Genomic DNA, 53,420 nt, shown 5'->3' with positions numbered 1-53,420 from the left:
TATAGCAATCCTAAATCATTTGTGAATTTCTTACTCCCTCCCCTTAGCAAGGGGAGGGTTGGGGTGGGGTAAAAAATTTACGATTCATTTAGGATTGCTATAGATAACTAAATCCTTCTTCCTTCTTCCTTATACTTACTTGCGCGACAGCTTATTCACTCAATCGATCGGGATTAATCCCTTGAGAACGTAAATACTGAGCTAAACGTTCCGCCCTTTGGTGTTCCTGTTCCGCCCTTTGACGTTCCTGTTCCGCCCTTTGACGTTCCTGTTCCGCCCTTTGGTGTTCCTGTTCCGCCCTTTGACGTTCAATTTCAATTTGTTCTACTGCCCAAGGTAGCAAATTCCCAGATTCATCCCACCAACGCAACCAATAACTCGTATGTTCTTCCTTTTTCCCTCGCCATGTTCCTAAAAATAATCCCATTTCAGGCATCCAATGGCGACCATTTTCCTGCGGTATTTCTAATTCATACCGCTCTCCTTGTAGGCGATAAACTTCTAAAAGTCCCGCGTCTGGCTCAAAAATTATATATGTTTTAACTTTCAGAACTTGTTCGTAAAAAAACCATTTTCCCGGCGGATATGTGCGCTTTACTGAATACTCACCGCCATCAGTTTCTGAGAGAAATTCCATCACAATTTCCGGGACTTCTCCTTCTAAGTTTGATGTATAACTCCTCCGGGATTTTGCTTGTGCAAGTGGCTCAACTGAAGGAATATACACCCAATCTGGGGCTTTAATTACTAACTGTTCATCAATGGTGGCACAGAGTCCAAAATTGGAGGCGATTAACATTTCTGGCTTGATAAAACCAATTAGTTCTAGGGTTTCTCGTAAAGCACCAGCAATCAAGGGTTGACCAGTATTTTCCACAGGTTCCTCTTCTAATTTATAATCGTCTGGTAGTTTTTCCCAGGTGATTTTGATTGGGGCTGTTCTGAATTGGGTGGGGGATTGTGTCATCACCATTGTTTTTGCTCTCCTATGTTATCGAGAGAAATAGAATCTAGCGATCTCTGAGTAATTATAATGCAAAAATTATAATGCAAAATCCCGGAGATTTGGTGACTGCTTCAAAGCCATCAAACCCCCAGGATTTTAAAACTATCTTCTCTAGAGAAGATTAAATTATCTCGAATCGATCGCTATCTACTCAGCAGTAACTAATTCTGTACTACCAGTACCACGCTTGCGGGTAAGCGTATTGTAGAGCATTTGACCGATCGCTTTCACTAAGCTGCCTTCCAATTCCATGAATAATTTCATGTTCATGCCAAAAGCTGCGTTTGCTTCATCGACAATGCGATCGCAAGTAGCATCATCCAAATCTAAACTATCCAGAGATTGACGGTAGTTATTTTTAAACGCCTTCTCATCTGGAATTCCAGGGAATTCGTAGAAATCAGTACCAACCCCATCCGACAGATTCATCGCCCGTACAGCAATTCCTTTGAGAATTTGACCGCCGGACAAATCGCCGATGTAGCGAGTGTAAGAGTGAGAAATTAATAATTCCGGTTCTGTTGCCGAAATTTCTCTAATTCTCTCAACGTAAGCTTTAGCAGCCTTCGATGGGGCTACCACATCGCGCCATTGAGGGCCGTAATAGTAGGCTAAATCGTTCTCTAGGCTTTGTTTGCGATTCAACTCAGGAAAGTAAATTTTGGAAACAACGGGATGATTGCGGTGGCGTTCGATTTCCTCTTCCATTGCTGAGTAAATGAAATAGAAGTTACCCACCAAAGGCCGGTATGAATTTTTTTCGACAACGCCTTTTAAAAAGCACTTGACAAAACCCACGTTTTCTGCCATCGTGTGGGCTTTTTTCGTTCCTTCACGTAATTTGGCTGCTAAGTTGATGGTCATAATCTAATATTTTTCTAGAGTTCAAGTTTTGTGTTTGCTGGTCAATTCACGAACCAGCTCAAAGTCACCTGAATTGCTAGCGTAAACTGATTTGATGAGAAATTTTATTACGATTTATATAGCTAGGGGAAGAAGGGGCTAGGGGCTAGGGGCTAGGGGCTAGGGGAAGAGGGTTAGAGGGTTAGAGAGTTAGAGGCTAGAGGGTTAGAGGGCTAGAGAGTTAGGGGAAGAGGGGGTATAGAATCAATGGTTTGGGCTATTTAGAGTGTCCTAACTGTCTTGGTGGTTGCTATAAAACTTAGGCAAAAAAGCCGGTTTCTGGGAAAAATTATCGATATATCCGAGAAATATTAGCAGAAACCGGGTTTTTGACCGCGCGTGTAAGTCTTGCTGGAGATTAGTCGTAAGGTGGGCGCTGCGACTTAACAAGCTTTCTCCTGGGATTGTCTAATCGCAGCGCCCACCCTACAAATTAAATATCCAAGTCGGTAAGGTTGAGTTTGGGGCCGTAGGTTTCGATGAATTCGCGGCGAGGTGCGACGCGATCGCCCATTAAAATTGTAAAGATACGGTCGGCCTCAGCAGCATCTTCAATTTCAACTCGTTTCAGCGTCCGACTTTCAGGGTTCATGGTAGTTTCCCACAACTGTTGTGGCATCATTTCACCTAAACCTTTGAACCGCTGAATGGTGTAGTTAGCATTAGCGGGGAATTCGTTGCGGATTAGGTTTTGGAGTTCGCGATCGCTGTAACAGTAGAAATGATTGCGTCCTCGTTCTACCTTATATAGTGGAGGGCAGGCAATGTAAATATAACCCTGATCGACAAGCGATCGCTGATAGCGGTAGAAGAAAGTCAACAATAACGTGCGGATATGGGCTCCATCTACGTCAGCATCAGTCATAATTACGATGTGGTGATACCGCAATTGAGAAGGATCGAATTCATCGCCTCTGATCCCTAATCCCAAGGCAGTAATTAGTGATTGAATTTCATTATTCTTGTAGATTTTGGCATCATCGGTTTTCTCAATATTGAGAATTTTCCCGCGCAAAGGTAGGATGGCTTGAAATTGGCGATCGCGTCCTTGTTTGGCACTACCACCGGCGGAGTCGCCTTCCACGAGATATATCTCTGATTTTGAAGGATCTCTGGAACTACAATCAGCCAATTTCCCTGGCAAAGGAGACGATTCTAGGACTGATTTTCGCCTTACTAAATCGCGGGCACGGCGGGCGGCTTCAGCAGCTTTAAAGGCTTGAATTGCCTTCTCTAAAATGGTGTCGGCAACTTGGGGGCGAAACTCCAAATATTCTGTTAATACTTCGCCTACCAAGGAATCGACAATTCCCCGAACTTCAGTATTACCTAACTTGGTTTTAGTTTGACCTTCAAATTCTGGGTCAGGTACTTTTACAGAAATAACGGCTGTCAAACCTTCCCGAATATTTTCACCGCCGAGATTAGGTTCGTTTTCTTTAATCTTATTGCGTTTGCGGGCGATCGCGTTCATTGTCCGCGTTAACACCGCCTTCAACCCTTCTAAGTGAGTACCGCCATCGATGGTACGGATGTTGTTTGCAAAGCCGAGAACGTTATCGCTGTAGGCATCAATACACCACTGCAAAGAAACTTCTACTTGTACATTATTGCGTTCCCCTTGAATGAAAATTACTTCTTCATGTAGGGGTTGCTTATCGCGGTTCATGTAAGCGATGTACTCTTTAATACCGCCTTCATAGCAGTAAGTTTCGATGTGGGGTTCGCTGCTTTTGAGCAATTCCAATCTGCGATCGCTAAACGTAATTTTAACGCCAGCATTCAGATAAGCTAATTCTCGCAACCGCCCGGAAAGAATGGTATAATCAAACTCAATGCCTGTACTAAATATCTGCGTATCAGGCAAGAAAGAAACTGATGTACCACTGCGATTTTCTTTACTCGGCTTGTCAACGAGGTCGGTGACGGGAATACCGCGCTCAAAACGTTGATTGTGTACCTTTTTATCGCGCCAAACAGTGACTTCCACCCACTCAGACAAGGCGTTGACAACGGAAATACCGACCCCGTGTAACCCTCCAGAAACTTTGTAGCCGCCGCCGCCAAACTTACCGCCGGCGTGCAACACTGTCATTACTGTTTCTATTCCCGATTTGCCCGTCTTGGCAACGATGCCGGTGGGAATACCGCGCCCGTCATCTGTTACAGTTACGGAACCATCGGCATTGATGTCAACTTCAATGTGAGTGCAGTGGCCAGCCAGCGCCTCGTCGATGGAGTTGTCCACAACCTCGTAAACTAGATGGTGTAGTCCTCGCGGGCCTGTTGTACCGATGTACATCCCCGGCCGTTTGCGGACTGCTTCGAGACCTTCGAGAACTTGAATTTGATCGGCGCTGTAACTGCTGGTCATACTAAATAGCTCCAATAATGGGGTATAAGCCCCTAAAGCTGCTCTTAAGCAAAAACTGTAAAAATTATAGCATAAAACGGTTAACGGCGCTGCTAGGGCATTCTCAAGATAAATTTATTGGGGGGATGCACTCCTGAAGGTTTGAGCTATCGCGCCTGTTGACATTTGGCGGTGGGACTGCTAGCAAGGTGAAGTTAGGGAGTGCGATCGCAGATCGTACACCAATGTTTCACTACTAGATAATAAATAGCGATCGATTAGGATAAAATAACTGGAGAAAATATTTTTAGTCTATACTAGAAATGCAGTTTGAGTGGGATGAGAACAAAGCTGAGTCTAATTGGCTTAAGCATAACATTAAAAGCGACAAAAACAGAGCGCAAGAGATATGAAGAAGGAATCTGACTTCCCGTTCGAGAGGGCAAGACGAGTCACACCAGAAGAAAGCCAGAAATTCAGATCGGCAATTTCTGAACAGTTTGGCATCAAGTTAAGAGAACGAGATTTACCCGCCAAAAATGAAGAAGAAAAGTATGAATTAATTTCGCTCAAACTTCACCCGAAAGTTCTAGCTTGGGCGATCGAAGAATCCAAAAAAAGAGGCATTGGCTATCAAACAGTGATTAATGAAGTCCTGTTAGAGCGAATTAGCTGATGGCGATCGCGCTTGCAAAGATTGCAGAAAGGGCGATCGCTCTAGCATAAAGGTAAATCAATCTTTTAGTAATTCTTGCTGGCGCAACAATACCCGCTCTTGACGTTTTGTAACGGCTGTATTATGAGCCTGGATTGCTTGTTCTACGATCGCGATCGCTACATCAGGGTGAGCTTCCAGATACTCTGTCAACTTCTCTCGCACAAGAGATTCAATAAATTCTCTTACTTCCAGATTAGCTAGACGAGTTCGGGTTGGGCCTTCAAAAATCGGATTCGGTAGCTTAACAGCAATGATGCCAGTGTAGCCACAATTGAAACCATCCATCCAGCCTAAATTTGTGTCTGCATCTTTAAGCTTGCCTAGCTTGTGAGCGATTGCGCTCACCGTGCGAGGGATCGCTAGTTTTAAGCTCTCTATGTGAGTACCGCCATCGATAGTACGGATGGAGTTGGCAAAACCCAACAGTTTGTCGTAGCCATATTCGCTCGGAACGTACCACTGAAAGGCTATTTGTACTTGTATACCGTTGCGATCGCCCTCAATATAAATCACTTCTTCGTGCAGAGGTTCTTTGTCAGAGTTTAAGTAGGCGACGTATTCCCGGATGCCGAGTTCAAAACAGTAGGTTTCGATGCGGGGAGAACTGCTATCGAGCATTTCCAAACTGTTGTCAGTCAAAATAATTGTCAGACCAGGATTGACATAAGCAATTTGCCGCAAATGAATGGCAAAAGTATTGTAATCAAACTCAATGCTAGTGGTGAAAATCTGCGAATCTGGTTTGAAAGTAACTGAAGTTCCCGTGCGGTTTTCTAAGCTGGGTTTGGCTATCAATTCGGTAACTGGGATGCCTCTCTCAAAACGCTGAGTATAAATTTGTTCCTTCCGCCAAACTGTCACCTCCAACCACTCGGACAAAGCATTGATGACTGCTATTCCAACTCCATGTAGCCCCCCAGAAACCTTGTAGCTGTCGCGATCGCACCATTCCCCTCTGTGAAGAACCGTCAAGACTGTTTCTACGAATGATTTGCCATTCTTAGCAACGATATCACTAGGAATGCCGCGCCCGTCATCTGTTACAGTCACGGAACCATCAGCATTAATGTCAACCTGAATGTGAGTGCAGTAGCCAGCCATCGCCTCGTCGATGGAGTTGTCCACAACCTCGTAAACTAAATGGTGGAGTCCTCGCGCGCCTGTTGTACCGATGTACATCCCCGGCCGTTTGCGGACTGCTTCGGTAGGTGTAAGAATTTGAATTTGATCGGCGCTGTAATTGGTCATACTAATATGGCTCCAATAATGGCGTATAAGCCCCTAAAGCTGCTCTTAGTTAAAAACTGTAAAAATCATAGTATAAAACGGTTAAAGGCGCTGCTAGGGCATTCTCAATATAAATTTATTGGGGGGATGCAGTTCTGAAGGTTAAGCATCGCGCCTGTTGACATTTGGTGGTGGGACTGGTAGCAGTAAGTTGGGGAGCGCGATCGCAGCGAGACGGAATTGCGGAGTCATGGTTCTGAGGTACTGTGGCGCGATCGCACTTAGGAAGAGCATAATGAAGGGCGATCGCTCTAGCGTAAAGATATCCTCTTAAAGTCGAGACAGTAGTTCTTGCTTCTTGGCAAGAAATTCTTCTTCCGTGAGAATGCCTTGCTCTTTCAACTTACCCAGTTTTTCGAGAGACTGATAAATATTAGCAGCATCATTCCCCTTTTCATTTTCTAAATCTGAAACATAACTTTTGCCTTTCTCAAAGGCTGAATCATAAACCGTTTTCACTTGTTCTTCAACAAAGTTATTCAGGGAACCACCGCTAGAGAAAAGATTGATCGCAACCTGTCCGACTGCATAAGTCGAAGCACCAGAAGCGATCGCCATCGATGCTCCACCAATCATCGTACCCAAACCAGGAAGTGCTTTGAGAAAACTCGCCCCCAGACTAGCAAGGCTAGTACCTGTAAGCGCTGAAACAAATGTTTTGCCCATGCTCTTAGAATAGCTAACATCGTAAACAGCGGCAATTTGCTGGAGCATTTCCAGTTGAATAGCAGTGACAGCAACAAAATCAACCAGTGGGATTGGGATTAACCCACCACCCATTGCCCACAATACATGGGATCTAATAATCGCCTCGGCTTCAGTTTGTTTGCTCATAAAATATAACCTGTCTCAAGTTTTTGATGTCTCTATTTTGGCTAATTTATTGGTAAAGTGCCAACTTACTTCCCACCAATTACCACCCAAAAACAATCTACTCCTTTATTCGGCAACAAAACTAACTCGCCATCCCGACTCGTCGCCAATTTTCCCAGTGGGTTCAAAGTCGGTCAAGAGATGCAAAAGCATCTCGATAGTTTTGTATTCTACCATTGGGTCATGGGGTCTGCGATCGCCAGAATCAATCGACGTGCAATGGCTGATGCCTTTTAAAGAGAATCTTTAATTGTATACAACTTCATGTAAATTTGGTATAAGAGTTTGATAAATTTAGTTGGGGATGCACTTCTTAAGGTTTCAGCGATTTAACAGTTTAGCAACGCAGGAGTTAATGTCTGAAGTGACGACAGGTTTAATTGTAATTTGTGGTGCGACGGCTACGGGAAAGTCGGGACTGGCTTTAGCCTTGGCTCACAGGCTAGAAAGTGCGATACTTAGTGCAGACTCGCGCCAAGTCTACCGCGAGTTTAACATCGGTACGGCGAAACCAACGAAGCGCGATCGCGAGTTAGTACCGCACTATTTAATTGATATCTGCGATCCTACAGAAACTTTGACAGTAGCAGATTACCAACAACAAGCTCAAATCTTAATTGAAAAGTTCCATCAGTCTAACACTATGCCGCTGTTAGTGGGGGGAACTGGCTTATATATTAAATCAGTCGTGCAGGGTTTGAAGATTCCCAGAGTCGCACCCGTACCAGAATTGCGATCGCAACTTACCGCACTAGGTCAACATCAATGTTACGCTATGCTGCAACAAGTCGATGCGATCGCAGCCAGCAAAATTCACGCCAACGATCCAGTCAGAACCTTAAGAGCCTTAGAAGTATTTTATGTCACAGGGCGTACAATTTCCGAGCAGCAAGGCGAAAACCCGCCAACTTATCCGATTTTACAGATAGGTTTAGATTCTGAAGCTGGATTAGGCGATCGCATTCAACAACGCACGGAGGAAATGCTAGCATCTGGTTGGCTAGATGAAGTACAATTTTTGTGCGATAAATACGGCTTTGACTTACCCCTACTAAACACGCTAGGTTATCAAGAAATGAAGCAATATTTATCTGGTAACATTAGTCTGGTTGAAGCTAAAAATCTCACAGTGTTGCATACGCGGCAATTTGCCAAACGTCAGCGGACTTGGTTTAAAGCCTATCCTCAAATTGAATGGTTTGATGCTGATATGCCAGATTTGTTAGATAAAGTGTGGCAGCGAGTGCAACAATTTATCTATATTGATTATAGGGCTAAACAATGAATATTGCTACATTAAATTTTCGATCTTTAAATTTAATCATCTTCCCAGATTGGAATCAATCCGAAGAATCCTTATACTTAGATTTAGAACAAATAATCAAAGCTATCCTGACTAATCCCGACAAAGATAATATTGCACTGCTAATAGATAGCAGCAACCTCTCTGCTGAGTCTGAATTAGATCCCAATCTGATCTTATCAGGAATTACGCTCGATTTGCTTTTCCAAGAAGATTTAGATACCGACAGCGAACCGGAAATAATTATACTAGAAAATCTCGCTCAAAAGGATTGGCAGAATATTTTACCTCAGATTCAATATCGGATTAAATTAACTACGGAAAATGAGGATGCAATCGCAGATTCAGGATTCGCGAATATTCCCACATTAGAAATAGAAGAAGTAAGCAAACCGCAATCATTGAAACTAGAACCATCATTACTTCTAAACTTAGCAAACCAATCTTACCAGCAAGGTAGATATGAAGAAGCAGTTAGCCGTTATCAAAGGTTATTGGAAAGCCAAACCGGAGATGCAGAAGTTTATTTTAGCTTAAGCGAATGTTGGAGAAATCTTAAGAAAATAGAAGACGCGATCGCCATTCTCCAACAAGGCATCAGCATTTACCCTACCACAGGTAAACTACACTTTTACCTAATTACAATATTACAGCAAAATGGATATACCAAAGAAGCCATCTCAAGTGCAGAGACAGCAGCCGAATTAGTCCCAAAAGAATACGTTTTTCAGCTATTGAAAAATTTACTACTGCCAATAGTTTACGATACTCCAGAGGAAATAGAATATTATCGCCAGCGATTCATTCAAAAGCTACATACTTTGATTCAACAAACATCTCTCCAAACGCCTGAAGATAAAATCAATACTCTCATAGGTATTGGTTCCTACACTAATTTTTACTTAGCTTATCAAGCTCATAACGTTGTAGAATCGCAATCAAAGTATGGTAACTTATTACATCAAATATTAGCAGCAAACTATCCCCAGTGGGTTGAGCCGAGAGCGATGCCTCCATTGCCAGAAAATGGTAAAATCAGAATAGGCTATATCTCCAATTACTTGCACTCTTATAGCGGCACTTTATGGCTAACTGGTTGGTTGCGTTACAGCGACAAAAGCAAGTTTGAAATTTACAGTTATTATACAGGAAACGATCCAGATTTGATCACTCAACAATTCCGAGATAGCAGCGATGTTTTTCACCATATCCCTCACAACTTAGAAGCAGTTAGCCAACAAATTATTGCCGACAAACTGCACATACTTGTATTTCCAGAAATTGGCATGGATGCACCTACTATACAAATAGCAGCTTTGCGTCTTGCTCCCATACAATGCTCAGCCTGGGGACATCCCGTAACATCGGGTTTGCCGACAATTGACTATTATTTATCTAGTGAATTGATGGAACCAGAAAATGCACAGCAACATTACTCGGAAACCCTGATTCGCTTACCTAATATCGGTGTTGCATACCCGAAACCAATTGTGGGAAAATTAACTAATACTCGCTCCGATTTTAACTTGCGAGAGGATGCAGTTATTTATTTATGCTGTCAAGCTCCATTTAAATATTTACCACAATACGATTATATTTTAGCTAAAATTGCCCTGCGCGTTCCCCAAGCTCAATTTATTTTTCCTCGCGGGGAATTGTTGCGAAAACGCCTGAATCGTGCTTTTGCAAAGGTCAATCTGAATTATGAAGATTATTGTTTATTTATGCCAATCGCCACTCGCCAAGATTATATCGCCATTAACTTTCTTTCTGATGTCTTTTTGGATACTTTTACTTGGTCTGGCGGGAATACTTCCTTGGAAGCGATCGCGTGTAATTTACCCATTGTAACTTGTCCGGGAGAATTCATGCGCGGTCTTCATGCTGATAGTTTCTTGAAGATGCTAGGAGTGACAGATACCATTGCCAAAAATGAGGTTGAATATATTGACATTGCTGTTAACTTGGGTTTAGAATTAGAGTGGCGAGGTAAGATTTCAGAAAAGATGAGCCAGCGGCAAGATTATCTTTTTGACGATCGAGTTTGTGTTGCTGGTTTAGAGAATTTTTATCAAGAAGTTACAGAGAATGAAGATCAAATATTAAAGGAGATATTAAGTGAATCACCTAAATAAAAGAGTTTCAGACTATTCTATTAATATAAGTCATTGTATATTAGCAGACCGTAATTCTTAGTAAATAATGTTGAGCAACGAGAAAATATAATGTGTGGATTTGCCGGATTTATTGACTTCCAAGATTCTCAGCAACAGGAATATTGGGCATATCTTACCCAGATGGGGCAACAATTATTTCGACGTGGCCCTGATGACGAGCAAGTTGTTAACTCTCATCCTCTTTGGTTAATTTTTAGAAGACTTTCGATTATTGATGTAGATGGAGGAGTGCAACCGATTTGGAATGAAGATAATACAATGTTTGTGGTGGTGAATGGGGAAATTTATAACCATCTTGAGTTGCGATCGCAATTAAGAGAAAACCATCACTTTCGTACCAAATCTGATGCAGAGATTGTGCTACACTTATATGAAGAACTGGGTGCTAAAGCTCTCGAATACCTCAACGGAATGTTTGCGATTGCTCTGTGGGATGGTCAAAAGCAACAATTATTCTTAGCACGAGATCGGCTTGGTATTAAACCTTTATATTATGCTCAAGTTGGTTCACAACTGATCTTCGGTTCCACTTTAGCATCTCTGCTGGCTCACCCTAATACACCTTGGCATCCTCAGTTTCAAGACTTAACTAATCTCAGCGCTACGACTTCCTTTGTCAGAGGTATTAATCGCCTGGCAGGGGGACATTACCTATTATTCGATGTCACTACAAAAACCGTAACTCCTCAATGTTATTGGAACTTAGCTGATTATTTAGTTACTGAACCCGTAAACGATCGGCGCACTCCCAGCGATTATATCAGAGAATATCGCGACCTATTTGTTGATAGTGTAAAGAAGCGCCTAATGAGTGATGTTCCCGTGGGAGCTTGTTTCAGCGGTGGACTCGATTCCGGGGTAATTGTGGCCGTTGCGCGTCAGGCACAACCAGATTTTCACTGCTTTAATATTTGCGATGATAACACCCGCGAAAATGGAGATTTTCAAGCAGCATATCAGCTTTGCCAACAGTTGAAACTTCCATTTCATCCGATTTGGTTTGACCCAGAAATATTCTTAGATCAACTCGATTTTTCCTTAGAGACACTGGAATATTTTATTTGGTTAATCGACTCTCCTAAATTTAACTTGGAGTGGATTTATAAGCACGAACTCTATCGTTATGCTAACACCGTAATGCCTGAATTGAAGGTGATGCTATTAGGACAGGGTTCAGATGAATTTGCTGGTGGTTACTCTACAGCCGACGATAAAACAGTCAAAAACTGGCAAGAGTATAACTCAGAACTGGCTAGCAAACAAGAGTATAATCTCCAACGCAAAAAATCGACTGGACTTAAGGATGGTTCTTCTGTATTTGATTACACTCTCCAATATTGTCCTCCTGGTTGCACAAGCTTTCAAAAAGAAATGTTGATGGAAATTTATTCCCTACAAGACTATAACCTCTGGCATGAAGACCGTACTTCTATGAATCAAAGTATAGAAGCTCGCGTGCCGTTTTTAGATCATCGTTTGGTGCAATATCTCGTTTCAATTCCACCACAACATCACCCTACACTGTTTTGGAATAAGACTATTATCCGCCAAATGGCTCAAGAGTGGTTGCCAAATGATTTTGTCTATCGCCAAAAATCCCACGCCACAGAACCTCAAATCTACAACCGTATGAAATATAAAATTGTGCAGCGGATTTTTCCCGAATTTAAGCAAAAGTATATTGATAATCGCGATAAGTCCTTATTTAAACCAGAAACTATGCTGGGATGGTTCGAGCAACCTCATCGCAATCAAAATGGTATTCTTGGCTTTGAGCAGTTATTAAATGGGATGGCAATGACTATTTTCAAAGAGCTTTGCCGCGAGAGAAATTCTATAATACCTGGAGATTATTTGTATGGACGATCGCCATTAGAAGTCCGTTTGTAGCGAGCTTGCGGCATTCTGTAGTAAAATCCAATTTGGGAGAAAGCTAGGGCTTTAAGACCTTTGATTCTTGATAATAAAAGTTATTAGCTTGCTTACTAAAATAAGCCCTGCCGATCGCCACAGGTACGGGAGAGCCTTAAAGTAGTATCATCTAAGATGTTTAATCAAGCATACAAACTCGCCACATATTCCCCATAGCCATTATACACAATAGTCGGGCGAGTTTCCCAGGAAAAACTCGAACCAGGGCCAACTATCCGTTCCGTCGCCTGCGACCATCTCGGATGCGGTTTCTCTGGATTCACATTCGCCTCAAACCCGTATTCATTAGGCGAAATCTTATGCCAAAATGTTTCTGGCTGATTCTCCACAAAATCAATTTTAACAATTGATTTTGCGCCTTTAAAACCATATTTCCAAGGAATAACTTGCCGCAGCGGAGCTCCATTTTGCTTTGGCAAAGACTTCCCGTAAATACCAGTCGCAAAAAATGCTAAATCGTTCGCCATTTCCTCAATTCGCAAGCCTTCCGTATAAGGCCAAGGATAGAATTGTGACAAGATACCAGGGCCTTTGGTAATCTTAGGATCGTAAAAAGAAGTGAAGCGCACAAATTTAGCATTCGATAGCGGTTCCACATCTGCCATCAGTAACTTCATCGGAAATCCTACCCAAGGTACTACCATCGCCCAAGCTTCAACGCAGCGGAACCTATAGACTCGTTCTTCGATGGGGAATTTTTTTTCTAGGTCGTCTAAGTCGTAAATCCGGGGATTTTTTACTAAACCGCTAACTTCTACCTTCCAATTATCTAGCGGCAATCTTTGCGCCGATTGCCAAATTGATTTCGTGCCGCCGTATTCATAGAAATTATTATATTTTGTTGCTAAGTCTTCCTCAGTTATTGATCGGTCAACTTGGGCAAAATTGGGATTGCGATTTAACCCTGGATATATATGATTTAATCCTGGGGTGGATTGAGATATTGACTCAGAATTGCTGTTGCAGCCAGTAAGTGGAAGTAGAGAAGCGCTTAAGCCAACACCTATTAAGCTGGTGACAAAGCGGCGGCGATTCATAAAAATAGTTTCCGGTGTTACTTCCCGTTCGGAAATTTCCCAGGATTTAGGAATATGGATTAAGGGCATAAGTGAGTTAAGTAGGCTAGATGGACAAAATGCTATGTCGAGGTTGGTGTTCGCATTTTTAATTTTTATGCGATCGCACACCGCAATTGTGGCTAAAATGTGGGAAACAATTATCATAGAACAAATATTCTTTACTTGTCGGTAGCCAGCATCCCATCTGATGACTCTCTCAGGCATGGGGAAGGAACAAGCGATCGCGACAAGTCGGGTTTTCCGGTTCCCGAAACAGAAAAACCGGAAAACTATTTGCCCATAGGAAGCGGTACAACCCGCCCCGCTTTCCTCCCCCACAAACCTTGGGTCTGCTGGGGGTCTCTAGCGGAAAGACCGATGAGTTACTGCATCAATCCCAATTGCCAGAACCCCCAAAATCCCGATTGCAGCACAACTTGCTCTAGTTGCGGCGGGGATTTACTATTAAAAGATCGCTACTGTATCCTTGATACTCTTGGTCAAAGCCTTAGTAGCCGCACTTTCTTAGCGATCGATCGAGATAAACCATCCCAACCCCACTGCGTAATTCAGCAGTTTTTTCAATCAGAAGTTGGCGATGACACTCAGAAGCAATCAGCAGAGGTAAATTTCTATTTCTCTCGTAAATTTCACGCCTCTGCCGTGATGCTGGATAAGTTAGGCCAACATCCCCGCATTCCTGAATTGTGGGCATCTTTTGAACAGAACGGTTGCCTCTATTTAGTCCAAGAATACATCCCAGGACGCAATTTAGCAGTTGAAGTCTCAGAACAGGGCGTTTTTAAAGAAGTTTCAATTTGGCAACTGTTAAGCGAATTGCTACCAGTTTTGCAATTTATCCACGATCGCCAATTGATTCACCGCGACATCAAACCACAAAATATTATCCGCCGATTCCCCCAAACCTTAACCAAGGGAACAAAGGGCGATTTGGTCTTAGTTGATTTTGGCGCTACTACCCCTGCTAATGGCATTTGGCCCAAAACTAAAGCAACGGCCGGTTCTGCCGAATATTCTTCCCCCGAACAAATCAAAGGCAATGCTACAACCTCCAGCGATTTGTATAGCTTAGGCGTGACTTGCATTCACTTACTCACGGGAGTTTCGCCCTTTGATTTGTTTGATATTAAAGCCGATGCTTGGACGTGGCGGCATTATTTGAAAGTGCCAGTTAGCGATCGCCTCGGCCGCATTCTCGATAAACTCGTCCAGCGCGACCCCTTAAAACGCTATCAGTCAGCAACCGAAGTTCTCAAAGACCTGAAATATGGCCCCACACCCTTAGAGTTAACACACCATAAACCCAATTGGGCTTTAACTGCTTGGGGAGGGGTCGCCCTTGCCGTTTTATCGATCGCCTTTAACCATCGTCTACCATCTCCCCCACCGCAGACAGCTTTCACCGCGCCAGAACCCGCTGCTACCATTCCCGACATCCGCTTCCCACCCCCGCGAATTGATGATTTCGCCCTTGAAAGGTCGAAAGAGAACGCACCGGTAAGAACTTTAGCATTTAGCGCCGGCCCTGTGTGGTCAGTAGCAGTTAGCCCCAATGGTCGCGTAGTTGTGACTGGGAGCACAGATGGTACAGTTCGGATGCTACACCTGCGTACTGGCAAATTGCTGAAAACGCTGAGGGGACATTCGGAGGCAGTTTGGTCGGTGGCCGTCAGCCCGGATGGGAAGGCGATCGCTTCTGGCAGCGCAGACGATACGATTAAAATCTGGGATCTCTACACTGGAAAACTGAAGCGAACTTTGTACGGCCATACAGCCGGTGTTTTCTCAGTGGCTTTCAGTCCCGATGGCAAGGCGATCGCTAGCGTTGGTAAAGACAAGACAGTAAAACTGTGGGACGCAGACACCGGCAGAGAATTGGAAACCCTCAAAGGACATTCCGCCGGAGTCCAGTCAGTCGCTTTTACCCCCAACGGCAAAACTCTTGCCACCGGCAGCGATGACGGTACCATCAAGCTGTGGAACTGGCGGACTGGCAAACTAATCCAGACCCTCAGAGGGCATTCAGACACAGTTTGGTCAGTTGCAATTAGTCCCGACGGTCAAACACTTGCTTCTGGGAGTTGGGATAATACGATTAAACTGTGGGATTTGAAAACTGGTACATCCCGACAACCTCGCGGTTTCTTATTACGAACTCTAACCGGCCATCTAGACAAAGTTCAATCCTTAACTTTTAGCCCTGATGGAGAAACTTTAGCTAGTGGTGATTTGAGTGGCACGATTAAACTTTGGCAGATGGGAAGCGGCGGTTTAATGGGTACGCTTAAGGGTCATTCTGCTTGGGTGGAAGTCGCTTTTAGTCCGAAGGGTAAAACATTAGTTAGTGGCAGTTTTGACGACACAATTAAGGTGTGGAGTCTTTCACCATAAAGGTTAAGTAGGCGGACAAAATTGATGTGATAAAATTAGATTTTAGATTGTGATTTTCAATTCAATCTAAAATCTAATTTTTTATTGTGTTGGCGTGGCAGACAACAAATCATATCATGTCCGGCAAATTACTTACGATATGTCATTGTTCGCTGTGCTCCGCAATCGCCTAGTCTCTGCGATTGCTTCGGGCAAGATCCGTACCCTCGCAACTGCGCTTCGCTTCGCTCGCAATGACAAGTATTTAACCAAACATGATATCAAAATAACGCTTGGCAAGGCTGAAATCAACACTCAATAAAACTGAAAATTAAGTTGGCAATGAGTGATAGAATAGCTAACTAGCTTAACTATAACTACTCAATCAATGCCATCATCGGGAGTCCAATACTTAATTATCAATGCCCTAGACACTCTGGACTTGCTCATCTGGAGGATATATGATGAAGAAAAGGGATTTTGGTACATTGAAACCCCAAGTCAAATTTTACCAAGGGCTGCTATACTACAAAGTGGCGAGGTTGTTCGTATAGACGAGGTTGCGAACTATGACGAATCAGAATCAAATTAGGAAAGAGCAAGATAGAAGATTAGGAGAATTAATGGCGATCGCGCGTCAAAGATTCCTCGATGCAGGCGGCGATCCTCGACATTTGCCATCCGGTTTAAAAGGCGATGATTACATGACAGATGCAGAAAGAGAAGAAGCACTTACAATAGCGCGATCGCTCTTTAACGACGAATATATCAACAGCTATCTTGAGAAAAAACGTCAAAACCAGTTAACAGTTAACGGTTAACGGTTAACCGTTAACTGTTAACCAACAAAATTAATCCGTACTCCCAGTTTGAATCGAATCCTTAGAAGCCTGCGTCCACTCAGTATGGAAGAACTCACCGCGAGGCTTATCAGTCCGCTCATAAGTGTGAGCGCCGAAATAATCCCGTTGAGCTTGCGTTAGATTTTGGGGCAAGCGATCGCGCCGATAGCTATCAAAATAGTCTAGCGACGCACTGAAAGCCGGGACAGCAATCCCCAACGTACTCGCAGTAGCCAACACCTCCCGCCAAGCTACCTGCCGATCCAAAATTGTCTGCTTAAACTCTGGCGCTAGCAACAAATTCGGCAACTTAGCATCATCATTGAAAGCCTTCTTAATCTTATCCAAAAACCCGGCTCGAATAATACAACCGCCTTTCCAAATTCGCGCAATTTCACTCAAAGCCAATTCGTAATTAAACGACTTTGATGCCGCACTTAACAGCGCCATACCTTGAGCGTAAGAGCAAATCTTCGAGCAATAAAGGGCATCCCGAATCTTACCTACCAACTCCTTCGGATCGCCCTCATATTTAGCAGAAGGCCCCGATAGTTCGCTAGAAGCTTTAATCCGTTCGTCTTTGTAAGAAGACATAATCCGGGCATTGACAGCAGCAGTAATTGTGGGAATACTTACGCCCATATCCAAAGCACTAACTACCGTCCAACGACCGGTACCTTTTTGACCCGCTGAGTCCATAATCACTTCAACTAAAGGCTGCTTAGTGTCGGGGTCAGTGAACTTGAAAATATTAGCAGTAATTTCAATCAAAAATGAGTTAAGTTCGTCAGTAGTGTTCCATTCTGCAAACACTTCGTGCAACTGTTCGCCATTGAGTCCGGCCACATTTTTGAGCAAGTCGTAGGCTTCAGCAATTAGCTGCATATCGCCATACTCAATGCCATTGTGTACCATTTTTACGTAGTGACCGGCACCGCCAGGGCCGATGAAAGTCACGCAAGGGCCGTCGTCTACTTGAGCGGCAATTTTGGTCAGAATTGGCTCCAATTTCCCGTAAGCTGTTTGCGTACCTCCCGGCATCAAACTAGCACCATTAAGAGCGCCTTCTTCGCCGCCGCTGATGCCCATGCCCACAAATCCCAGTCCTGTTGCTTCTAATTCTTTGGTACGGCGTTCGGTATCTTCGTAGAGGGAATTGCCGCCGTCAATGATCATGTCTTCCGGGTCTAGCATGGGTTTTAGCTGCTGGATGACGGCATCAACGGGCTTGCCGGCCTGTACCATGACTAGGATTCTGCGAGGACGTTCTAGAGATTCCACAAATTCTTGAAGAGTCTGGGTGGCGATTATATTCTTGCCTTGGGCGCGTTTAGCCATGAACTCTTCGGTTTTGGCGTAGGTGCGGTTAAAGACGGATACGGAAAAGCCGCGACTCTCTACATTTAGCGCTAGGTTCTCGCCCATAACGGCTAGACCAATTACTCCAAAGTTTTGCTGTGCCATAAATCTTTGTTGACTCTGTTGTTGGTTTTGGGCTTGGATTCAATTTACTTTAATTTTTCTATTTGATACCTGGTTTTTGATAAAATTGGTAAGGTTTTTTTAAGATTTCCAGCTATACAAAGATATGCAGGATACCATAAAAAGGCAGTTATAAATATTGTGCGGTAACGATAGATACAATTAAACGAATAGCTAAGATAAAAGTTAGGAGGCGATAACAATGCAGGAATTACAGCACCTTGCGGCTTGGGTAAAGGAGCGCTACGCTCAGGAGTACATTTTGACGTGGTTGCTGAGTCAGCCGGGTCTGTGGTGGTCGGATGGGGAGGTTTACCAGGCGGCGATGCAGAGGTCTGGGAAGTTACTTAAGGAGTACGTTCGGAAGAAGCAAGAGGGTGAGGTATTCCAGGGAATTGCAGATAAGTTGGTTCAGGATGAGACTTGGGACGCGGTTGCAGCTAGTTTGGGTAAGATTTTTGGGGTTTACCAGGAGGAGTTGGTGAAGTTGCAAGACCCCAGTCGTAGGGATGAGGGGTTAAAAAAAACATTGAGTAGTGGGGAGTTGAGGGTGCAGCCTGCGTCTGTGTTGGAGGTGCAACAGGCTTTGCCAGATCCTTATGCCGATCCTTTGACTAGACGGTGAGCGGAATTTGGGGTCGGGCGTATAACCTTATAGTCAGCAAGGCTTTATCACTTTTGATTCCAAAAGGGTCGGACGTAAACTTCTAGCAACGTAAAACACCATGATTCAAACCATAGCCAAAACAGTCACTTTTGATGAGTTCATCGCGTGGTATCCAGAGAACTCTGTCCACAAATACGAACTACACAAAGGAGTAATTGTCGAAATGCCAAAACCAACAGGTGAACATTCAGAACTTGGCGGTTTTCTCAGTTTCGAGTTAACTCTTCTTTGTCGCAGCAATCAACTTCCTTACTTTCTTCCCAAGGAATGCGTAGTCAAGCACCTTAGCGATGAATCTGGTTACGAACCAGATGTTATCGTCTTGGATCGGGAAGCTGTCGCCGCCAACGAGCCGCGTTGGTCAAAGGAATCCGTCATTACAATGGGTTCGTCAATTCGTCTGATTATAGAAATAGTCAGCACCAATTGGCGTGATGACTATTTCACAAAAGCTAGGGATTATGAAGAATCTGGGATTCCTGAATACTGGATTGTTGACTACCGGGGTTTAGGTGGCAGGCAGTTTATCGGCAACCCAAAACAACCTACCCTCTCCGTTTGCCAACTGGTTGACGGTGAGTATCAGGTCAAACAGTTTAGAGGCGATGACCGGATTGAGTCGCTGGCTTTTCCAGACTTGCAACTGACGGCCGAGCAGATTTTTCGAGCCGGTTTGCCTCCAGGTGAGTCGAACTAGAAGAGTTTACTCTTCTGTGGATCGCATTGCTGAGACACATTAAAATTAGTACAATAAAAGGTCTTAGTAACTAAACATTAAAGGCTTATGTCTAAGAATTTTCCCACGATTAGCACTTCGAGTGAAATCATGGGTGGGACTCCTGTTTTTATGGGCACTAGGGTTCCTGTGGAAACACTTTTTGACTATGTAGAAGCGGGAGAATCAATTGATGATTTTTTAGAGGGATTTCCCACTGTCACCAGGGAACAAGTAATTGCACTGTTGGAAGAGGCTAGAAAGCAATTAATTGGCTTGGTGGCGTAGGATGAAGATTCTCTTAGATGAGTGTATAGATCGCAGGTTGGCAAAAGAGTTTGTTGGCTGCGATATAAAAACAGTTCCACAGATGGGATGGGCAGGTATTAAAAATGGTCAACTGCTTGCTTTAGCAGAGGCAGAATTTGATATTTTTATCACTGTCGATCGTAATTTGTCATTTCAGCAAAATTTACCACAGTTTAATATTGCTGTAGTTGTTTTGGAGGTATCCTCTAACCGCTTGGCAGATATGAAGCCAGTGGTGCCAAATGTTCTGGCTATTCTAGCTACAGTCACTAAAGGTAAAGCTACGGTTGTTAGTGAGTAGTAGGAGCGCATGAATGTATTTTTTTTCAGTTGCTTGATTAGCCCTCATTAAACAACTTCTTCGAGAGATAAATATCCATCAACAGAAATGTTTGCACTTGCTAGTTCAACAGATGTTACACGCCAGCGATTGTTTTTTACTTTAATAATATCACCAGCTATAGGACGAATCCGCGTATGCCACCGATAGTAAGATATCTCTTTTGTTGTATCATCTTTTTTTAGCATATAGATATTTATCTTTTAATTCCCATGCAAAATATTGTAAATCATTACCACGCCGCGCAAAATCTTCCCACTTATAGACTGCATTGTTATTCAACGATTCAACTGAAAAAGAAGCATCCATCAATTGTGGAACTACATCATCACGAATACTAATTGTTGCTGATAAAAAATTTCCGTCTTTGGTGCCCGTGTTACTATTAAAGTCAGTTGGTAGGACAACTTTAGAAACTTGCACTTGCCAACCTGCAAACTGTAAGGTGTCACCAACACGAGGGATTATAGGCAACCATACATACCACGAACCCTCACCTATTTTATTGCTCTCAATTGCACGATCACCCCTCAGCATAATATCTAAGCTATTAACAAAAATATCAGAATACTTAACAGATAAATTATCACTGGACTTAAGTCTGACACCTTCATTATCAGGATACTTTTCGATCTCGCACAAATACCACTGTGTTTGCATTATGATAACTCCTAATTTGATACTTACAATATTTTACCTCAATATCACGACAAGCGCATCTCAAATACTATGTTAAATTAGTCAACGCGATACGCAAAAAAACCCGGTTTCTTTGAACAATCCCGGCTATCCGAGAGATATTGACACAGAAACCGGGTTTTTGACCCCGCGTGGGTAACTCCTCACCAATTCAAGCAAAACTTGAAGAACCCAAATCCGGGGGTACATCTTGCCAACGTCCTTGGCCGACAGCCCGAATTGCCTCTTTAAGTGAGATATCACCTGTATAAATGGCCCGGCCAACGATCGCGCCTGTCACTCCCAAAGGTTCCAAAGCCAACAAACTCAGCAAATCTGCGATCGAACTCACGCCGCCAGATGCGATTACAGGAATAGCCACAGCATTTGCGAGTTCTCGTAAAGCCTCTAAGTTCGGGCCAGAGAGAGTTCCATCCCGTTGAATATCCGTGTAAATAATCTCCGCTGCACCGAGTTGAGCCATTTGGTGCGCGAGATCCGTTGCTAAAACTTCCGAGGTTTCTAACCAGCCTCTAGTCGCAACTTTACCGTTTCTCGCATCAATTCCCACCAGAATTTGACCGGGAAATTCGCCGCACAATTCGGCAACTAATTGCGGCTTTTCAACTGCTACAGTCCCCAAGATAGCCCGTTTAACGCCTAAATTGATGAGGGTGGAAACTGAAGCGCGATCGCGCAAACCGCCACCGACTTGACAAGGCACATCCACTGCTTTGACAATGGCTTCAATTGCCTTTTGATTGACGGCATGACCTACTTTCGCGCCGTCGAGATCTACTAAGTGCAATAGCGTCGCGCCTTCATCTACCCACTGTCTAGCCACTTCAACGGGGTTCTCATTAAAGGTTTGCGATCGCGCATAATCTCCCTGATAGAGTCTGACGCACCGACCTTCTAATAAATCAATAGCTGGAATTACATTCATTATCTTTCGTAGTAGCGACTTTAGCCGCTTTTTTATAGGTTTGATAATGACTAAAGTCATCAATACAAAGTATGTTACCAGATGTTCGTTCATAGTATCAACTTTAGTCACTTCCTTGCGATTGCAAATCATCATTAAAGACATTACTACAAATGATGATTCCAGATTTCAAACCGATGGTCGTTGGATTTTTGTAGGAAACATCTGTCGAAAGGCTGAATTGCGTTGATCTGGTGTTTCTTTTGCCCAACTAGACAAACTTTCATAGAAGAAGAAAGACACCCCAGCTAATCCGCGCTTACGCACTTCTTGAACCTGATCTTGAATTTGTTTAAGCGGGATAGAGTTATTTTTCAATCCTGTTAAAATTCCAATCCCCACAGGAATATGACCTTTAGCCAGCTTAACTTCTTCTCGCTCTAATTCAGCCACAAAACGGGGTAAATCGTTCCGGTAAACTTGAATGATAATTTCTTCGATGAAACCGCGCCTTTCCCAAGTAAACCAGTCCTGTAAATGAGCAGGTAAGGCAAAGTGTAAAGGGTTAGGAGAAAGGGACATAATACATTTAGGTTTGCGGAATTTTACAGCCCGGAAAATTCGCCCCATGAAATCATTGATTTTATCAGCCCGCCAACGCCCCCAGAAAGTTTCTCGGAAGTCATCAGAGGGAGATTGACCATTAACTTCTTTTTTGTACATTGCCACTGTTAAATTATCATAGCCAAATTCAGCAGGCAATCCAAAATGGTCATCAAATTGTATCCCATCTATGTTATATTTAACCACAATCTCGATAATTAAATCTAGGATGAATTTCTGTACTTGAGGGTGAAAAGGATTCAGCCAAACGCGGTCATCTTTGCCTTCTTTCCAAATAGTTGTACCGTCGCGACGTTTAGTCAGCCAGTCGGGGTGTTTTTTAGCTAATTCTGAATCAGCGGGAGCCATAAAACCAAATTCAAACCAAGGAATAACAGCCAATCCTTTTTTATGTGCTTCCTCGACGATTTCTTTCAGTACATCTCGTCCTTTTAATCCTGGTGTTGGTTCCATAGCTATACCCATTGCTCCTTTAGCTATAGCACTGGGATAAAGGGTATAACCGCCTTGCCAAACGGTAGGATAAACTGTATTAAAGTTGAGTTGAGCTAGGCGATCGATGGCTGTAGTTACATTTTTTTTAGAATATAAAACCTCGCTATCAATGTTAGTGAGCCAAACACCGCGTAATTCAGTTCTTGGCAATTTAGGCGGCGTTTGACCATAAACTAATGGGGTAGCGATCGCGATCGTCGCCGCTGTCATTGCAAAGGTAATTATTAAAGCAATAATCCGCTGCCATCTGTACAGTTTGAACATGGTTTTTATTCCGTTTTGTTTTAAATTACCATCAAAGTTTAGCCTTTGCAACCGCCAAGGCGGTTACGATACTCCGATGCTCAGATGCTCAGGGAAGAAGGGAATAGAATCAGCAAGTTTCAGCAAATCAGAACATCCTAACTGCCAAGAAGGTTGCTATATCAGGATTTACGCACCCAACCAAAGAAACCGGGTTTTTTTACGAAAATACTTCGCCCTTATCCACAGATTCTCTCAAAAACCCGGTTTCTAGAACCATGAGCGTACATCCTATATTAAGCTACTGAAACCCACTTATTCTCTTCCCTATTCCCCTATTCCCCTAGCCGTGAGCATCGTAGCCCCTAGTCCCTAGCTATAAATCTGCCCTTACTACAATTGTTAAGAATAACCTTGCAATTTCATCACTCGCCGATAGCGTGATTCAATCTCGCTAACCGTTTGAGATTGGCGATCGCCACTCCATTCGCTTTGCTCAAATAACTGCTTCCTTAACTCATCAACATTTATCGTTTTTACCTGACCTTCAGATACAATTTGTTTGCCATTCACCCAAACACTATCGACTGCTTGAGTTGGGCGACCCAGTATTAATAATCCAATCGGATCGGTACGCGGCAATAATGACAAATTGGTAAGATCGTAAAGTACAAAATCCGCCTTTTTTCCGACAGTTAGAGAACCAATTTCATCGCCCATATTTAAACCTTTAGCGCCTCCGATTGATGCTATCTCTACAGACTGACGCGGTGTAATCCAGTGACGGTAATCTAAATCTGTGATATTGTGCAAAATTGAGCCAATTTTAATCGCTTCCAGCAAATCCTGAGAGTCATTACTAGCTGAACCGTCACAGCCAAAAGATATATTTACTCCAGCTTGACGATATTTAATCAGCGGTGCAATGCCGCTACCTAATCGTAAATTGCTAAGAGGATTGTGGACAACAGTTGACTGAGTTTCTGCCATAATAGTAATATCAGCATCATCCAGCCAAACGCAATGAGCCAAAGAAGTTCTGGCACTGAGAAAACCGATTTCTTTCAGATGTTCAACGGCGCTACCACCGTATTTTTCTTGAGCTAATTGTTGTTGAGCACGGGTTTCTAATAGATGAGCGTGGCGGCAAAGATTGTGGCGATCGCTCAATTCTACACAGCCTTCAAACAAGGCATCAGAACACATTTGCATCCCCGTCGGTGCTAACATGATATTCACGCCTTCTTCAGGTCGATGAAACCGAGCGATCGCCTCTTTCATCAACTCTAAAGTTGCCCCTGTCGATCGAATGTAGGGTGCATGATCCATGTCAGCGCCACCAGAAGGCATACCCGCCGTCAGGGATTCATCTTGAATCAGGGGGCCAATGAAAGCGCGAATGCCAATTTCACGGTAAGCGCGATCGGCAGCAGCGATCGCTTCCAACTCTTGTCCCGGAATCAAAACCAAATGATCGACAACAGTTGTACCGCCTGATAGCAGCGTCTCCACCGCTGTACCCAAGGCACTCAGGTAAACTTTCTGGGCATCGAGAGGGGTAAAATCGTATAGTTCCGCGATCCACAACTCTAACGGCAGAGGCGGAATGATCCCACGCTGCCACATTTCCGAAGAATGGGTATGTGCATTGACAAAACCGGGCAGTAGCAACTTATTTCTACCATCGATCGCAGTCGTACCCTCCGCAAGAGTTGCCGTTTGATTCGCGATCGCCGTGATGCGATCGCCCTCCACCTGCACGTTAGCGGTTTGATAACCGCCTTCAACCGCAATTAAAACATTCTCAATTGTAAAACTCACAGATTAACCCTTCTACAGCACTTAGATCAATTATTATTTAATTTTGAGTTGATTCTTAAAAAAGTGTTAGTGAATACCTATTCTTACTCTAAAAATGGGCTAATACAAGTTAGTCACGACTTACGCATCCTCTATCATTTTTTGTCAAAAGCGAGTCAAGCGCAGCGCAGTTGCGAGGGTACGAAGCAAGCCCGAAGCTTTTCTCTTACCCCGATACTGTCGTTACAATGCGTAATTCCTGTTGGTGAGAAAAAATTGCGTTCAACCATGAAATAATTATCTCAACAGAAACAACATGAATCTCTCATCTCTCCGTACCTTGGGAATACCGCCGAATGCCTGGGCAGTTGATGCAAAAATTGCCGATATTACCCGCCCTCCCCTCCCACCTCAACCTATCACCCTAGAAACAGAAACCAAAACCCTGCGCCTAGATTTAGCAAAAGCTGCCATTTTAGTGATAGATATGCAGAATGACTTCTGTCACCCCGATGGTTGGTTAGCACATATTGGCGTAGATATAACACCAGCCCGCAGGCCAATTAATCCACTAAAAATATTATTACCGACATTGCGATCGCAGTCAATTCCTATTATTTGGTTAAACTGGGGAAACCGCCCCGACTTGCTAAATATTAGTGCCGGATTGCATCATGTTTATAAACCCACAGGTGAAGGTATTGGCTTAGGCGATCCGCTGCCTAAAAATGGCAATCCCGTACTCAGGGCAGGAAGTTGGGCCGCCGCAGTTGTGGATGAATTAGAACAGAAACCGGAGGATATTCTTATTGATAAATATCGAATGAGCGGTTTTTGGGATACTGCTTTAGATAGTATATTACGAAACTTAGGTAAAACTACAATTTTCTTTGGAGGAGTAAACGCCGATCAATGCGTAATGGCCACACTACAAGATGCCAACTTTCTTGGCTATGATTGCATATTAGTTAAAGATTGTACGGCTACTACATCTCCAGAGTATTGTTGGCAAGCCACCCTTTACAACGTTAAACAATGTTTTGGCTTTGTGTGCGATTCTCAAGCTATATTAAAAGCAATTAATTTTGTTAACTGTTAACTGTTAACTGTTAACTGTTAACTGTTAGTTGTTGGTTGTTAGTTCTAGGACTTACAAGGGTGGCCCAGAAACCGGGTTTTTTACGAAAATACTTCGTTCCCGCCCACAGATTCCATAAAAACCCGGTTTCTCTACTCATAGCGCATAAGTCCTGAATTACCCAATTACCAATTACCAATTACCAATTACCAATTCCCATTACCAATTACCATGATCGACCATTGCATGATTCCCGTCGCCAAGTCTCCCAAAGACTATCAAGCGTTTCGCATCAGTCCCCAGGATACCAATCGCTTAGCAATTATCTTCGATCCAGAAAATGCTCAGAGTTCATTAACCGTTTGCGTCGAAATTTTTGATGTCGGCGGCAAAACTCCTCCAAATCGTCATCAACTAGCCGTAGAAATGTTTTTTATTCTCAAAGGAGAAGGACTGGCAACCTGTGACGGCAAAACTGTTAAAATTCATGCAGGAGATAGTTTATTAGTGCCAGCAACCAGCACTCATTTGATTGAAAATACTGGAAAAGAACGCTTGTATGCTTTGTGTATCATGGTTCCGAATGAGGACTTTGTTGAACTGATTCGTAGTGGTACACCAGTGGAATTAGATGCTGAAGATATGAGAGTGCTTAGACGTTCAGATGTATTGGTCTCATGCTGAAGAAAGAATAGGAAATAACGAAGAAAATGAATATCATTTTGCATATCACTCACCGTCAACAATGGGAAGAAGCAAAACAAATCCAAGCTTATCGAGGTGATACGCTAGAGACTGAAGGCTTTATCCACTGTTCGACGCATCAGCAATTAATCAAAGTAGCAAATAAATTCTTTTTTGGTCAAAAAGAGTTGATGATTCTCTGTATTGACTCAGATCGAGTTCAATCTGAAGTAAAATATGAGGAAGCTGATGGAGATAGCTTTCCTCATATTTATGGCCCGCTGAATATTGATGCGGTGTTTAAAGTAATTGAGTTTGAATCAGGGGAAAATGGCAAGTTTGAATTGCCGGGAGAGATGAGTAAGATTAAATGATATTACTTTTAGGCAGCATCAACTAACTTCTGCACATGATAAACAGTTCCCCCTGATTGTTGTACCTGTACGGCGATCTGATTATTTTGCTCATTAACCCAGGTATCCTCTGTAGAATAAAATTTTATATATAGGACAATTATAGCATATTACTAACCAACTTCGCAGCCAATTCTAACGCTTCTTCACGAGTAGAAATTCTACCTTCAACTCGCGCTAACTGAATCTCTAACAACAATTGTCCAATTAACGGACTTCTAGGCAAATTAAACTCTGCCATTAAATCATTCCCACTAACTAACTGTGTCGGATGAGCCACTCGATCCTCTGCATCCAAATACCGATGAATTAAAACTAAAATTACATCAAATGGTACTTCGGCAGCCAAAGCAAAAATAGCTAAAGCTGGAAATACATTTCCCAGATCTCGAAATAAAAAATACTGCTCTCTCAAAGACAATTCATAAATACTATTCTCTTTCAATTTTGGCAAATATTTTAATAGTGAAATAACGCCCTTAATCTCCGCATTGCTGTACTTCAACGTCATCAACTCAACCTCAGCAACCACCGGATCTGGATTCACTAAACAGGCTAACTTAGCAATAGCTAATAGAGGTGTTTTAATCGTATCGCGAACCCATTGGGATAATTCCACAGCCAAATTCGGCCAAACTGGTGCTAAAGTAATAACAGCAGTATTAATCCTTGCCAATCTATCAAAGCGATCGCCCGCACTCGGAAACCAGACTGAGATTAAATTATCTTCCCAAGCGCGACAGATCCAAGGAATACCCTGGGGATTATTCAACAAATAACCCAACTCCGATCGCACTCGTTCCACAGCCACTTGACTTAATAGCGGCGCTAACTCCCGGATGGTAGCATGAGTTTCAGGCGCGATCGCAAAATCTAACTGAGCAGCTTGACGGTAAGCTCTCAATAACCTTAGCGGATCGTCGCGTAAATTTGCAGGCGAAACCATCCTAATTATCCGCGCCTGTAAATCCGCTTGACCATCCACAGGATCGATAATTTCCCCAGTAAAAGGATTGTAGGCGATCGCATTCAATCGAAAATCCCGCCGTCCCAAATCCGCCTCCAAATTCCCCCCCTCCGCCTGAGCAAAATCAGCCGTAGCGCCCTCAAAAACCACCCGCGCAATTTGTCGCTCCGCATCCAGCAAAACAAACCCAGCCTGATACAGATTAGCAATTTTACGAGCCGTCTTCACTGCCGGAGCCAACATCACAAAATCCAAATCCAAATACTCAGAAACTCGCCCCAGCAAAGCATCCCGCACCGCACCGCCGACTAAATAAGCAGGCCCAGGCAGCTCTTTCAACTCAAAAGGCCAAGTATTAGGAGATAATGTAGAAAGAGAAATACTAGACATGGCAACAAAAATCAACTCAGCTCTCAAGCCAATAGCATCCTGTCTAAGCTACATTAACAGAATCCCCAGTAAATTAACCGTGCGATCGTTTTTTTGAAATGCACAGAGGAATTTAGCAATGTGTATTTGTATTAACTGCCACTACGTAGACCGTTGTCTCACCTACAACGCCGTAGAAACCCAACACCAGCAGCCTCATCTCACCGAAACCCCCGATTTCGACCCCATTGAACCCAGCATCAACGTCAACATCCGTACTCGTCAAGAGGAAATAGAAATGGAATGGGATGTCGTCGGTTGTCTGAGTTTCAAGCAAGAAACAGGGAAATGGGCGAGATTGCGGCCAGGAGAATTAGTACCAACCTAAGTAGCTGGAAAAAATAAAGAATGTCATTGCGAACCCAGCGAAGCAATCTCAAAGCGCAAGCGAATTGCTTCTGTTTGCTTCGTTCCTCAGATTGCTTCGTTCCTCATTGTGGCATTTATTGGTGTTGCTTCTTGTTTATTCATAAGCTTTGTCAAGTTTTATGATGATTATCTACCAATTTTTCAATTAAAATTTGGAGTTTCTTCACAGCAAAGTTGTCAGCGAGTTGTCGTAATTCATTAATTATGGGTGCGTAAGTTTTATCTGCGCCTTCTAGCTCATCACACATTAATTTAATTGCCTTTATATTTCCCTTCAATGCGAAATCATAAAGCTTTTCTAATGCTGTGTGAGGTAGAACTACTTTTGCTATTAATTCTTCTAATTGGACTTGTGTTGGCATTGTTTTTTGTCCCAACTCTGTTGATTTTTCTTCCCACAGCCACTCCAGATTTAAATGGTTTCTTAACACCTCTAAAAGCAGATCGATTTCAATGGGTTTTGGTAAAAATTCATTTGCTCCTATTTCAAAGCTTTGCTGTTGTGTTTCCTCAAAAATATTGGCGGAACAAATTACAACTGGCACTTGTTTAAGTTGGGTATCTGAGCGAATATAGCGGATCATTTCCCAGCCATCCATAATTGGCATATTTAAATCAGCAACAATTAAGTCAATATTAGAGTTTTTCGCGGCTTTCAATCCTGCTTGACCATCAGCAGCTTCTATCACAGAAAAACCGATTGATGAAAGAACGGAGGTAATAATATGACGAGCTTCAAAACTGTCATCTACAACTAATATAGTTGGGCTTTTTCCTTGGATTCCAACGATTTTACTGGTGGATGGTGAAATAGATGTTGCTTCGGGAAGAGTGAAATTAACCGGAAGTTCTACGTCAAACCAAAAAATACTTCCTTCCCCGAATTGACTAACTACTTCTAACTGACTTCCCATCAAATTTACTATTCTTTGGCTAATCGCTAATCCTAACCCTGTTCCGGTTGCCATTCGCGATTTGTCTCCCACTTGCTCGAAGGGTAAAAATATCTTATTAAGCTGTTCGGAAGTCATACCAATGCCAGTATCTTCTATGGAAAATCTGATTTTTGCCGCTGAAAATTGGTTGTTTTCTGTCTCAGTTGTCCAGAGATTGTTATCCTCTAAGGAACATTCACTTTTGCTCAGGATTTCTACCTTAAAGCTGACTCCCCCGCTGTCAGTAAACTTAATGGCATTGCCAATGAGATTGATTAAAACTTGTCGCAATCGTTTTTCGTCAGCATAGATTTTGAGAGGTAGTTCAGAAACTTTTGGGGGAGAGAAGTCAATACTTTTTTGAACGGCTTTAATTCGGCAAATTTCAGCAACGCTAATCAGAAAATTATGGAATCTCAACTCTGTTGGGTAGAGATCGAGTTTCCTAGCTTCAATTTTTGACAGGTCTAAAATGTCGTTAATTAAGGTGAGCAAATGGTCGCCGCACTGATGGATAATCCGAATTCCTTCTAACTCTTTAGAGGCTAGCGCTTGCGATCGCTCTAAAATTTGAGCATAGCCTAAAATGCCGTTGAGCGGTGTTCGCAGTTCATGGCTCATGTTTGCTAAAAATTCACTTTTAGCGTGGTTAGCAAAATCGGCGGCAACTTTAGCTGCTTCTAATTCTTGGGTGCGTTCAGTAACTTTTAACTCTAAATTCCGCGAATATTCTTCTAACTGATTATTTGCTGTTTCTAAATCACTATTGGCTGTTTGCAACTTTTGATTTGCTGTTTTTAATTGCCAATAGTTGTGGTGATTAGTGGTTAAAATTGCTGAAACGGTCAAGGCAAGTAACGGCGAGAAAACGGGAATTACCCACCCCCATAAAAAAGCAATAAAGCTGATGCCCATCAGACCAGCTCCTGCGACTAAAATATATAAAATAGTTACAGTTGAAAAGTTGTTTTTCTTTAAATAACTTGATGCCAATAACGTCCAACTTCCAGCAGCACCACTGAAAGACCAAAAGGCAATCCATACCCAGTTTGCTTGCTGATTCCAAACTCGCAGTAGAGGTCTTCCTTGGAGAGCTGCGCTTAATATTTGACTGGTAATATTGGCGTGAATTGCTACACCAGGAGTTAATTGAGGTGCAGATAGTAAACTGCTGCTGTAGGGGGTGCGAAAAATATCTTTGAGGCTGTCGGCGACGACACCGACGAAGACTGCGCGATCGCGCATCAGTCCTTCAGGAATCTTACCTTCGAGGACATCAGCCATCGATATGACTAGGAAGCTTTCTATTGAACCCCGATAATTCACTAAAATCTGATAGCCACCTTTACTACCAGGAGCAATGTAGCCTCCTTCTTCCCCTGTTAAAGGTGTAAATGTAGCCTTACCCAGCCCGATTTTTTGATGTTTGGCATCAATCATCCGCAGTTCCACTTTTTGTGGTTTCAGATAATCTAAGGCTATCCTAACGCCTAATCCCTCTCTAAATTGTGGGCCGACAGACATCAAAGCTCGTCGCACTTTGCCATCTGCGTCTAATACTAAGTCGGAAGCTGCGACTTGATTCGATTTCTTTAAAGTTGGTGGCGGTGCTACAGCATTACCCACAACTTTTTCAATCCCGATCAAGTTGGGTGTGGACTCCATGAGTTTGACTAATTCTTGATGTCCTGGTTCTAATGGCAAGTCGCGGTAAAGATCCAAACCGATCGCTCGTGGCTGTTGTTGTTTAATTTTGTTGAGCAATTGAGCTAAAAGGCGATCGGAGATCGGCCAAGTTCCTGCGTATTTGATGTCTGACTCATTGATAGCAACGATGACAATACGCTGGTCTATGGGTTCTGCTGGCCTGAACCGAAAAAATTGGTCAATTGTTGCCCATTCAAGTAGTTGAAATAAGCCAAGGGTACTTCCAGCAATGGTAACGATGGTGGTAGTGGCCGCGATCGCCACTACTCCTTGCCACTTAACAACCTGCTTTCTGAAGTTAAGCATTATTGATTTTGGATTACAACTCTACCAACGGAATAGCTGCAAGGTTCTCTAAACCAACTTGCTGCAACAATGCCTTCCACTCGGAAACTAAGGTCTGATTTTCTGGTTGCGATCGCCTCGCAGAAGCTAGTAGCGCCAGAGTATCGTACCAAATCCCAGATTCAGCATATAGCGTAGCTGCCTCTAATGGTGTCAGTTTCTCCTTTAAGCTAGCGATCGCTGGAGGTGGAACTCGCTTGATCCAACCGTTGATACCGTAGTTACCCGGTTGCAATATCTGACCTGGTTCGATCGTAGCAAAGAACCATAAATAATCTTTACCAACTTCTAGCTCTGGAGCATCAGCGGGTAGAGTAAAGCTGATAATGCCTTGCTTACCTGAAATGTCAAAAGTCGTCTGGTAGTGATGTTTTCTGTCTGTGCTTTGCAAACTGAAAAATATTTGCTTGGGAGTTCCCTGGGGCACGTACACAAAGAATGTCGGGTGTCCCGCTACTGTGCGTCCGAGTTTGGTTGGAGGCAACAAGGGGATAAACAAGGAAAGTTCATCTTTGTCACTGCTACCTAAGATTGTAGGCTTCGGCGAGTCTTCCCCTGAAGCCTCAAAGTGGACAGTGCGAGTGCCAGCACTTGTGGTGTCACTGGGTGAATTGTCACCTGGTGCAGTAAACCTTACCCCGTCGCGAGTACCGCCACCTGTGGTGTTACTCGGTGAATTGTCACCTGGGGCAGTAAACCTTACGCCGTCGCGAGTACCGCCACCTGTGGTGCTACTGGGTGAATTGTCACTTGGTGCAGCAAACCTTACCCCGTCGCGAGTACCGCCACCTGTGGTATTACTCGGTGAATTGTCATTTGGTGCTTGAAACTGAATGCCACGAGTACCGCCACCTGTGGTGTCGCTGGGTACGCTGTCCCCTGGTGCTTGGAACTGAATGCCACGAGTACCGCCACCTGTGGTGTCGCTGGGTACGCTGTCCCCTGGTGCTTGGAACTGAATGGCAATTAGAGATGGGTTAGCCCTAGCTGGGGCGATCGCGCTGGAGTTGCCCTTGGCTTGCGCTGCATCCTGAACCCAGGGGAAAATGACTAAAGGCACAGCTAAAGCTGCACTTGATAGGATACTGGCAATTGTTATTTGGTGAGAGGTAATCATATAGTTTTTGTGAGGTAAATCTTATCTTCTGATTGACTCATAAGATTGAGTCAATGTACTGTCCCGGATTATATATTAACTTCTGCTGTTGAGTATAATGTATTACCCTTATTATGTCACTCTCGGTAGATAGTTTTCTGGAACTACTGGTTGGTCAGGCTTTTGCCTTGCCAATCCTAAATTCTTGAGAATGGCTAAAATCCAGAAATTGCCAGGTAAAAACATTTTTTTCTGACCAAAATTACAGGTTCGGGATATAGCAAATTCCCCATTATATGAAGTACACCCATTTGTCGATCCCCGTAGAGACACGGCATTGCCATATCCTTAGATCTAATTTCTATGTACTTCAGGTGCTTGTCTTGTAATCTGGTGTATGTACAGCAGTAACACAACTAAAAAGTTGAGGAAAAAAATCTGTACATATTCTTATCTTGTAGCTGTACCCCGACCCTAATTTGTTGAACCTTATTTTTTATAGATTCAGCGTCTTTTGATTTCTAAACCCAGTCTATCAAATCCTATCACTTTGCTGTACAAATTGTTTATATTTCACTTCTCTTCATCATAATTTCAAATTTCTTACATATTTCAATATATTACGGGTTAAGAAGTATGGTAATAGCGGGTTGAGAAACTTTATCGATACCGATCGAATATAACAACCACTTTCGTTGCTTAAGACGTTCTAAGTTCCACCAAATTCGCTGATTCTATTCCCCTTTTCCCTTTTTCTCGTTCTTCCTCTTCTCCCCTTCTTCCTCTTCTTCCCTTCTTACCCTAGCCCCTAGCCCCTAGCCCCTAGCCCCTAACCGCTGAAAGCGGTTGCCTTAAAGCCAATTGCCCACCAAGATAAACGATGCCCAAAAATAAGGGTGATTATAAAGAGAATATTGCAATAAACTCAACTGCGCCGCTCGCAAAGCTTCAGCTTTATTCAATTTACTGTTACTGAGCTGATGGTAAAATGCCACCATTAACTTAGTGGTTGATTCGTCGCTGACTGACCACAGACTAGCGATCGTACTGGAAGCGCCCGATCGCACGGCAAGTCCCGCTAACCCCAAAGCAGCCTTGGGATCGCCCGCTGCTGTTTGGCAAGCGCTGAGAACGAGAAGTTCTAAGGGATTAGAGTTATTTCTGGTCTTCAATAACTCACTCAAATCTCGAACGTTGATGCGATCGTCCCAACTCAGGAGAAATGTGAGATCGGGGTTAGAACTAAACTGACCGTGAGTGGCAAGATGGATAATAGAATAATCTTGGTCTTTGACGTTTTTTTCTAAGGCTGATTGGACAAAATTTCGATCGATAAATACATCCGATTTAACTTCCGCAGCAATTCCCTGGAGTTCAATTGCTACTCCTGGTAAGGCGGGAAAACCTTGACGCGCTTGAGTCAGTCCAGCCGCTAATACTTTGATTTTGTTGTGTTGCAAAGCTTCTGGCAACAACTGCAATCCCAAACTGAGGGCGACACTGTATTTTTCTACTAAGTATTGCTGGCCATCGTAGAGGGCTGACATCGGTAAGTTTCGCAAAGAACCGTCGAGCACAAAGGCTAGAGTTTTGATGTTGTTGGCTGCCAAGTCTGGTTCTGCGGGTTCGATCAGCCACTTGTAGGCTTCTTGGAAATAACGCAGGCGATCGCTACTGGAATATCCTAAGTAAAGGGAAGAATATAACAATTTGACGCGGCGCTCGATTTCTGTATCTGCTAGAAAAGTGCGGTAGTGTCGCAGGGGTTGACCGGGCAAAGATAGAATTACTTCCAAACGATCTGGTAAGATAATGGGGTAGATAACAGCAGATTTAGGATCGATTTCATCAATTTGTTTGGGTTTAACATCTAAACAAGCTTCTTTAAAGAAGTTTTCAATTTCTGCAAGTTGTAAAGACTCGATGACTTGGCGGGCTAATTTGATATTTACTTGTTGTGCGGCATCTCCAATGTGGACTTGTCCTTCTGGGGCTCCTTCTCTGAGTAACAAGCTGACGAGTTCGCGATATACGGGTTCGACGCTTTTGGTGAAGCTGAACTGCACGTCGGAATTAACGGCGATTAAGTCCTTGCGAAGGGATTGCAGGGTGTGGTAGGCTTCGGTGTAAGCAGCGATCGCGCCTTTGAAATCTCCCTGTTGTTGATAAATGCGGCCGAGTTGCCAAGAGGAACGAGCAACAAGAGTGGGAAGATCGATACTTTGGGCGGTGGCGATCGAGCGCTTAGTCAAAGTTTCTGCATCCTGCCATTGTTTAGCTTGGGCGTAAAGTTCTCCTAATTGCGCGATCGCATAGGATTCTGCTTTAGAGTCTCGCAGTTCTTTGGCTTGTTGAACTGCTGCGACTAAGATTTGGGCAATGTCTCGCTGGGATGCAGCGCCTATTTTGAGTGCGCTTTGGGCAAAATTGATGCGACTGTAAATATTAGGGCGACTGGGTGACAAGTTGGCGAGTGTGGGTAGAATTTCAGATGCGAGGGCGATCGCGTCTTTTTGCTGTTGAGTTTCTGCATACAAGCTGAGTTGATTGAGTCGCGCTTGCATTTGGGTAAGAGGATCGGGCGCTTTTGTCGCTGCTTCCTGATAGTAATCTAAGGCAATTTGATTTTGCTGCAAGTCTCTAGCAACGTTACCGATCGCGACTAAAGTTTTACTCACAAGCGCGGGAGAATTTTGTTGTTTAGCTATCTCCCAACTTGCTTCTAGGACTTCTTTCGACTGGCGTAAATCTCCTAACAATTGCAAAGTACGCCCTAAACTTTGCAAACTTTCAGCTTTTAGCAGCGAGTCGGGTTGAGTTTGGAGTTGTTGATTAATTCTCTCTAATAATGTTTTGGTGCGACGGTATAAACCAAGGGTTTGCAAAGCTTGGGCTTGGTTGAGTTGGCTGCCCAGTTTTCCCGTTGGGTTATTGGCAGTTTCGTAGGTAGCTTCCGCTGTTTCCCAAGCTTCTAAGGCCGATTGAGTTTGCCCTGTTGCTAATAGTAAGCTACCTTGGGTATTCCAGGCTTGGGCGAGAATGGCAGTGCCTTTAAGATCGAGTTTATTCTGGCTTTGCAGTAGTTGGAAGCTGGAAGCGATCGCACTTTTTGCTGTTTCTAACTGACCTAATTCTTGATAGGCTGTGGCTAGGTAATTGAGAGTCATCGCTTGATTTAGGGTTGCACCCTCTGTAGCGTAAATCTTTTGAACTTGTTCCCAGAGAGTGATAGCTTCGGCAAAGCGACCTGCGCCGTAGAGTTGTCGCCCTCGATCGAGAAGTTGTGCCGGAGTTGAAATCGGTTCGACTGTTGGGGACTGTTGAGCGATCGGGGGTAGGGTAGCTAGGGTGGGAAGGGCAACTGTGAGGCAGAGTGTCAACAGAGCTAAGCTGATAGTGAAGCTAATTTTGCTTGAGAGCCAGGGAAATTTAGCAATTATTTTAAGCATCATTTGAGTATTAGTTAGGATTGTGGCTATTTTGTGAAGGATTCGGCGCGATCGCTTCAGTCCCAGCGTGTACCGGGGCTGTTTCATTCTACCCAAAAAATTGTTTGACCTCCCCCAACCTCTCTCTTGCAAGGAAAGAAGAAAAGAATTCTTACTATTAAATATTAAGAGATGTAATATTATTAATTATACCCTTTCCCGGCAATGATATTATATTTTATGCGATCTCAAGATGTGTAGAATCATCTGATTTCAAGTATTAACATGACCAAAACTCGATTTATTCACGACAGGTTTGCCTTGATAATTACCTAGAAGAATTACTATCCTAGTCCCTCTTTTCCCCTTCTTCCTCTTCTTCCCCTAGCCCCTAGCCCTGAGCATCGTAGCCCCTAGCCGCTGAAAGCGGTTTTAAATCAAGTGGCATCTGCGATCGCAGAGATTCCAGATAGACGAGTGCAAAGTAATTTAATGGCATCGGCAGGGATTTTGGCCGGTTTAGTATTGGAGAGAGATGTAATTTCAAGAATTCTACGGAGGGATATTATGCGCGAGTCAGTGATTTATCAGGAGATTTTGCAGGAAGGAATAGACGAAGGTAGGCAGGAAGGCAGGCAGTCTGCTATGGAAGAAATTGCTCGGAATTTGTTACAGGAAAATATACCACTAGAGCAAATTGCTAGGTTTACAGGTTTATCGCTGGAGGTGGTGCAAAGCTTACAAAGTTAGTTAAATTGGATCTACAGAGCGCGTGTCTGGAATCAGTCCGATGGCGAAACGCCGCGCCGAAGGCTGAGCGCTCTTCATTAAGCCTTTGCCTCAAGGCTAATCGCGCTCAGCCTTAAGCCTAGAACAATCTAGGAATAGCGTGCGATCGCAAAATCCAACTGAGCAGTTTGGCAGTAAACTCTCAACAACCTCAGCGGATCGTCGCGTAAATTAGCAGGCGAAACCATCTTTTTAAAATAATCTAAAATCTAAAATCTAAAATACAATGAGCTATTGCTTCAATCCAGCTTGTCAGAATCCGCAAAATCCTGCTGATGCAGAAATTTGCTCTAGCTGCGGCTCTCAATTGTTGCTGACCCACAACCTTTCATTAAGTGAAATCAAAAGCGAAACAGCTCCGAAAGAGCTGGAAACACCCTTAGAGTGTCGCTACCGAGCCATAAAGCCCATCGGACAAGGTGGCTTTGGCAGAACCTTCTTAGCAGTAGATGAAAACAAACCATTCACTTACTCGCAATGCGTAATTAAACAATTTTTTCCTCAAAATCCTACTGAGAAAGCAGCAGAGTGGTTTCATCGAGAAGCAATGCAGCTAGAAACATTAGGAAAACATCCCCAGATTCCTAACCTGATTGCACATTTTGAGCAAGACAGGCAGCAATATTTAGTGCAAGAATTTATCCCTGGCAAAAACTTAGCTCAAGAACTAGCACAAAAAGGCCCATTCAACGAACTTCAAATTCGCCAACTTCTCCAAGATTTACTTCCAGTTCTGCATTTTGTTCATAAATCTAAAGTCATTCACCGCGACATCAAACCCGAAAATATTATTCGCCGTACCAACATTTATCAAGGTGGAGCAACCGGATTCATCCCTCTTTTACCCGCCGATTTAATCAGCTCTCAATCTCTAGTTTCTTCAGGAATTGCTAGAAACGGCCAACTCGTTTTAGTAGATTTTGGGGCAGCGAAAAAAGTTAAGGGAAATGGTCTGCCCCAAACTGGTACGATCGTAGGAAGTGCCGCCTATACCGCCCCAGAACAACTCATGGGGAAAGCAGTTTTTGCTAGCGATATCTACAGCTTGGGGATTACCTGCATTCATTTATTGACCCAAGTTCCCCCATTTGATTTATTCGACAGCAGAGAAGGTACTTGGGCGTGGCGAGATTATTTGAAAACACCTGTTAGCGATAATCTGGGTCATATTCTTGACAAAATGCTGCAAGGTGCTACTAATCATCGTTATCATGCAGCCGCAGCCGTAATTAGGCATTTGAATCCCAAACCCGTTTATGTAGAAACATTGCCTGTAACCTCTGAACCTGCAATTGTTTCCCCAGAAATGCCCGCAGAACCCCCACCATTACCACCTGATTTACCGCCACCACCAAATCAAAAACTACAGGTAAAAATTCAGCAAGCTTTGCAAGATACACTGACTCCCTACAATGTTAAAATTCAAGTTAACAAAACCAAGCGGAAATTAACTGTTGTCATCAATAGAAATGAAGATTGTAAAATTCATTATCCCCATTTATCTCAAATAATTGCCACTACTCTCACTGATTTACAATTAAATCAAATATCCGTAGTTAAACTTTTAGGAAGAGTTAACAATTCTCCTAGGCCAGAGTGGAAGCAGGTGTTGCAGATCGACACTAAAATCCAGTTCCGAAATAAAATTATTCGGCTGCAAAACAATAAACTAGCCGGGCGATTCTCCCAACTTAAAACTAGAGAATTTTGGCTCTTTAAGTTGAAAAGTAAAGATTTCTGGATAGACTTATTAATGTTTGCCTTAATGCTGTTTATCTTGGGAACCCAAATAATTATTTTAAAGCCTTGGGTAGGAATAATTATTTCATCGGTTTTTCTCTATGTCAAAAATCAAGTTGCTAAAAATGAACAATTTAAGACCAATAGTTTATTGGCGACATTAGCAGGGATATTTTTGATGATGGGAATAGGCGGAAATTATACTATTTTTGTGTCTGGCCCATTTGGTATTCTTTTAGGTTGCCTATTTATGGCTTTACCGCTTTTTTACACAACAAAGTAGTTCTAGAGTAAGACCCAGCTTACGCACTTCTGACGTAACACCGCCTTCTGGGTGGTATCTTTGACTGCAAGCGAGTGCGGCGCTATAATGGTTCTTAACTTAATCAAAAATATTGTGTCTCTAACATCAACGAAATACGGTTTAGCAATTCATACCGCCAGCCCAGAATTAGGTCTAGCAATTAGCAATTTTGCTGGTGATTCCCGCTATCAAGTGTGGGATTTAGGCCGCGATTTAGCTACCCATTTGCATCAAAATTTACTAGATTTTATTCAGCCGCAAATTTGGGCAGATTTGGCATTTATTGCAGTTGCTAAAGGGCCAGGAAGTTTTACGGGAACTCGGATTGGTGTAGTTACGGCTAGGACTTTAGCGCAACAGTTAGATATTCCTTTATTTGCGATTTCAACTTTGGCGGCTCTAGCTTGGGAGAAAAGAGAGAAGGAAGAAAGAGAGGGAAAAGGAGAAGTAGAAAATATTTTATTATCCTCTAAAATCCCACCATTAGAAAATTCAATCGCCCTCCAAATGCCTGCACAGCGCGGTCAATTATTTGGGGCAATATATGCAGTTAAAAGTGCAAAAAATGACGGCAATGATTCCAACTTAATTGAGTTATTACCAGATAAAGTAATGATGCTTGAATCCTGGCAAGAAACTTTAGAATCTTGGCCCACACCATATCATTTAATTAAGGTTCAAAATGATTTAGGCGCGTCAGTTTTCAGCTTATTAGAACTAGCTTATTTAAATTATCAACACGGAAAACGCCCTAACTGGTCAGAAGCATTACCCTATTATGGGCAACATCCCGTTGAAGAAAAGTTATAAGTTAAAAGGAATAATTAAGATGGCTTACAGTGAATTTACTTTAGAAAGGGTGAAAAGAGAGTTTAATCTCAGGACTTTCTTATACCACTACTCAAAATTAGTGTTACAATCCTGATGTTTGGTTTCACTTCCTTCCACCAAACCTACCTCTGCAAGCTCCTTGGATCGAGTGCATCTCGCAATCCATCTCCTAACAAATTAAACGCCAAAACTGTTACAATAATCAACAAGGCAGGCGGCCAAACTAACCAAGGCTGCAACACCAAAATTGAAGCATTCGTAGACAAAGAAAGTAAATTTCCCCAAGAAGCATCAGGTTGCTGAATTCCTAATCCAATTAAACTCAAAACTGACTCAGCCACGATAAAACCAGGAATCGCCAAAGTAGCAGAAATAATCACATAAGTTGCTGTCTGCGGCAATACATGGCGTACAATAATATAAACTGGATTTGCCCCCATCGCCCTTGCCGCCTGTACAAATTCTCGTTGTTTAATTGAGAGCACTTGTCCCCGAATCACCCGCGCTAAACTCGCCCAACTGATAAAGGAAGTGATTAATACAATTAACAGAAAACGCTGAGTGCTAGTCAATCCAGGTGGTAAAACAGAAGCTAGCGCTACTAACAAGTAAATGCCTGGAATCGTCATCAAAACTTCAACAAATCGCATTAAAACACTGTCAATCCAACCACCAAAATATCCAGAAATCCCCCCCACCAACATACCCAGAGGGAAAGAAATCGCAATTCCCACTAATCCAATGCTCAGACTAATTCTACTTCCATAAACCAAACGACTAAACTGATCTCGCGCCTGTTCATCCGTACCTACAAGGTGGAATCTTGCCTCGCCATTAGTTCCAAACAAATGTCTATTAAATGGTATAATCCCTAATATTTTATAGCTATCACCTTTGACAAATAGACTTAAAGGTGAAGGTTTTTCCCATTCTACAATCACATTCCGCTCGCCCGTATTCACATCCACTGGCCCTTGAGTTACGGGGTAAACGTGAGGCCCAATAAATCTGCCGTCTCTCGTAGTTAAATAAATCTGCGTTGGCGGCAATAGGGAACCATTCAATTGAGAGTTATAGGGGTCATAAGGCGCAATAAAATCTGCTGCGATCGCCACTCCATACAAAATCAATAGTAACACAGCTCCCAATCGGGCTAAAGGATTATTTTTAAGATTTTGCCACCATTTCATAATTTTAGTTAGTTGTTAGTTGTTAGTTGTTAGTTGTTGTATTCTTTAGTCCGCGTAGGCGGACTTTGTTTGTGTAGTAGCGGTTTCAACCGCCAAATCATATATTAATCCTCTTAATTACCAATTACCCATTACCCATTACCCATTTTCCACCTTTTCTATTTCCTTCAATGCTTGACCATTAAAAGGATTGTAAAAAAATGAACCAGTTTGCGGCGGTAACTTGGGATTAAGTAAAATTTCCACAATACTTTTCACAACTCCCGTTAGAGGAATCGCTAAGATTACCCCCAAAACCCCTCCCACTCTACCTCCCAACAGTAAAGCCGCGAAAATAACCACAGGGCTAAATCCTGTTAAACTACCCATAATCCGAGGGGCAATTAAATTATCCTTCACCTGTTGAAGAGCGATCGCAGCTACCAAAACCTCCAGTGCTAACCACCAATCAATAAACGCCACAATAATGCTCACTGCACCAATTCCTAGAGTTGCCCCAATAAAAGGAATGGCTTCTAACAACCCGATGAACACAGCAAATAGCAAGAAAAAAGGAACCTGTAAAACCCAGAAAACCAGAGTCAGCCCGATGGCCATAAATAGGCCTAACAATAACTGTCCCGATACAAATCGCTGAAGATTTCTCTCCAAAGTTTCTGTTAAGACATAGCGAATTTCTGGCGCAAAAATACTCGTCAAACCCCGCCAAACTCTTTCCCCATCTAACAACATATAAAACGAAATTACGAGGATTAAGATTAAGTCGAGAAACCAGTTAACTGTTCCTACAACTAAACCCAAACCGCTAGCAGCGATCGCTTGTACTTGTTCCTGCACTTTAGCAGACAATTGCTGCTCCAAGATTTGCACGTCAAACGGCAAATTACGCTCCGCACTCCAAATCTGAAACTCCGCTAATTGCTGTCGCCCAGACTCTAGTAAGTCTGGGAATCTGACCGCTAATTGTGCAGCTTGGTTTAAAACAGGAGGTGCGATCGTCAAAACGATCACCGCCATAACCAACCCAGCAGCAAAATAAACTAGGGCCGCCGCCGCGCCCCTCGGCAAAAATACTTGCAGTCTCGCTACCGCGTAATTCAATAAAAACGCAATCAGTCCCGCCGTTACTAAAATACTGATCAATTCCGCAACATAATGAATCGCACCGAGAGTAAACCAACCTGTCACTAAAACTAGCAACCAAGTAATTAGAAACTGTTGGACGGGAGAAAACACACTATTCATGTCGATTTGATATTTCCGATTTAAGATTTAAGATTCTGGGTCGATCTAAAATCTAAAATCATTTCATAGAGCACCCTAAACAGCCATAGCTTCCTCAGCGGACAAGTCATGCTCAACTACAAACACATTCGAGTAGAGATTAGCAATAACCTGTTTGCCTTGCTGAGTCAGAGATAAGTAATGCAAGGCATCTTTTACATAAGGGTGAACCCCATGCCAGTAAAACTTGGAATAGTTAACCCGTAAATCGCCGGGATTCTTATATCCCACTTTTTGGTTAAACCCAGTTTCCTCAAATTCATAGTAAAGGGAACTAATTTTTTTGAGGTAACGAGGATCGCTGAGTTGGCCAATTAGATCGGCAGCTCGAACTAAACCTGGAAAGTTAATTGTATCTTGATGATCCGACTCTTTTGGTACGGGAAATCGAGTCAGTTCGATGTTGCGCTTAATCACCTCAGCATCGATCAGCCGATGGCCACCAAACCGCTCGTCAATAAACAGTTTAGCGCGGTCTACGTGATAAGGAGTCAAGCTAGCATCAGTAGAGCCGGGAGGTAAAGGCACTAATTCTGTGCCGTTACCCGTAGCATACCAGCCATTTCGATCCTGGCGGCAAACGCCTTTGACGTAGCCGATGTCGTGACAAACTAGGGAGATGATGAAGTGTAGCCAATCTTCGCAGGAAGCCCCGCCTTCGCGGATGTGTTTGCCTCGTAAAATTTCTTGGCCTACCAATGTCACCAAAATTGTGTGTTCAACGTTGTGGTAGAGAGCATCGCTGTTGGCGATATTTTCTAGCGCCATACTGCCTGCCCAGGCGATGATGTCTTCGTAGTCTGGTTTGTAGCCGCCGTAAGTGCGGGTGTAGCCAAACCGTATTTTCTGCACGAAGGCATCGATCAGAAGTTCAGTTGCATTAAAAACCATACTTGACAGTTGCTCGTGCTGAGTCTAGGATCGATCGGGACGCGGACACCCCTTACTATAGCAACCGCCAAGGCGGTTACGATGCTCAGGACTAGGATGCTCCCAGGCTCAGGAAAGAAGGGAAGAGAATCAATGGTTTCATCAATTCAGAACGTCCTAACCTACGAAAGCGGTTGCTATATATTGGAAAACTTGATTTTATTCTTTTTACCATAACTTAACTCTTTATAGAGTCGATCGCCCTCTAAGTCTTCGTCTAAGTCTTAGGGATGAATTTTACTCATCCTTAACAAGGATGGGTTGAGGGCAGCTAAAATGTAAACTGACGATCTTAAATCTGCAATCTTTCTTTACAATACTAAAAACTAAAGGTAAAGACTGCCGGGAGAAATCAAAAGTGACCGATCGAGTTTTACCAGAAACAGAGTACACTCAGCCACCTTTCCCTCCAGAGGGTAGACGTGGCCGCAACTTTGAGGCGAAAAGTTGGGAAGAAGAGGCGGGGGAGGATCTAGCTGTTGAAGATACCTCTAAAAACGATTTTTCTAATCAGTCTGAAAACGAAACTGCCAGCGATCGCGATCCAGAATCCGACGAAGCAGAATTAGAAGACGATCGCAGAGTTGCTAGTGGTATAGAATGGCAAGGTCTGCTAGTGGGTTTAGGAATTGGGGCCGTGACGGCGATCGCAGGTATGCAATTCTTTTTTAACCAACAGTCTCCTGCAACACCGGAAGTTAAAGCTGAATCAGCCCAATTTGAAGCAGGAATGCCTCAGAATGTTGAAGTCGCACCGGTGGAAGTTGCCAGTGTCGATCGCAGTATAGAAGGTACGGGTACTGTTGCTGCTTATGACTTGTTACCAGTTTTGGCTCAGGTTAATGGTTTGCAGATTAAGCAAGTTTTGGTCAAAGAAGGAGATGCTGTTGAAAAAGGTCAGGTAATGGCTATACTTGACGATTCTGTATTGCGATCGCAACTAGCCGAAGCGATCGCCGATGTTCAATCTGCCGATGCCACAGTACAGCAAGCACAAGCACAAGTGCAGCAAGCTCAATCCCTGCAAAACGAAACTGTAGCAGCCTTTGAGCAAGCCAAAGCCAACTTAGTACAAGCCAAAGCTAGGGCACTTCAAGCTCAAGCAGGTGTCGATCAAGCTAAAGCAGGCGTTAGCGTTGCCCAAGCAAGCGCCGCCCAAGCCCGCGCTCAATTAGAGCAAGCGCAAAGAGAAGTTGAACGCTCTCAAAATTTAGCTTCCGAGGGAGTAATTAGCGTTCAAGACTTAGAAAAGCGCAGGACAGAAGCAAAGACTGCTCAGGAAGACTTGAAAAAATCAGCTCAAGAAATCAACCAAGCGATCGAAGAAGTAAAAGTCGCTGAAGCTCAGATTATTAATGCTCAAGCAGATATTAGAAATGCCGAAGCTGGTGTTAGCAGTGCCAGAGCAAAATTTGAGACAGCAGGAACTAATATTGGTAGCGCTCAAGCGAATGTAGGCAACAATCAAGCCAGCGTCCGCAGTAGTGAAGCGCGAGTGCAGCAGTTGCAAACACAATTAGAACAAACTCTCGTGCGAGCCCCTGAAAGCGGAATTATTGCCGAAAGAATTGTTCGCGTTGGAGATGTTACTAGCGCCTCGCAGAAACTATATTCTATTATCAGGGATGGCAGACTGGAATTGCAACTTAAAGTCCCAGAAACTCAACTGCCGCAAATAAAAATTGGCACAGAAGTAAAACTAATTTCCGACTCTGATTCCCGCATCTCTTTGCGTGGGAATGTGCGGGAAATAGCGCCCAATATTGAAACCGGCAATCGTCAAGCTACTGTTAAAATTAATTTACCGAGAGTAACTGATATTAGAGAATCTCTCTTACGACCCGGAATGTTTTTACGCGCCTCCCTAGCAACAGAAAGCGCTCAAGGCTTGACAGTCCCAGCCAAAGCAGTTGTACCGCAAACCAATGGTACGGGAATAGTTTATCGGCTGGTAGGCGAAAATAAAGTACAAGCTCAATCTGTTGTCCTGGGCGAGGTTGTCGGTGCTATGGGAGGCAATTTAAGTAAGGCTAAGGTGGAAATTAAGAGCGGTTTAAAGGCCGGCGATCGGGTAGTGATTGCGGGTGTTGAAAACCTTAAAGATGGCGATCGCGTTAATGTAATTTCTGAAAATGGCATGGTTCCTAATACTAAATTATAGCCAAGAAAAAGGAATAGGAAAGAACAAAATCCGGCGGTTGAAATCGCATCTACACACACAAAGTCCGCAAGCACAACGGCTTGGAGAGGGTATTAAAGATATACAAAAGCGCATAGGCATAACCAGCGTCCAACAGTGCGACAGAGACCGCGCTGAATGTCTGATATCATGTCCGGTCGATTACCATTAATAAAAAAAACCTGTAAGTATTGGTACGAAGGGATCGTCATCATGGGCGATCGCGCTTGACTTGATATGAGCGGGCGGTGAGACTTCGCACGTTCGGCGAGTAGTTCGACCCTTCGGCAAGACTTCAGTGTGAGCGCTCAGTAAACTTGTCCCGATCGCTGCGATCTTTTTGAAACTTTAAGACACTCAACGCTTTACGATGAAGGATTCAGAGGTATAGCAACCGCTAGGGCGATTAGGGCAAGTACAACTTTTACCTTTAGTCCATAATCCCTTACGGAATAACCTCTTGTCTCTTCCCTCTTCCCTAGCCCCTAGCCCCTAGCCCCTAGCCCCTAGCCCCTAGCCCCTAGCCCCTAGCCCCTAGCTATATTCTCACCCCTGAATCCCTTTCGAGATCTCAATTTTCCTTCCCTTTGTCAAAAATTCATATTTTCTTAAGTTTTAAGTGTACAATTTATTGGTAAGGGAACGCCGCATCAACGCTGAATCATAATTTATCTATCAATTATCCCAGTGTAACAATTGATTAAGATAAATTAATAATCAATTAAGTTGGATAAAGAATAGCTGTAAATCTTACAAAACATTTACCACCATTGGTAAACAATCCCGATAATAAGCGAACTAACCATGCACCTTAACGGCCTGCCTATTTATTCGTCAGCTTTGGAGCAAGCCATCGATCGCCATCCTTTAACAGTTGCTCCCGATACCTACCTGATCGATGTCCTAGCTCTCATGAGCCAAGTACGTAGCAGTTGCGAACTGCCCAGTTGGTACCAATTTTGTCAATTGGATACCATTCATGACCCCAGCGCGATCGGCGAAGCACGAGCTAGCTGCGTCCTGGTGATGGAAGGGTTACAGCTCTTAGGTGTTTTCACCGAGCGAGATATAGTCAGGCTCACCGCCAACGGCATCAGCTTGAACTCAGTCAGAATTGCCGAAGTAATGACACGCTCCGTAATTACCCTCAAGCAATCCGACTCCCAAGATATTTTTACAGCCCTATCTATATTGCGCCAACACCGGATTCGCCATCTACCCATTGTTGACGATCGCGGACTACTAATGGGCATAGTCACCCCCGAAAGTATTAGACAAGCGCTACAACCCGTCAACTTGCTAACTAGCTTGCGCTACGTCACAGACGTAATGACATCCGAAGTTATCTACGCGCTAAAAACTGCCTCCGTACTCAACCTCGCGCAACTAATGGCACGCCATCGAGTCAGTTGTATTGTGATTGTCGAAGAGAAAAATCGGTATCAAAACTATAGAAAACCACGAAAAGAAAAACCTTTTGAACTGACGCAATTTCTAGCTCCCAGAGCAACACAGAGGGAAAATTCAAGACCAATATTTGCGTCTTTTTCTCCTAATAATTGCACTTCATCCGAATTTGGTACTAATTGGGAAAAGGGGGAACTGTGGACAGAAGAAGAATTCCCAATTCCCCCCTATCAAAGTCCAATTCCTCAAGTTGAATACCCCATAATCAACACCAAATTATTAATGCCTGTAGGCATTGTCACTGAGCGAGATATTGTGCAGTTTCACGCCCTAGAACTGAATTTATCACAAATACAGGCTGCTGATGTCATGAGTAGCCCTTTGTTTTGTCTGGCTCCCTCAGACTCATTGTGGATAGCTCATCAGGAAATGCAGCGCCGTCGAGTACGTCGCTTAGTCGTAGCTGGAAGTGAAGGCGAACTTCTGGGAATAGTTTCCCAGACAAGTTTACTGCAAGTTCTCAATCCCTCTGAGATGTACGGAGTGATCGAACTTTTGCAGCAAGCCGTTGACGATCGCACTGCTGAATTAAAGAAAGCCAACGAGCAATTGCAGCAGGAAATTTTAGTACGTCAGAGAGCAGAAGAGGCTTTGCGCCAAGCTCATGATAACTTAAAAAAACAAGTTGAAGAAAGAACTGCGGAATTATCAACCACAAATGAATTGCTAAGGCGGGATATTATTAAGCGTCAGCGAGTAGAAGAAGCATTACGGCGAAAAGAAGCTCGTTTTAGAACTCAAGCCCATCAATTAGAGCAAACTATTCGTAAGTTGCAGCAAACCCAAACTCAACTGATTCAAACAGAAAAAATGTCCTCTCTCGGACAAATGATCGCTGGTATTGCCCATGAAATTAATAATCCTGTTAACTTCATCTATGGCAATCTTTCCCATATCAACTATTACATCAAAGAAATGCTAAGTGTGCTGCAACTTTATCAGCAACATTATCCAGATCCCGTCCCGGAGATTCAAGCAGCAGCCGAAGATGTCGATCTCAATTTTATGGTGAAAGACATTACCAAAATTTTGTCTTCAATGCAGTTAGGATCGGAGCGTATACGAGAAATTGTCCTATCGCTTCGGAATTTTTCCCGCTTAGATGAAGCGGATATGAAGTTAGTGGATATTCACGAGGGGATTGAGAGTACGCTGCTGATTTTGCAGCATCGGCTGAAACCTCAAAGCGGATTTTCTCCGATTGTAATTCTCAAAGACTATGGAAAACTGCCTCGCGTGGAGTGTTATGCTGGACAGTTAAATCAGGTATTTATGAATATCCTGAGTAATGCTATTGATGCTTTAGAAGAAGCACATGGACAATGGAGCATAGGCAAAGAGAAGAGCAAGGAAAGCGGACAATTGCCTATAGATGATTTTCTATTGCCACACCCTACAATTCGGATTACTACCTCTGTTTTAGATGCTGATTGGGTAGCTATTTCAATTGCTGACAATGGACCCGGTATTTCCCAGGAGATTCGCCACCAATTATTTGACCCTTTCTTTACTACAAAACCTATTGGTAAAGGAACTGGGTTGGGATTGTCTATTTCTCACCACTTGGTAGTTGAGAAACACGGGGGAATTTTGGAATGTATTTCAGCACCTGGAAAAGGAACAGAGTTTGTGATTCAGATTCCTCTCCACCCACAGTGTCGGCGACCAATTTAGAAGATAGTTTGGCGATTGAAATCGCTACTACATAGGGTTTATATTATATATAAGCAATCGCCAAGACCATTAGGGCATTCTAAATCGATCGCACTGTTCGGCTGAGCGATCGCGCCAAAGCCCTTACTTTGATTCTTTTTCCCTTCTTCCCCATCTTCCCATCTTCCCCATCTTCCCTTCTTACCCTAGCCCCTAGCCCCTTCTTACCCTAGCCCCTAGCCCCTAGCCCCTAGCCCCTTCTTACCCTAGCCCCTTTGCGATACAATCTACTGCGGCCACGATCGCAAAGCTGTCTCGACCACCTGCAATAATTCCTCTCGGTTGGCCCCAGTCGCCGCCAGAACTGACATTCCACAATTGACAGTTAGCACAAACCGAGCAAGAGCCGCAGGATCGGAGTCAACAGGCAAGTCGCCCTCCGAAATCGCCTGCTCGAAACGCTTACACAGAGAGGCTTCGATTGAGGCGCGGTATGCCGATAACTCCTGCGCCATCGGGTCTGCCGGATCTCCGCAGGAAAGGGTGCTATGAACCCAAAGACATCCGGGGGGATTCCGCGAATCCGTTCCCAGGTCAACGACTCCCTGCATAATCCGCTCCACAACACGACGCGCCGTTGGCTCTTTGAGCGCTTCGTAAACATAGGCTGATGGCCCATTGGTATAGCGATCGAGGGCTTTGCGGAATAGAGATTCTTTGTTGCCAAAGGCAGCGTAGAGGCTGGGGCGGTTGATACCCATAGCCTCCGTCAGATCCGAGAGGGACGTGCCTAAGTAGCCCTTTCGCCAAAATACGTGCATTGCCCGATTTAGTGCTTCATCAGTATCGAACTCGCGGGGCCTGCCGATCGCCGCAGTGGTTTTTTCCTGTTTCATACTCATCAATATAATATTTCCTTGACAGTTTCGCGCCCATGCCTTATATCTATACCATCCGGTACAAAACTGGAGCGCAAAGACCATACTTCAACGATAAAACAATACTATGAGCCCCAAAAATCTCACAGGAAAGGTGGCATTAGTTACAGGTGGTTCTCGTGGTCTGGGGGCAGCGATCGCCCAACGTCTCGCACAGGATGGCGCAGCCGTCGCCATTACCTATACCAGCTCACCGCAAAAAGCCGATGAAGTGGTGCTCGCGATCGAATCAGCAGGTACCAAAGCCTTGGCCATCCGCGCTGACAGTGCTGATATCGAAGCGGTAAAAAACGCTGTCACTGAGACAGTAAAAGCATTTGGTCGCCTCGATATCCTGGTAAACAACGCGGGCATCGCCGTTATGGCCCCAATCGACGAGTTCTCAATGGATGATTTCGATCGCCTGATAGCGGTTAACGTCAAGGGTGTCTTCGTAGCAACCCAGGAGGCCGTCCGTCACATGACCGAAGGCGGACGGATAATTATGATCGGCAGCGTAAATAGCGATCTTGTCCCCTTTGTCGGCGGCTCCGTCTACGCTTTAACCAAAGGTGCGATCGCCAGTTTTACGCGCGGTCTCGCCCGCGATCTCGGCCCTCGTGGCATCACGGTAAACAATATCCAACCCGGCCCCATAGACACTGACATGAACCCAGCAGAAGGGCCCTTTGCCGATAGCCTGAAAAGCACAATGGCCCTCCAGCGCTACGGCCGCACCGAAGAAGTTGCCGCTATGGTTTCCTATCTCGCCAGTCCCGAAGCCGCCTTCGTCACGGGTGCAAGTCTGAAGATTGATGGTGGTTTCGCAGCCTGAGCCAGTCAGATAGAAGGGTAATTGATAATTGCTAATTGGTAATTGGTAATTGCTAATTGGTAATTGCTAATTGGTAATTGGTAATTGCTAATTGCTAATTGCTAATTGGGGAAAGAGTTTCCTCATCTCCCCCATCTCCCCGCCCCCCTGCTCCCCCGCCCCCCTCTCTTTCCCTAGCCCCTAGCCCCTAGCCCCTAGCCCCTTCTTCTATATCTTTTACGATCGCGGATAATGGGCAGCTAAAAACGAAATAGCAGAAACGCGATCGCTCAGCGCCCCATCCAAAGTCGCTACTAACAAATCATCCAACATTTGCTTAAACTGTGGCCCTGGTTTATAGCCCAAAGCCTTTAAATCATTACCATTCAAAGGCGGAGTAATATTTGCCCACTTAGTGAGGTATTCCCAAATTTGCCGCCGTTCCCGGCGCGGACACTGCACTGCTATTAAAATTAACATTGGTAACTGATAATTCCTCAGCATTAACACCAATTTACTAGGCAGATTGCACATTGGTAAAGATGCCATCAACTTTATTTTTTCCTCTTCCAAATCTTGTAGTAACTTCACACTATCCACAGGTAATTGAAGATTTGCCGCTACCTTACCTCGATAATCTGGTGCTAAATAAGCAATTAAAACTTCTAATCGTATTAGCCAATCATTGATATTAATTCCTTGTAATTGATTAGCTATAGGCGATTTCACCTCTTTTTCACTACCATTTTTTTCAGCCTTATTCCTTATTTTTAAATAGCGATCTACCAAACGTAACTGCCACAACAAATGCCGATCTAAATCTAAAGTTGGATGAATGCAACGTAAAGCCCCCAAATCCCCCAACATTTGCAAAGCTGATTTCCAGTAGGGAGCTTGCAAAATGTGTTTCAACTCACTTTTCAGCCGCGTTTCCAATGCCGGAGCGCGGTCATTTTCCCCCTGAATTCGGTAATAAATCCCACTATCTACAGCATGACGAATATATCCTTCTGTCTGTCGCTCAATCTGAAATCCTAGCCGCACCGCAAACCGGACAGCACGATAAATTCTAGTGGGATCTTCGATAAAACTATTAGCGTGTAAAACTCGAATTTTCCGACCTTTTAAGTCTTCCAAACCTCCAAAAAAATCCAACAATTCACCAGCACGGGGATGGTTCAACCGCACAGCTAGAGCATTAATTGTAAAATCTCTGCGGTAAAGGTCTTGACGAATAGAACTTGCCTCAACTTCAGGGTTAGCTGCGGGATAAGGATAGAACTCAGTACGAGCAGTAGCAATATCTACCCAAAGCGAATCTAATTCAGAATCTTTGTGCCACAAAAGAGCAGCAGTTTGAAATTGACCGTGAACGTCCAAACGAGCAGCAGGGTAAAGTTCTTGTAGAGCTGAAGCTAATTCCACAGCCGGAGATTGTAGACTATGGTTTTTTACTGTAGGATTATTTATTGGGTAATTAACAACTGAATATTCTCGCTCTTCTTCTGTATTAACAATTGATTTTTCTTGAACTCGATCGACATTCTCCACTTCCAAATCGTGATATCCATCTACTACTAAGTCAATATCAGTCAGTGATAAACTATTTTCGGAAGCAGCAAGTAACAAATCTCTAACTGCTCCACCGACAAGATAAAGTTGCCAGCCGCGTTGTTCTGCTATCTTGGCAGTTTCCGATAAAAATTGATCTAGTTGAGGATTGAGACTGGTTGCCAGCAACTGTTTAATCGATTCAGGTAAAGAGCAAAATAGTAATTCTCTCTGCTTCTTTCCTACTCCCTCTCCTAATTTCCCCTTATCTTTTTGCTGGTGTAATTCTCGCAGCACATCTGTACGGGTGACAATTCCTACTAGCTGACCATTTTCTAAAACAGGTAAACGCCCAATATCATAAGTCACCATCAAAGACTCAATTTCTGGTAGTACAGTATCAGGTGCAATAGTTTTGAGTTGAGGTGTCATATAGCCTTTAACGGGGGCGTGACTGAAACCGTGATGTAGGGCAATATCAATATCGCGGCGAGTGATAATTCCAACTAAGCGATCGCGATCGTCCACAACTGAAAGACCAGAGTGACCATAGCGTAGTAAAATCCGGTGAGCCTCGCCGACAGAGATTTCAGGTCGAATTGTTCGCACTGGAGACGACATCAACTCACGAGCAGTAGGCGGGTAGGGAATTTGAGCTTTGAGTTGGTCAACTAATTGTGTTAAAATGATTAGGGGTTCAACGTCTCGGAGAGAGACAGAAGCAGCACGAGAGTGACCGCCACCTCCTAGAGATTTGAATAACTCATTAAGATTAGTTTCCTCAATCCGCGACCGACCAATAATAGTTAAGCGATTGAGAACAGTAGGATCTTCCGATTCTTTTTGAGAATAAACGTTAGCTAGTAACAGGGCATCATTTTCGGTCAAATCTAGCAAGCGAGATGCCAAACTAGACAATCCCGGAACAAAGGTTTCAGTAGTTAGCAACACCCAGCCTACTGTATATCCCCGCAGAGTTTCTGACTGTAAATTTTCTAGAGAAATTGTTAGCAAATCGTGCAATTGAGGAGATAAACCGGGATCGACATATTCAGCAATTACACGCAAACTCGCTCCCTGTTCCATTAACCAGGCTAAAGCATTAGCATCTCGTGCTGTAGCGTGGTCAAAAGTAAGAGAACCTGTATCAACATGAATACCTAATGCCATCACTGTTGCCTCAGCGGGAGTGAGGAATA

At 43.6% G+C, this 53,420-nt stretch carries 42 protein-coding genes; 21 read left to right on the top strand and 21 right to left on the bottom strand.

Annotation, left to right across the window (positions count from 1 at the left end; genetic code table 11):
- Positions 1-151: 151 nt before the first annotated feature.
- The 3 genes from OSCI_RS08720 to gyrB form a co-directional block, all read right to left on the bottom strand.
- Positions 152-973 (bottom strand): Uma2 family endonuclease, encoded by an 822-nt coding sequence (locus tag OSCI_RS08720; protein WP_007354555.1) that lies wholly within the window; start codon positions 971-973, stop codon positions 152-154.
- Between the two features lie 180 nt (positions 974-1,153).
- Positions 1,154-1,870 carry a heme oxygenase (biliverdin-producing) gene (locus tag OSCI_RS08715; RefSeq protein ID WP_007354554.1) on the bottom strand — a complete coding sequence of 239 codons (717 nt, stop codon included), beginning with the start codon at positions 1,868-1,870 and terminating at the stop codon, positions 1,154-1,156.
- 472 nt (positions 1,871-2,342) lie between these two features.
- Positions 2,343-4,283: a DNA topoisomerase (ATP-hydrolyzing) subunit B gene (gene gyrB, locus OSCI_RS08710; RefSeq protein WP_007354553.1), complete on the bottom strand. Its 1,941-nt coding sequence runs from the start codon at positions 4,281-4,283 to the stop codon at positions 2,343-2,345.
- Positions 4,284-4,671: 388 nt separating this feature from the next.
- Here gyrB and OSCI_RS08705 point away from each other — a divergent pair, with 388 nt between their 5' ends.
- Positions 4,672-4,938 (top strand): BrnA antitoxin family protein, encoded by a 267-nt coding sequence (locus OSCI_RS08705; RefSeq protein ID WP_007354552.1) that lies wholly within the window; start codon positions 4,672-4,674, stop codon positions 4,936-4,938.
- Positions 4,939-4,995: 57 nt separating this feature from the next.
- Here OSCI_RS08705 and OSCI_RS08700 read toward each other — a convergent pair whose 3' ends face one another.
- Together OSCI_RS08700 and OSCI_RS08695 are read right to left on the bottom strand one after the other, a co-directional pair.
- A complete protein-coding gene (locus tag OSCI_RS08700) occupies positions 4,996-6,228 on the bottom strand; it encodes an ATP-binding protein (protein WP_007354551.1) in 1,233 nt (410 codons plus the stop codon).
- A gap of 309 nt (positions 6,229-6,537) precedes the next feature.
- Positions 6,538-7,101, bottom strand: a complete 564-nt coding sequence (locus tag OSCI_RS08695; protein WP_007354550.1) for a DUF697 domain-containing protein — start codon at positions 7,099-7,101, stop codon at positions 6,538-6,540.
- A gap of 57 nt (positions 7,102-7,158) precedes the next feature.
- On the opposite strand from OSCI_RS08695, the gene OSCI_RS29795 reads away from it, so the two are divergent.
- From OSCI_RS29795 to asnB, 4 genes are all read left to right on the top strand, one after another.
- Positions 7,159-7,377, top strand: coding sequence for a hypothetical protein (locus OSCI_RS29795; protein WP_148288904.1), 219 nt, complete (start codon positions 7,159-7,161; stop codon positions 7,375-7,377).
- Between the two features lie 118 nt (positions 7,378-7,495).
- The gene (miaA, locus tag OSCI_RS08690) at positions 7,496-8,425 is read left to right on the top strand and encodes a tRNA (adenosine(37)-N6)-dimethylallyltransferase MiaA (RefSeq protein ID WP_007354549.1); all 930 of its coding nucleotides are present in this window, start codon (positions 7,496-7,498) and stop codon (positions 8,423-8,425) included.
- Positions 8,422-10,578 carry a tetratricopeptide repeat protein gene (locus OSCI_RS08685; protein WP_007354548.1) on the top strand — a complete coding sequence of 719 codons (2,157 nt, stop codon included), beginning with the start codon at positions 8,422-8,424 and terminating at the stop codon, positions 10,576-10,578. The genes miaA and OSCI_RS08685 overlap by 4 nt, the downstream gene beginning before the upstream one ends.
- 90 nt (positions 10,579-10,668) lie before the next feature.
- Entirely contained in the window at positions 10,669-12,510 is a 1,842-nt protein-coding gene (gene asnB / locus OSCI_RS08680) for an asparagine synthase (glutamine-hydrolyzing) (protein WP_007354547.1), read from the top strand.
- A gap of 164 nt (positions 12,511-12,674) precedes the next feature.
- Here asnB and msrP read toward each other — a convergent pair whose 3' ends face one another.
- Positions 12,675-13,658 (bottom strand): protein-methionine-sulfoxide reductase catalytic subunit MsrP, encoded by a 984-nt coding sequence (gene msrP, locus OSCI_RS08675; RefSeq protein ID WP_019487585.1) that lies wholly within the window; start codon positions 13,656-13,658, stop codon positions 12,675-12,677.
- A 99-nt stretch (positions 13,659-13,757) separates the two neighbouring features.
- Between msrP and OSCI_RS08670 the strand changes: the two genes are divergently transcribed.
- Positions 13,758-16,022: a serine/threonine-protein kinase gene (locus OSCI_RS08670; protein WP_324603623.1), complete on the top strand. Its 2,265-nt coding sequence runs from the start codon at positions 13,758-13,760 to the stop codon at positions 16,020-16,022.
- Positions 16,023-16,570: 548 nt separating this feature from the next.
- Positions 16,571-16,822 carry a hypothetical protein gene (locus OSCI_RS08655; RefSeq protein ID WP_007354542.1) on the top strand — a complete coding sequence of 84 codons (252 nt, stop codon included), beginning with the start codon at positions 16,571-16,573 and terminating at the stop codon, positions 16,820-16,822.
- Between the two features lie 30 nt (positions 16,823-16,852).
- Here the strand turns inward: OSCI_RS08655 and gnd are convergent, their stop codons facing one another.
- Positions 16,853-18,307 (bottom strand): decarboxylating NADP(+)-dependent phosphogluconate dehydrogenase, encoded by a 1,455-nt coding sequence (gene gnd / locus OSCI_RS08650; RefSeq protein WP_007354541.1) that lies wholly within the window; start codon positions 18,305-18,307, stop codon positions 16,853-16,855.
- Between the two features lie 220 nt (positions 18,308-18,527).
- Here gnd and OSCI_RS08645 point away from each other — a divergent pair, with 220 nt between their 5' ends.
- The 4 genes from OSCI_RS08645 (at position 18,528) to OSCI_RS08630 (ending at position 20,317) form a co-directional block, all read left to right on the top strand.
- Complete coding sequence (locus tag OSCI_RS08645; protein WP_007354540.1) at positions 18,528-18,950, top strand: hypothetical protein; 423 nt, start codon at positions 18,528-18,530, stop codon at positions 18,948-18,950.
- 100 nt (positions 18,951-19,050) lie between these two features.
- Positions 19,051-19,689, top strand: coding sequence for a Uma2 family endonuclease (locus OSCI_RS08640; RefSeq protein WP_007354539.1), 639 nt, complete (start codon positions 19,051-19,053; stop codon positions 19,687-19,689).
- An 87-nt stretch (positions 19,690-19,776) separates the two neighbouring features.
- On the top strand, positions 19,777-19,995 hold the full coding sequence (locus OSCI_RS08635) for a DUF433 domain-containing protein (protein ID WP_007354538.1): 219 nt from the start codon (positions 19,777-19,779) through the stop codon (positions 19,993-19,995).
- 1 nt (position 19,996) lies between these two features.
- The gene (locus OSCI_RS08630) at positions 19,997-20,317 is read left to right on the top strand and encodes a DUF5615 family PIN-like protein (protein ID WP_007354537.1); all 321 of its coding nucleotides are present in this window, start codon (positions 19,997-19,999) and stop codon (positions 20,315-20,317) included.
- Positions 20,318-20,364: 47 nt separating this feature from the next.
- On the opposite strand, the gene OSCI_RS08625 is transcribed toward OSCI_RS08630, so the two are convergent.
- From OSCI_RS08625 to OSCI_RS08605, 5 genes are all read right to left on the bottom strand, one after another.
- A complete protein-coding gene (locus OSCI_RS08625) occupies positions 20,365-20,544 on the bottom strand; it encodes a hypothetical protein (protein WP_007354536.1) in 180 nt (59 codons plus the stop codon).
- A complete protein-coding gene (locus OSCI_RS08620; RefSeq protein WP_007354535.1) occupies positions 20,528-21,016 on the bottom strand; it encodes a hypothetical protein in 489 nt (162 codons plus the stop codon). Before OSCI_RS08620 ends, OSCI_RS08625 begins: the two co-directional genes overlap by 17 nt.
- A 190-nt stretch (positions 21,017-21,206) precedes the next feature.
- Positions 21,207-21,980 carry a 1-(5-phosphoribosyl)-5-[(5-phosphoribosylamino)methylideneamino]imidazole-4-carboxamide isomerase gene (hisA, locus tag OSCI_RS08615; protein WP_026103791.1) on the bottom strand — a complete coding sequence of 258 codons (774 nt, stop codon included), beginning with the start codon at positions 21,978-21,980 and terminating at the stop codon, positions 21,207-21,209.
- A 168-nt stretch (positions 21,981-22,148) separates the two neighbouring features.
- Positions 22,149-23,342, bottom strand: coding sequence for a glycoside hydrolase family 10 protein (locus OSCI_RS08610; RefSeq protein WP_007354533.1), 1,194 nt, complete (start codon positions 23,340-23,342; stop codon positions 22,149-22,151).
- Between the two features lie 381 nt (positions 23,343-23,723).
- On the bottom strand, positions 23,724-25,142 hold the full coding sequence (locus OSCI_RS08605; RefSeq protein WP_007354532.1) for an amidohydrolase: 1,419 nt from the start codon (positions 25,140-25,142) through the stop codon (positions 23,724-23,726).
- A 295-nt stretch (positions 25,143-25,437) separates the two neighbouring features.
- On the opposite strand from OSCI_RS08605, the gene OSCI_RS08600 reads away from it, so the two are divergent.
- The 3 genes from OSCI_RS08600 to OSCI_RS08590 all read left to right on the top strand — a co-directional run bounded on the left by OSCI_RS08600 (position 25,438) and on the right by OSCI_RS08590 (position 27,257).
- A complete protein-coding gene (locus OSCI_RS08600; protein WP_007354530.1) occupies positions 25,438-26,220 on the top strand; it encodes a cysteine hydrolase family protein in 783 nt (260 codons plus the stop codon).
- Positions 26,221-26,430: 210 nt separating this feature from the next.
- A complete protein-coding gene (locus OSCI_RS08595; protein WP_007354529.1) occupies positions 26,431-26,883 on the top strand; it encodes a cupin domain-containing protein in 453 nt (150 codons plus the stop codon).
- A gap of 26 nt (positions 26,884-26,909) precedes the next feature.
- Complete coding sequence (locus OSCI_RS08590; protein WP_007354528.1) at positions 26,910-27,257, top strand: DUF952 domain-containing protein; 348 nt, start codon at positions 26,910-26,912, stop codon at positions 27,255-27,257.
- Positions 27,258-27,396: 139 nt separating this feature from the next.
- Here OSCI_RS08590 and OSCI_RS08585 read toward each other — a convergent pair whose 3' ends face one another.
- Positions 27,397-28,653, bottom strand: coding sequence for a CCA tRNA nucleotidyltransferase (locus OSCI_RS08585; RefSeq protein ID WP_007354527.1), 1,257 nt, complete (start codon positions 28,651-28,653; stop codon positions 27,397-27,399).
- Between the two features lie 118 nt (positions 28,654-28,771).
- On the opposite strand from OSCI_RS08585, the gene OSCI_RS08580 reads away from it, so the two are divergent.
- On the top strand, positions 28,772-29,020 hold the full coding sequence (locus OSCI_RS08580) for a Ycf34 family protein (RefSeq protein ID WP_007354526.1): 249 nt from the start codon (positions 28,772-28,774) through the stop codon (positions 29,018-29,020).
- 151 nt (positions 29,021-29,171) lie between these two features.
- Here OSCI_RS08580 and OSCI_RS08575 read toward each other — a convergent pair whose 3' ends face one another.
- The 3 genes from OSCI_RS08575 to OSCI_RS08565 all read right to left on the bottom strand — a co-directional run bounded on the left by OSCI_RS08575 (position 29,172) and on the right by OSCI_RS08565 (position 36,680).
- A complete protein-coding gene (locus OSCI_RS08575; RefSeq protein ID WP_007354525.1) occupies positions 29,172-32,009 on the bottom strand; it encodes a CHASE2 domain-containing protein in 2,838 nt (945 codons plus the stop codon).
- Positions 32,010-32,022: 13 nt separating this feature from the next.
- On the bottom strand, positions 32,023-33,165 hold the full coding sequence (locus OSCI_RS08570) for a DUF928 domain-containing protein (protein ID WP_007354524.1): 1,143 nt from the start codon (positions 33,163-33,165) through the stop codon (positions 32,023-32,025).
- 830 nt (positions 33,166-33,995) lie between these two features.
- Entirely contained in the window at positions 33,996-36,680 is a 2,685-nt protein-coding gene (locus OSCI_RS08565) for a CHAT domain-containing protein (protein ID WP_007354523.1), read from the bottom strand.
- Positions 36,681-37,013: 333 nt separating this feature from the next.
- Between OSCI_RS08565 and OSCI_RS08560 the strand changes: the two genes are divergently transcribed.
- From OSCI_RS08560 to tsaB, 3 genes are all read left to right on the top strand, one after another.
- Positions 37,014-37,322, top strand: coding sequence for a hypothetical protein (locus OSCI_RS08560; protein WP_007354522.1), 309 nt, complete (start codon positions 37,014-37,016; stop codon positions 37,320-37,322).
- Positions 37,323-37,587: 265 nt separating this feature from the next.
- Positions 37,588-39,384, top strand: a complete 1,797-nt coding sequence (locus OSCI_RS08555) for a serine/threonine-protein kinase (RefSeq protein WP_007354521.1) — start codon at positions 37,588-37,590, stop codon at positions 39,382-39,384.
- An 87-nt stretch (positions 39,385-39,471) separates the two neighbouring features.
- Positions 39,472-40,215, top strand: coding sequence for a tRNA (adenosine(37)-N6)-threonylcarbamoyltransferase complex dimerization subunit type 1 TsaB (gene tsaB / locus OSCI_RS08550; RefSeq protein ID WP_007354520.1), 744 nt, complete (start codon positions 39,472-39,474; stop codon positions 40,213-40,215).
- 143 nt (positions 40,216-40,358) lie between these two features.
- Here tsaB and OSCI_RS08545 read toward each other — a convergent pair whose 3' ends face one another.
- From OSCI_RS08545 to OSCI_RS08535, 3 genes are all read right to left on the bottom strand, one after another.
- Positions 40,359-41,426, bottom strand: a complete 1,068-nt coding sequence (locus OSCI_RS08545; RefSeq protein ID WP_007354518.1) for an ABC transporter permease — start codon at positions 41,424-41,426, stop codon at positions 40,359-40,361.
- A 138-nt stretch (positions 41,427-41,564) separates the two neighbouring features.
- Positions 41,565-42,671, bottom strand: coding sequence for an AI-2E family transporter (locus OSCI_RS08540; RefSeq protein WP_007354517.1), 1,107 nt, complete (start codon positions 42,669-42,671; stop codon positions 41,565-41,567).
- A gap of 75 nt (positions 42,672-42,746) precedes the next feature.
- Positions 42,747-43,601, bottom strand: coding sequence for an Npun_R2479 family HD domain-containing metalloprotein (locus OSCI_RS08535; protein WP_007354516.1), 855 nt, complete (start codon positions 43,599-43,601; stop codon positions 42,747-42,749).
- 397 nt (positions 43,602-43,998) lie between these two features.
- On the opposite strand from OSCI_RS08535, the gene OSCI_RS08530 reads away from it, so the two are divergent.
- Positions 43,999-45,801, top strand: coding sequence for an efflux RND transporter periplasmic adaptor subunit (locus tag OSCI_RS08530; protein WP_007354515.1), 1,803 nt, complete (start codon positions 43,999-44,001; stop codon positions 45,799-45,801).
- Between the two features lie 822 nt (positions 45,802-46,623).
- Positions 46,624-48,960, top strand: coding sequence for a CBS domain-containing protein (locus OSCI_RS08525; RefSeq protein WP_007354514.1), 2,337 nt, complete (start codon positions 46,624-46,626; stop codon positions 48,958-48,960).
- A 266-nt stretch (positions 48,961-49,226) separates the two neighbouring features.
- On the opposite strand, the gene OSCI_RS08520 is transcribed toward OSCI_RS08525, so the two are convergent.
- Positions 49,227-49,841, bottom strand: coding sequence for a TetR/AcrR family transcriptional regulator (locus OSCI_RS08520; protein WP_007354513.1), 615 nt, complete (start codon positions 49,839-49,841; stop codon positions 49,227-49,229).
- Between the two features lie 103 nt (positions 49,842-49,944).
- Between OSCI_RS08520 and OSCI_RS08515 the strand changes: the two genes are divergently transcribed.
- A complete protein-coding gene (locus OSCI_RS08515) occupies positions 49,945-50,691 on the top strand; it encodes a 3-oxoacyl-ACP reductase family protein (protein ID WP_007354512.1) in 747 nt (248 codons plus the stop codon).
- A 216-nt stretch (positions 50,692-50,907) separates the two neighbouring features.
- Here OSCI_RS08515 and OSCI_RS08510 read toward each other — a convergent pair.
- Positions 50,908-53,420: CBS domain-containing protein (locus OSCI_RS08510; protein WP_039961918.1), on the bottom strand; the 2,513-nt coding region annotated here is incomplete at its 5' end.

Source organism: Kamptonema sp. PCC 6506, assembly GCF_000180455.1.
GTDB lineage: Bacteria > Cyanobacteriota > Cyanobacteriia > Cyanobacteriales > Microcoleaceae > Kamptonema > Kamptonema formosum.
Note: the sequence above shows the minus strand (reverse complement) of the source record. Positions and strands in the feature narration are given on the sequence as shown.

What these genes read in the sequence shown, in the direction of transcription:
- OSCI_RS08720 (WP_007354555.1), bottom strand. Translation starts at nt 973, where the DNA reads ATGGTGATGACACAATCCCCCACCCAATTCAGAACAGCCCCAATCAAA.
- OSCI_RS08715 (WP_007354554.1), bottom strand. Translation starts at nt 1,870, where the DNA reads ATGACCATCAACTTAGCAGCCAAATTACGTGAAGGAACGAAAAAAGCC.
- gyrB (WP_007354553.1), bottom strand. Translation starts at nt 4,283, where the DNA reads ATGACCAGCAGTTACAGCGCCGATCAAATTCAAGTTCTCGAAGGTCTC.
- OSCI_RS08705 (WP_007354552.1), top strand. Translation starts at nt 4,672, where the DNA reads ATGAAGAAGGAATCTGACTTCCCGTTCGAGAGGGCAAGACGAGTCACA.
- OSCI_RS08700 (WP_007354551.1), bottom strand. Translation starts at nt 6,228, where the DNA reads ATGACCAATTACAGCGCCGATCAAATTCAAATTCTTACACCTACCGAA.
- OSCI_RS08695 (WP_007354550.1), bottom strand. Translation starts at nt 7,101, where the DNA reads ATGAGCAAACAAACTGAAGCCGAGGCGATTATTAGATCCCATGTATTG.
- miaA (WP_007354549.1), top strand. Translation starts at nt 7,496, where the DNA reads ATGTCTGAAGTGACGACAGGTTTAATTGTAATTTGTGGTGCGACGGCT.
- OSCI_RS08685 (WP_007354548.1), top strand. Translation starts at nt 8,422, where the DNA reads ATGAATATTGCTACATTAAATTTTCGATCTTTAAATTTAATCATCTTC.
- asnB (WP_007354547.1), top strand. Translation starts at nt 10,669, where the DNA reads ATGTGTGGATTTGCCGGATTTATTGACTTCCAAGATTCTCAGCAACAG.
- msrP (WP_019487585.1), bottom strand. Translation starts at nt 13,658, where the DNA reads ATGCCCTTAATCCATATTCCTAAATCCTGGGAAATTTCCGAACGGGAA.
- OSCI_RS08655 (WP_007354542.1), top strand. Translation starts at nt 16,571, where the DNA reads ATGACGAATCAGAATCAAATTAGGAAAGAGCAAGATAGAAGATTAGGA.
- gnd (WP_007354541.1), bottom strand. Translation starts at nt 18,307, where the DNA reads ATGGCACAGCAAAACTTTGGAGTAATTGGTCTAGCCGTTATGGGCGAG.
- OSCI_RS08645 (WP_007354540.1), top strand. Translation starts at nt 18,528, where the DNA reads ATGCAGGAATTACAGCACCTTGCGGCTTGGGTAAAGGAGCGCTACGCT.
- OSCI_RS08640 (WP_007354539.1), top strand. Translation starts at nt 19,051, where the DNA reads ATGATTCAAACCATAGCCAAAACAGTCACTTTTGATGAGTTCATCGCG.
- OSCI_RS08635 (WP_007354538.1), top strand. Translation starts at nt 19,777, where the DNA reads ATGTCTAAGAATTTTCCCACGATTAGCACTTCGAGTGAAATCATGGGT.
- OSCI_RS08630 (WP_007354537.1), top strand. Translation starts at nt 19,997, where the DNA reads ATGAAGATTCTCTTAGATGAGTGTATAGATCGCAGGTTGGCAAAAGAG.
- OSCI_RS08625 (WP_007354536.1), bottom strand. Translation starts at nt 20,544, where the DNA reads ATGCTAAAAAAAGATGATACAACAAAAGAGATATCTTACTATCGGTGG.
- OSCI_RS08620 (WP_007354535.1), bottom strand. Translation starts at nt 21,016, where the DNA reads ATGCAAACACAGTGGTATTTGTGCGAGATCGAAAAGTATCCTGATAAT.
- hisA (WP_026103791.1), bottom strand. Translation starts at nt 21,980, where the DNA reads ATGAATGTAATTCCAGCTATTGATTTATTAGAAGGTCGGTGCGTCAGA.
- OSCI_RS08610 (WP_007354533.1), bottom strand. Translation starts at nt 23,342, where the DNA reads ATGTTCAAACTGTACAGATGGCAGCGGATTATTGCTTTAATAATTACC.
- OSCI_RS08600 (WP_007354530.1), top strand. Translation starts at nt 25,438, where the DNA reads ATGAATCTCTCATCTCTCCGTACCTTGGGAATACCGCCGAATGCCTGG.
- OSCI_RS08595 (WP_007354529.1), top strand. Translation starts at nt 26,431, where the DNA reads ATGATCGACCATTGCATGATTCCCGTCGCCAAGTCTCCCAAAGACTAT.
- OSCI_RS08590 (WP_007354528.1), top strand. Translation starts at nt 26,910, where the DNA reads ATGAATATCATTTTGCATATCACTCACCGTCAACAATGGGAAGAAGCA.
- OSCI_RS08585 (WP_007354527.1), bottom strand. Translation starts at nt 28,653, where the DNA reads ATGTCTAGTATTTCTCTTTCTACATTATCTCCTAATACTTGGCCTTTT.
- OSCI_RS08580 (WP_007354526.1), top strand. Translation starts at nt 28,772, where the DNA reads ATGTGTATTTGTATTAACTGCCACTACGTAGACCGTTGTCTCACCTAC.
- OSCI_RS08575 (WP_007354525.1), bottom strand. Translation starts at nt 32,009, where the DNA reads ATGCTTAACTTCAGAAAGCAGGTTGTTAAGTGGCAAGGAGTAGTGGCG.
- OSCI_RS08570 (WP_007354524.1), bottom strand. Translation starts at nt 33,165, where the DNA reads ATGATTACCTCTCACCAAATAACAATTGCCAGTATCCTATCAAGTGCA.
- OSCI_RS08565 (WP_007354523.1), bottom strand. Translation starts at nt 36,680, where the DNA reads ATGAAACAGCCCCGGTACACGCTGGGACTGAAGCGATCGCGCCGAATC.
- OSCI_RS08555 (WP_007354521.1), top strand. Translation starts at nt 37,588, where the DNA reads ATGAGCTATTGCTTCAATCCAGCTTGTCAGAATCCGCAAAATCCTGCT.
- tsaB (WP_007354520.1), top strand. Translation starts at nt 39,472, where the DNA reads ATGGTTCTTAACTTAATCAAAAATATTGTGTCTCTAACATCAACGAAA.
- OSCI_RS08545 (WP_007354518.1), bottom strand. Translation starts at nt 41,426, where the DNA reads ATGAAATGGTGGCAAAATCTTAAAAATAATCCTTTAGCCCGATTGGGA.
- OSCI_RS08540 (WP_007354517.1), bottom strand. Translation starts at nt 42,671, where the DNA reads ATGAATAGTGTGTTTTCTCCCGTCCAACAGTTTCTAATTACTTGGTTG.
- OSCI_RS08535 (WP_007354516.1), bottom strand. Translation starts at nt 43,601, where the DNA reads ATGGTTTTTAATGCAACTGAACTTCTGATCGATGCCTTCGTGCAGAAA.
- OSCI_RS08525 (WP_007354514.1), top strand. Translation starts at nt 46,624, where the DNA reads ATGCACCTTAACGGCCTGCCTATTTATTCGTCAGCTTTGGAGCAAGCC.
- OSCI_RS08520 (WP_007354513.1), bottom strand. Translation starts at nt 49,841, where the DNA reads ATGAGTATGAAACAGGAAAAAACCACTGCGGCGATCGGCAGGCCCCGC.
- OSCI_RS08515 (WP_007354512.1), top strand. Translation starts at nt 49,945, where the DNA reads ATGAGCCCCAAAAATCTCACAGGAAAGGTGGCATTAGTTACAGGTGGT.